Source organism: Pirellulales bacterium, assembly GCA_036267355.1.
Taxonomy (GTDB): domain Bacteria; phylum Planctomycetota; class Planctomycetia; order Pirellulales; family DATAWG01; genus DATAWG01.
This window is the reverse complement of record DATAWG010000086.1, coordinates 1-57,671: the sequence shown is the minus strand read 5'-3', so window position 1 is coordinate 57,671 and position 57,671 is coordinate 1. Positions and strand designations below refer to the sequence as shown.

The window sequence follows — 57,671 nt, the reverse complement described above, 5'->3', positions numbered from 1 at the left end:
GGGGCTAAGACGGCAATCGCCATCGCCGCCAGCATGGCCGATGAAATTGGCAGCCGAAATATCCGGTTCACGCGCGAAACCGCAAGCGAGCTTCGGCGCTTCATCGGATGGCTGGCTGGGTGCAATCGGTTGTTATCGTGCGTCGCGATCATTTGCCGGTCCCCTTCTGCAAATCGTATTTCGTGACGTTGAACAGATTGAACACATTGTCGCCGTAGCGCACCTCGAAGCGATAGGGCAGGAAATGTCCGTTCGACTCGCGATAGTCGCTGAAATAGACTTCGCACGGGTCGGAATCGGTCTGGGGATACATTTCCATCGCCAACAGGGTGCCGTCGGTCGCATCGAACATGAATTGGCAATCGACGCCGCCGGTCGTTGCGAACAAGACGTCGACCCATCGCTCGCGACCTTCCAGCGGCATGGTGCCGAGGTAGGTCACTTCGCCGAAATGGCTCGGGCCGCCGATTTGGAATTTCCGCCAGAGGTGCATCGCGGCCAGCAAGCCTCCACTGCCCGGCGGGTTCAGCACGTCGCCAAGGCTATCGGTAATCTCGAGCTTGGTGTCGCCGAGCGGCAATGCCATCGACACTTCCTTGTCGAGCAATTTGGCGCTGAACGCGCCGCCCGCGGCCAGATCGCCCGAAAAACTCCATGGCCCATTGAGCGTGGAAAAATCGCCCCGGGAGAGATCGGCTTTCCACACGCGATCGCGATTCAGCTTGTTGTAAAAGTAGTTTGCAAAACCGTGCCGCGGCACGTAGCGCTTCTTCACATCTTCGGGAAGCGGCTTCACCATGTGAAATAGTTTTGCAATCGGCTCGGGCAAAGGCGACGGTTCGTCGGGCTGGCCTTTTGGCCCTTGCTTGGAACCTTTCTTCTTTGGCTCAGGACCCTTCGGTTCGTCTCCCTTCGGTTTCGACGGCTGCAGGCGCGGCATTTGCGGCTCATCCATCAACTCCGCCAATTCATCTTCGTGATGCACGCCGCGCAAGCGGACCATCGTGTCGTAGGTTTTTCCGTCGCGGCGGTAGCTCAGCGGCACACGCCAACCCTTGGGAAAGATGCCCAGAATATTCTTCAACGAATTCGCCGAACGAATATCGCGGCCGGCGAACCGCAAAATCTCATCGTCGACCCGCAAGCCACGGCGATAGGCGTCAGAATTCTCCAGAATGTCGGATACGGTGACACGCCCATCCTCGCCGGTGCTCACCGTCGCGCCGAGCGTCGCATGGTCGACCACTCGCCCGCTCTTCAGCCAGCCGATGAAGTTTCGCAATTGATTGCCCGAGATGGCGTAGCCGACGCCGACATTCACGCGCCCCCGCTTCTCGAACGATCCGCGGCCGTTGATGCCGATCAATTGACCGCGGGCATTGAAGAGCGGACCGCCCGAGTTGCCGGGATTGATTGCGGCATCGACTTGAAGGCAATCGGCGTATTCCAGCAGGGTGCCATCGGGATATTGATAACGATGCGTTCCCGACACGATGCCGTAGGCGATCGACGGGTGAAAGTCGGTCGCCAAGAGAAAAGGATTGCCGGCGGTGAAGCACCAATCGCCGGCGTGCATCTGGTCGCTGTCGCCAAGCTCGGCGGCGGGAAAATCATCGCGCCCGAGCAGTTGGATCATTGCCAAATCGCCGGTCGGATCGACGCCGACGATCACCGCATCGTAGAGCTTGCCATCCGACAGGCCACATTTCATCGCCGTGCCCGCTTCACGGGTGACGTGGAAGTTCGTCAGTGCGTAGCCTTCGGGAGAGATGAGCACGCCGGATCCGCCACCTTGCCCCTCCTTGGCGAAAATGCAGACCACCGAGGGCGTGACTTTCGCCACGGCCGCGACCCGCGCCGCCTCGGCTTTTAGCACCGCTTCGTCGGGCTCGGGGCTCGCCGCCGCGGAGGGCATTGCGGAAATGGAGATCAACGCCGCGGACAGGACGGCGACAGTTTTCGCAGCGAGAATTTTCAGGTTGATCGGTCGCCGCGCTCGGTTCGCGCGATGCTTCGAAATCGGATACCGCTCGATCATTTCACAATCCTTGCGTCGCCTAGGTCGAGATAATCGCCCACGTCCGCTCCCCCGCCGAAATCGGCCACGATCCGAAGTCGCTTCACGCCAGACACATCCAGATTCAAATCCACCGGTGCGCCTCGGCCGCTGATCTTGCCGCTGTACAAATTCTTGCCATCCCCTTCGATCGTGAGCTGCACGCCCCCGGTCGCGTGCACCGAGTCGTCGATCCCGGCCGTAGCGCGGAACTGCCGCCCAAGACCGGCAATCTTGTATTCTAAGACGGTGCGAGCGGCGATTGCCACACCCTTGCGATAGGTTTTGCTGTCGATCGACAGCTTGCCACCGTCGAGGGCCCGATCGAACCGCGGCTTGTAAAACTGCGAAATCGCGTCGATCTGCTTGCCGAAATCCAAGAGCGGCGTCCATTCGGCGGAATTCAAAGGCAGATCGCTGACATACACCATGCGGCTAGGCGAGAAATCGATCGAACGCACCGCTTCCAGCGGCCAATCGAGCGTGACGCCAAAGGTGGTTACGACCGACAGATGGCCTGCGGCCAGATCGACCTGTGTGGCATTTACCTTCCAACCCGCCTTGTTCTCGACGATGGCCAAGGCATGCGAAGGGGAAGCGGCTTGGCCCGAATGGAAATACACCAGGCCGACCACCCTGGTCCGTTTGACCGGAATGACGTCTCCTTCGAGCGAGAAGCGCACGGTGTCGGCAGTTATGTCGCCAACGATCCCTTCGGCCAGATCGACTGCGTCTTTCTTCTGCAAGATGATCAAGTCGCCGGCGGCATCTTTCGGCAACTCGGGCCACACGACCGGTTTCGATGCCGAGATGAACTCGACGCGATGGATGGATTTGGTGGGCACGGCGATCGAATCGCCGCCGACCAGCTTGAGCCGGGCCGTGCCTTTGGTCACTTCATATCCGAAGCCAAACAAACGCCCGCCGTCGACCGTTTCGACCACGACGGTTGGCGGTTCAGGCGGCTTCGATTTCGAAGCGTTTGCTGTCGATTTGTCGGATAGAACCGATCCGGCGGACGAGTTCGTGGCCTGATTCTCAACCGCCCCGACGAACCGCACCTCGGAGAGCTTGAGCGCGTGGTCGCCGCTTGAATCATGAACCACGACTTGCTGGGCATCCAGTCGCACGAGCGTGCCGGCGACCGTCGTGCCACCGATCGAGTCGACCTGGAATTGCGGGGCTTCGACGGCCAGCAATGCGGCGATCAGGATCAAAGGGCCCATTCGGCAACAATCTTTCGGAAGGAGGTCGTCCGCTTGGCGGAGCCAGGGTTTCGTGACTTTGCCGGCCGGCTATTTGCCGCGGCTATCGCCCGGAGCCGCTATCGGCTGGGATGGCGTCGCCGGGGTCATTGCTGCCGGGGTCATTGCTGCCGGGGTTATCGCCGGCAACGCGGCGGAAGTATTGCTCGATGACATTTCGGTAGTGCGACGGGAATTCTTCACCAATGTCTTGCAGCGCTTCGGCCCGTTCCTTCGGCTTCAAATCACCCCAGCCACTATGATTGCCGATGTCTTTCTTGGCCACCTCGCCCTTGGCCGGCGGCCCGTGCGGCAGCATGCTGTCCTGGGCCGGGCTGCGCGACTGATGGCCGTTCGGATTGCCGCTGCTCGATGCGCTTTCTTGCTCCTCCTGCTCCTTCTCCTTCTGCTCGATCAATTTGTCGAGCGACGCGATGATGCCGTCTTCCTCGGTGCGGACCTTCTTGCCGGCCCGGGCCAAATCGAGGCGATTCTCAACGTCGTGCATCCGGCGGTCGATATGATCCAGCGATTCGTCCTTGAGCGCGCTGAGATCGGTTTGCATCAGCGATGCCAGTTCGGCGTAGCGGCGTGGAATCTCATTCTTGCGCTCCAGCAGTTTGCCGATGGCTTGCAGACCGGGCTGCTTTTTCAACAGCCAGTGGTAGGTCACGCCTTGATAGAACAGCAGCGAGGCCGGGTCGACCACGTCGGTCGTTTTCAGAGTCGAAAGCTGCTCGAGTGCCTCGTCGTAGAGTTTTTCCTGAGCCAGCCAGCGGCCATACCAAAGCCGCAAATTGTTCCGCACGATCGCGGGAGTCTTGTCGTCGGTCAGCAGCGGGAAATCAGGCAGCTTTTTGATCTCGTGCGGCTTGGAGCAAAGCTCCAACAGCGGCTTGGATCGCGGCTCGACTTCGGCAATCGTTTTCACGACCCGCTCGAGCATCTCGCCGGCTGCCGGCGCGGGCGACTCCGGCCAAAGCGACTTCACGATCGAATCGCGCTTCGCCGCGTCGATCTTCTTGCCGTCGATCTTGGCGTCGTCGAGCCACTTGAGAACATCGGCGCGAACTGCTTTGGCCGTCGGTTGGGTCCAGGTCGGGTCTTTCGTGAATTCGTCGGCGCTGTCGGCAGCAAGGGCGGAACCCGCGAGGATCGCCAGCCAACCGACGAGCAATGCCATGATGGCGGCGGGACGAATCGCCGAATGGCGCGGCAGGCCAAAGGCCAGACCGGCATGGCAACTGTTTCGCTCGCTAGATTCCTGTCGCACGGTATCCTCCTTGTGGCGGCTGAAACCGGGCAACGCAGGCCGCGACGATTTCAACCCTGTTATTCTACCCACATAACATGGAAACTGTCACTAGTTTACGTTGAAGAAAGCACCGTCTGGCTTGAGGCTGTGAGGTACGGGCCGGCATGAACTTGCTTGGCCTCACAGCCTCAAAGTCTCAAAGCCCTTGTTAATGATTCTTGCCGACGACGATGTCGTGCGTCACCTCGTGGATGCGGTCTTCGCGCTCGCTAAGGTGCTTGAGGGCCTCGATTAGATCGGGCCGATCGGCTTGTTCGGCGTCTCCCTCGAGGAGCTTGGAATAGCGCTTGGTGCGGGTGTTGACGCGCACCTGCAGAGCCCGGATCATCTTCAACTCGGCGATCTGGTCCACGAGCGGATCCTCTTGCTGGCCGCCACCTCCCTTGCCGGACTTTCCTTTCTTAGCCTTATGGTCCTTCTGGGCCTTTTGCAGGGCGAGGATCGTTTCCTGGAGGGCGGCGATGATGTCTTGCTCGACACCTTGGGTGATCGGCTCGACCTTGAGTGCGGCCAGCCGATCGGCCACTTGCTGCATGTCGTCGCGCATTTCATCGACGGCCTCGGGAAAGGCCACGGCCGAGCCTTCCTCGTGCAACAGGTTCAGCGCTCGATCGGCTTCGACGACGATGGCCGATTCGTTGCGGCTGAGCCGGCCACACTCGACTTCCTCATCATGGCCGCGATCGGTCGGCGGAATCTTGTCGACGCGGACGGTGCCTTCGTAGACCTCGATTTGCAGGGCGAGCATGTGGCGGAAGCGGCCCTCGAGCTGGGCCAGCACGCGCTCGACTTCTTCCTCGCGCATCTGGCGGAGGATTTTTTCCAACTCGGCTTTGGCGACTTTTAGTTCTTCGACGGCCTTGGCCTGCTCTTCGGCGGCGTCTTTGCGCTTCGCTTCTTCGAGATGCTTTTGTGCTTTGCGCATTCGATCTTCGGCAGCCTGAAGGCGCTGGCGGGCCGGGCTCGCTTCCTCGGCCGGCGGGCTTCCGTCGGGGGGCTTTTGTTGGCCACCCTCCTGACCTTGACCCTGACCTTGACCCTGACCCTGACCCTGTCCCTGACCTTGACCCTGACCTTGACCCTGACCCTGACCCTGACCCTGACCTTGACCCTGACCCTGACCCTGACCTTGACCCTGACCTTGACCCTGACCTTGACCTTGACCCTGACCTTGACCCTGACCTTGACCCTGACCTTGTCCGTTTGACTTACCGGATTTGTCGCTTGGTTTTGCGCTATTCTTGTCGCCGGACTTCGATCCGTTTTTGTCGCCAGATTTATCGCCCGACTTGCTTCCCGACTTGCTTCCCGACTCATCGCCGGATTTATCGCCGGATTTATCGCCGCTCTTGTCGCTCGATTTGTCGCCGCTCTTATCGCCCGATTTGTCGGCCGACTTACTGCCGCTCTTATCGCCTGATTTATCGCCGTTCTTATCGCCTGATTTATTGCCCGATTTATCGCCGTTGTTGTCTCCCGGCTTTCCACCATTCTTGGAGTCGCTTCGTTCGGGGCTATCGGCGCTCTTGGGTTCGAGCTTGCGAATATCGTTGCCGACGTCTTTCGCCTTGTCGGCTTCTTTGCCTTGCCGTTCGGCGAGTTGTTTCAAGTCGCCATCGCCTTCGGTTTCGCCGTGCATGCCTTCCTGTTCCTTGATCATCTTGTCGATCCGGCCCAGGATATTGTGAATCAACTCGCGCTCGCTTTTGTCTCGTTTCGCGGCATCGCCGCTTTGCAACAACTCGAGTAACCGGTTCAAATCCTGCTGCACCTGGACCTGGCCTTTCGTGGCCGAGTAGAGTTGGTCCTTGGCCAGTTGCTTGACCAATTCGTCGAACTGGTCGTCGATCAAGCGCGACCGGCTTTCGGCAAACGCTTGCCGCAGCAGAGCGGCCTGCTTGGGATCGGTTGTGGCGATGAGTTCGGCGAGCCGGCCGAATGTCTTTTCGAGCTTGTTGTATTTCTCCGCCAGTTTTGCTTGTTCGGCATCGAGCTTCTCGCCGGTTGCTGGCGAGGCTTTCGCACCCGAAGATTTCGCGTCGGCCGGCTTGACACCTGGCGCCTTCGCATCCACTGCTTTCGTGTCGGCCGGCTTGGCGTCCGTTTTGGCCGGAGGATCGGCCAAAAGGGCTCGCGCCGAGAGCCAGAAGCCGGCAGAGAGGATTGCCAACGCGAGGATTGCGAAGCGAGTTTTCATAACCGATGCTCCTGGCATTTTGAATCAGCGCGTTTTAAACGGGTGCATTCGATATGGCGACCGCCGACGGCCACGTTCCATCGCCATTTAGTCGCCTCGGACGATCGAAAAGTTCTCTGGATCCGGCACTTTGCCCTTCGTGAATTTCCCCAAACGCTTTTGCCGGCGTCAAAGGACGGCCTCCACCTTTCGGGCCGCCGTCCTCGCTAACGCTTCGGGCTATAATTCATGCTTTTCAAAGGAACATTAGCCCGATGCGTTCGCGACGGACGGACCTCTCAAGCGGACCGATTTTCGTGCAGCCCTTAATCGTTCAACTGCAACGCATTTTCCTTTTGTTTCTTGAGCGTGTGCTGGTGCAACGTTTTTTCCGCCTCGATCAGGTCGCGCAGCTGCTCGACGACCTCGTTGAACGATTCCAATTCGAGCATCTTGCCGAGCACCTGGTGCATGGCTGCCAGAACCGCGTCGGCCTGGGCAACCGCTTCGTCGCGGCGCGCCTTGGCCACGGTCGGGTCGGCCAGCACGGCATCGAGCTTGCGCAACCGAGTTTCCAGGTCGGGAAACATCTTCGCGGCAATTTGCCGTAGTGGGTCGCCGATCTGATCCTTCAGGCGATATTCGAGCTCGGGAGTGTCGACGCGGTTGTTGGTCAATTCGTCGCGGATGTCGTCGAAGGAAATGGCCAGGCTCAGCGTTTCGCTGGCCGACTGCTCGGTGTTGGCCACGGATTGCTGCACGACCACCGGCGGGGCCGACAGGCCGTGACTGGCCTCGGGCGCATCGCCGGGTTCGCTGCCGGCACTGGCCGGCTTGGAATGCGCGGCGGGGGCGTCGCCCGGTTCGGCCCCGGCGTCGGCCAGAGCAAAGGGTGAGGCAGAACCCTGCCTCGATGCCGATTTTTTTGCGCCTGCGGGCGCCTTTGCCGGAGAGGGCGTGGCGGTGGCCGGCTTTTTCCCCGGCGGGGCGAATTCGAGCCGTGCCACGCGATCTCGCGTGATCGTCACATCCTGCACCACCGATTCCAGCCGCATCCGCAGCGTCAGTTCGCGGGCTTCGAGGATCGAAAGCAATTGCTCCGGGGGGACCACGGCAAGCTGGAATTTCTCGCCGGGTCCGAGGTTGGGCGTCTTGCCGAGCGTGCAGTTGTCTTCGGCGTCTACGGATATGGTGAGTTGCTCGCCAACTTTCAAGCCGCGGTCTTTCAGATCCAGGGCTTCGTTCGATTCGCGATCGAAATGAATCGTCGTGCGATCGCGGGGAGCGGTCGTCAGCGGCACTTTCACGGCCGACGCGTCTTCCAATACTGCCGATTTGTATTCATACCACAGTTTCGCCACGCCGTAGTCGTCGGTTACGTCGCCCTCGAGCGGCAATCGGGCATTCGGCGTTATTGCCGAACCGATTCCCCGCAAATGCACGGCAACGCGCGGCGGCTCATCGGGCCGGGCCGTCAGCCCAAGCCGGATCGGCTCGCGATTATGAATCCCATCCACGTCGAACAGCGTGAACAGCAGCGTTTGCGTGTCGTCCAGCCGATCGATGCTGTACGAGAAATGACGACGATCGGATTTTCCCTCGAACCGCAATTTCGCCAGTGGCTCGGCCTTGTCGGCCGCCAGTCGCTGGATCGACGCTTCCACCAGATCCTTATTGGCCGTGGCGTGGACCATTACCCGGCTTCCTTGCGGCACATCGAGCGAGCGGGCCGGCAAATCGCGCGGCAACATGCGTGTGTAGGCCGGATACTCACAGTGCACCATCAGTTCGATCGTCGGCACGTCCACCACGTCGATTCGATAATCGCGCAGCGAGGCGTCGCCGCCGAAGATGTCGAACGTGCGCGAGGAAAGGATGCCGCGGAAGGTGAACGAATAGGGCTGAAATTTATCGTCCGATCCGGCCACGCCAACGCGGCTCATGTTCTCCCGGCTGCGGCCTTCTTCCGTGCGATAGCGGATTTGCAGCGCGTCGGGCACGTCGAATTGCGTGTCGGCCTTGGCAACGACCGCCAGATCGGAGCCCTTGGCCACGACGACTCGCCGCTCAGGATTGTCGAACCCTTCGATCGATAGGTGCACGCGCCGCGGCCAAAGGACATCGGACCCTCGCAGGCGATCGCCGAACGTGGCCAGGGCCGTCGGCGCGAGCCACGCGAAAAGCCCGACCGACACGATCGCCAACGCCGCCCCGGCGAGGCTGCGCATCAGCGGCCCACGGCGAAACACTTCGGCCAGCCGCACGCCCGCGGTGCGGCGGATGGCGGCGTGCTCGGCGGCGGCCAGCATTTGCGGGTGGAACGCCGAAGCATGGCCCGGTTGCTCGGTCAGCTCGACCGTGGTCAGAAGGCTTTCGTCGAATTCGCGGAATCGCCGCTCCAGCACGAGGGCCAGATTGTGGTCGGCAATCGGCAGCCAAAGACGGCGAAAAATGAAGCGATACAGGACGTAGAGCAATCCGATCCCGGCAAGCCCGACGAGCCCATACCGAAACCACACCGGCGGCTCCATCGACCAATCGAGGGCCAGGGCGACCCAAAATGCGATGCCTAGCCACGCCACGCCGCGGGCCAGCCCCTCGGCGCAAACGTAGGCAAAGATGCGGCGGCGCAAACCGGCCAACATCGACACGATTTGCGGCGCCAATCTTGGAGAGCGAACTTCTGTTGCCATGCGTTTTTTGCGTTTTGCGTTTTGCTTATGAAAGACAGAAAAGGGACAGAAAAGGTGTCAGGAACCGATTTTCTCGGCCGGCCCCTTACTTCTCGACTCGCTTTCCATAATCGGTTCCTGACTTCCTGACACCTTTTCTTCAGGCAAGCCGGCTCAGGCGGCGGATCAGCCATTCCAGGCAGAGCGCGCCGCAGATGCCGCACAGCAGCCAGGTGCCCCACAGGCGTTCCCATGGCTTATCGCGATCGCCGGAGCGAACGGTCGTGCGGGTTTGATCTTTCAATTGGGCGGCAAGCGGCGGCAGGCTGTTGGGGCCGGGAGCGCCGAGCGCCGCGGGAATGCCGATGTAATAACGCCCCTTCGTGCGCGCGGCGATCTCGCTGAGCAACGCGTCGTTGCGCTGGGGATTGTCCTTTTCCAGATCGGGCACTTTCACCATGATCTGCCGCGAAAGCGGGTCTTCGTCCGAGTCGGGAATCGGCAGCTCGATCCGCACCGGGCCCGGTTGCACCGCGATAAATTCGCCCCGAAACATCCCCTTGCGGCCTGGATCCTGCAAGAGCGGCAGCATCAGCGGCGCGCCGTCTTGGGGAGTCACCTCCGCCACCACCTTCGGCTTGTTCAGCGGATTGTGCTGAGCGTCGGTCAGGCGGGCTTCGACATCGACCACGCTGCCGAGCAGGTACGAATCGCGATCGACCGATAGATATCCGCGCCGCGAGCCACGCAACATCCGCCCTTGCGACACGTAGCGCAATAGCTTGGTGTAGAACTGCTCGAAATAGGATTCATCCATCGCACGCAAACGCCACATCTCGCCGCTTCCTTCGTAGAACACGCGGCCTGCGCCGTAGAGCTGGCCGGCCATGTAGATCGGCAATTCTTCGTTGCCGCCGGCGAGTTCGGGATCGGCGTAGCGAGCGTAAACGGTCGCGCCGGGCTTTTTGCCGCGCACCCGATAATAGCCGAACACGCCTTTGAAGCTGGTCCAGATATGGTCGCTCATCGCGGCCGATACGTCTTTTTCCCGTCCGGGCTCGCTGAGCCAGAGAAACTCGGCCTGCTGGCCTTCGCGGGTGAACTCGATCGCGCCTGGCTTCTCGCTGCCGAATTTCGCGTCCCTGATGCCCGCCAAAAGCCGGCTGAACTCGACCGGATAGAGAGCACGCAGCTTGCCGAGCTTCTGATCGTTGACCCAATCGTCGGTGTAGACCGGGCCGGCGATGAGCACCAGCCCGCCCGCCTCCTCGGCGACCCAGCGCTCCAAGAGATCGATCGCCTGGTCGTTGGCGGCAATGTCAGCGGCATCGTCGCCGGTGTCACCGCCGAGCTTTTCCCAATTCGGATCGAAGGCGACGATCGTATCGTATTGCGAAAGCTCCTGCATCGAATCGGGGAATCGGTCGAGAATCTTGTTGGCTTCTTGCGAGATGCCCGGCTGGGCCGTTTGCAGCAGAACATCGACGACCGTGTCGCGATCGCGGTGCAATTGAGTGCGAAGAAATCGATATTCGCGGGTCGGCCCGCCGGCGATCAACAGTACGCGATTCTTGCGGTCGACGATCTCGACATCGGCATCTTGGGTCTGATTTTTCGGGCGGGCGCCGGTGCCGCTGGGGTCGACGGGCGACTTGATCCGCAGCTCAAGCGTGCGACGGCCGGTATCCTTCACGCCCGCCAGCTCGAATTTCACGCGTTCTTTCTTGCCGTCGGCCGGTAGCGTCACTTGCTGCTGGCCTTCGATGGTCCACGATTTCGCGGCGGCGCCTTTGCCCGCTGGCCGCGATGCCAGTTCGACTTGCGCGATGCGACCGTTCAGGCCGTGGGCCAGCAGATCGGCCGTCACCGCGAAACTATCACCGGGGTAGACGCGCACCGGCACCGCGAAATCGGCGATATCGACGCTTGTCGGACGGTGGTCGCTGCCGAGGCCGATCGTGTAAACGGGCATGCCGGCTTCTTGAGCTACTTCGACCGCAGCCGATGGATCGAGGCCCGCGTTTTGCCCGCCGTCGGTGATCAGCACGATGCCCGAAATCGGCTGCGACCGATGATCGCTGACCAACTGGCGGAGCGCGTCGCCGATGCGAGTTTCAATGCCGTTGGCCTTCAGGGCCGTGGCCCAGTCGATTTTGTGTTCTTTCGCCTGCTTCGCCGCAGGCGACTTGCCCGAATCGGGAGACGAAGAATCGGCCGTGGCGCCCGAAGGGGGAACTTGTCGCCAATCGAGCAGCGCCAACAGATCGTCGTCGGGATTGCCGAGGCTGAGCGCGGCCGCCGAGCTGAAACTGATCGCCACGGCAATCGTGGCGAGGACCGCGGCCGCCCAACCGATTCGGCGGCCGGCAATGAAGCGGCCGATGCCGTATCCGATCGCCGAAAGCACGAGCAGCACGACGCCCGCATATGCCGCGAGCCGGAGCCACTCGATCCGCTGCTGCCGTGCCGCATCAGCCGCTTCGTCGGTTTGCACGGCCAGCGTCGTATCGGCCCGTTTCGGCAACATGGCGACGCGCGACAAATGCTGATCGAATCGGAACACCGTCACGTCGTGCCTTTGGCGAAGATCGTCGAGCAGATGACCATGGGCGAATTCTTCGACGACTTGGCCGATCCGCGTCGTCGGGGCGGAAGCACTGGCGGAGCCAGTGGCGCTCGATGAACCGCCGTCGACATCGTTGAGCGCCATGCTGATGCTGCCGTCCACGCCGACCAGCACACGCGAGTTCTGAATCTCTTGCTGCTCCGACCATTTTTGCAGGTCGAGGTAGACCAACAGTAATCCGGCAAAGGCGGCGATTCGCAGCGCGGCGAGCAATATGCCGATCGCCGGCCGAAGCTCGACGCTATCGCGGCGATACATGTAGATCACGTAGGCCAGCAGCGCCGCGCAGATCACGATCAATAGCGGCATCTGCCACCATTCGCTGAACGACTGGACCTGCGCGAATTGATAGCGGGCCGCCTTGGCGACCGCCGAAACGGCGTCGGCCGGCGCTGCTTGAGCGAACAAGATGGAAAGCGATGATAACATCAACGGGCCGTCTCACGGGGCGAGGGATGGTAGCTGATCGCATAGGCCAACAGTTGCTCGCCGACGAGCAATGCGATGAGCATGTAGAGAATCGTGCGGCTGAAACCGGCTTGATCCGGATTGTCGGCGTCGAAGAAAGCGTCGGCCACTTGATGAAAATGGTATTTCACACCGGCCAGACGGGATTCCAAATCCGGCCCCGCCATCATCTTCAAATTGCCCTCGTCCGGATTGACGTTGTAGGCGAAGCGATGAATCTCGCTGGCGCCTTGCGGCATCGTGTAGTTGAGCTGCGCTTCGTAGAAGCCAGATTGGGCCGTGTCAACCGGCAGCGAGGCGCGCCAAATCGCGTTTTTGGGATCGCCGGGGGAAGCGGCCGTCAAAGCGGCGTTAGCGGCGGTGCTCCGCACCGTGCTTCCGCTCGCGGCGCCAGCGTTCGACCCCGAAGGCGCCGCGTCTCCCTTCGGCGGCTGCGCTTCCGTCGGAAATGTGTTCGCCGCTCCGCCACGCGGCGTCGTGAATTTCACGTTCGTCTGAAACTTGCCTCGATCGACATCGACCTCGAGCGGCGCGCCGACCTCGCGGCCGGGATCGGTCTGGCGGGCCGCGGAGATGTAGGCCGTCAATTGGAGCATCGCGGCGACGTCGCGGGGCGTGTTGGCAAGGTTGTTCCAGCGCGGAGCGGCCGTCGTCAAGAACGCCATCACACGGCCGTCGCCGAACTTCCGCTCGACCACCAGTGGAGCGCCGTTCCGCAGGCGAACCAACACCCGCGCCGTCGAATTCTCCGCGGGAAGCCAGTTCTTTTGCACGGCGAAATACTTGTCGATAATCATGCGATCGATATCGACGCTCGCCTTGCGGGCCCAAACGGAAAACACCGGATGGTCGGGCACGTCGACCGTGATATCGGCGATCGGCTCGGTGCGGTCCACCAACAATTCGGTCTGGCCCACCAACGGAACCGGGAACGGCCCCTTGCCGTCGCGATAGAGCCGGCTGTTCATGAACTCGGGATTGGTTCGTTCGCCGAGGAAGAACACCACGCCGCCGCCGTGCCGCAGGTAATCCTCGAGGGTATCGATCTCGGGCTGATCGAGCCGATCGATATTGAGCAGATAGATCACATGAAACGGATCGAGCGGATGTCCGACGAGAAACTGCACCGGCTCGATCTGCGGCTGGATTCCGGTCGGAGCGATTTGGCTGGAGGCGAAAGGCAGTGCGATGAAATACGCATCGCCCCGCTTGGCCATCGCCCGCGGATCGCCATCGATTACCAGCACCGGCACGTGTTGCGGAAAGTCGAGCACCGAATATCGAGCGTTGTCGGCCGCAATCGCGTCGGCCGACAGCCGGGCCGTGATCGTGTGCTGGCCCGGATCGCGATAGCGCACTTCGAAATTGGCGGTCGCGGTTTGGCGAGGGCCGATCGAAGCGATCGCCACGGCCGGCCGGGCTCGGCCGTCTTCGGCCAATTGCAGCACGACATCGTGCACCGCGCTTGGGCTGTAGTTCGTCACGCCGACCTCCATCTTCAAGGGCACTTCAGCGGCGCGGATGCCCAAGCCAGGCTGCAACGTCGAAATCGCCAGATTAGGACGTTCGTCGCTGACGCAATCGATCAATTGGAGCTGCGCGCCGGCGGCGTTCAAGTCGAGCATGGCTTTGCGGAGGCCGGCCGCGTTGGCCCAATCCTTGGCGCGAAAATCGGAGATGAGGTAGACCGTCGTGGCGGAATCGCTGGCGGAGTGGATCATTTGTTCGACCGCGGCGAGCGCTTCGCCCGGCCCGGCCGCCGTCTCCGACACTTCGAGCGACGCGAGCTTGTCGTTCAGCCGGTCTTTGAAATCGGAGTCGACCGGTTCGCGGCTAAACAGGGTTTGCAATCCTTCGCCGCGGCGGCTGGCCTGAGAGAACGACAGCAGCGTGAATTCCTGCTGGCCCGATTGCCGAGTGAGCTGAGCGCCCAAACGGTTGACCGCATCCACGCCGAGCTTGAACGCTGATGTGTCGCCCCAATGGTCCGACATCGAATAGCTATCGTCGAGGATCACGATCTGATGTGTCTTGCTGCCGCCCAACAGGGCGGCCAGAGAATTGCGGGCCCGCGGCTGAGCGATCATCAGCACGACGGCCGCGATCGCCATCATTCGCAAAAGCAGCAGCAAAAGCTGCTTGAGCATGATCCAGGTGCGGTTGCGCTTCTGGCTTTGCAGCAAGAATTCCATCGCTGCCCAACGAATCCGCCGATGCCGCAAGAGATTGATCAAATGGATCAATATCGGCAGGCCGATCAGGGGCAGGAACCACAGCAGCGATGGGAAAACGAAAGACGTCATTTAGGGGTTAGGGTTAGGGACTAGGATTAGGAATGGCTTATGATCGCTCGTGTGCCACTGGCAAGCGCAGTCTGCCAGTGCCGAATCGCGAGTTGACGCTCCGGTGCGATTGGTTATTTCCGTGGGAACTTGCAGAGGTAGCTGGATCATTCGGTCGTTCGCACTGGCAGACTGCGCTTGCCAGTGGCACACCTTTATTCGTTCCGACACTTTTTCTTATTTCAAATGTGGTGGTGCATTCCGAGGCGGTTGCTCAAATAGGTGGCCAGGGCGGCGTCCATGGGGGCGCTGGTGCGGATCAATGAATAGTCGCAGGTATGCGAAACGCATTGCCGCCGCACCTCGTCGAGAAACGCTCCGAGGGCTTCCAAGTAACCCTCGCGAAGCGCTCGCGGATTGCACGTCAGTTGGTCGACCGTTTCCAGGCCTTCGAATCGCGTCGGTCCGGTAAAGGGAAAATCCAGTTCGTCGTCGTCCATGATGTGAAACACCATCACATCGTGGCCACGCTGACGGAGCAGCTTCAGCCCGCGAACCAGCCCGGCCCGGTCGGCAAGCAAATCCGAAATGACGATCATCATTCCGCGCCGCGGATACGTTTCGGCGACCGCGCGAAAAATCGAGAACAGATCGGTCTTGTCGCGCGGGTCGTTGACCGACAGCGACGTGATGATCGAATTCAGATGGCTGCGCTTGGTGCGCTGCGGCACGGCCGCGCGAATCCGCTCGTCGAACGACAAGCAGCCGACCGAATCCTGCTGCCGCAATAGCAGATACGCGAGGCTGACGGCCACGGTGTCGGCATATTCCGACTTGGTCAACGGTCCGGAGCCGTAGCGCATGCTGTTCGACACGTCGACCAGCAGCGTGGCCCGCATGTTCGTGTCTTCTTCGAACTGCTTGACGTAGTAACGATCTTGCTTGGCCCAGACCTTCCAGTCGACGTGGCGCAGGTCGTCGCCGACGGCGTATTCGCGGTGCTGCCGGAATTCGACCGATTGGCCGAAATAAGGGCTGCGGTGCAAGCCGGTCAAAAAGCCTTCGACGATATGCCGTGCCCGGAGGTCCAGCCGCGAAATTCGCTTGATCGCTTCAGGATGCAAAAATCGTTTGGAATCGGGCATCGTGGGTCAATTCGTCTTCTTTGGTTGGCGTGGTTTGAATCAGGCGTTCGACGACGTCGTCTTGCGAAATGCCTTCGCTTTCGGCGGCGAAGTTGAGCACCAGGCGATGCCGCAACACGGGCTTGGCCAGGGCTTGAATGTCTTCGGTCGACACGTGCGTTCGGCCATGCAGCAGGGCGCGAGTCTTGGCTCCCAGGATAAGGAATTGCACGGCACGCGGCCCGGCGCCCCAACTTACTTGCTCGGTGACGAAATCCGGAACGCCCGGCTCGCCGACGCGCGTTTGCCGCACCAGCGACAACGTGTAGCGAATCACGTGGTCGGTCACCGGCACGGTGCGCACCAACCGCTGCAAGGCGAGGATCTCGGCGGCCGAAAGCACCGGCACGATGTTGTCGGCTTGCGTCGTGGTGGTGCGGCGGGCGATTTCGAATTCCTCGCCGAAATTCGGATATTTCACGAACACCTTGAACATGAAGCGGTCTTGCTGCGCTTCGGGAAGCGGATACGTTCCTTCCTGCTCGATCGGATTTTGCGTGGCCAGCACGAAGAACGGATCGTAGAGCGGATGCCGCACGCGGCCCACGGTGACCTGCCGCTCCTGCATGGCTTCCAGGAGCGCGGCCTGCGTTTTCGGCGGCGTGCGGTTGATTTCGTCGGCAAGAATCACGTGGGCAAACAACGGCCCTTCGAGAAAGCGGAATTCGCGCGCCCCGGTCGAACGATTCTCCTCGATGATTTCCGTGCCCGTGATGTCGGCCGGCATCAAATCGGGCGTGAACTGCACGCGACTGAACGACAAGCTCAAGCAGCGAGCCAGCGTGCTAACCATCAACGTCTTGGCCAGTCCCGGCACGCCTTCCAACAGGCAGTGCCCGCGGCTAAACAGCGAAATCAATAGCTCCTCGATCACCTGGTTCTGTCCGACGATCACTTGGGAAAGCTGTTGAAGAATTTTTTCACGGGCCTCGTGCAATTTGCGCACGGCCGCGGCGTCGTCGGCCAATGGTTCGAGCGGAGCGGTGTCGGTCATGGAGGGAAAATCCTGAAGACTAGGGTGAGGGTGAGGGGTGAGGCGTTAGGAGAACAGGGCACGGGCAAGTCGGACGCGCGAAACCGCAAGCGAGGGGCGACGCGGGCGAGCAGTGGTGAGACGGGCGAGAAGTGGTGAGACGGGCGGTGGGATGATTGTCAGCGTTGATAAATCGGCAGTGTGTTGTTTTCCAGTTGCAGGATCGTGAGGTTCGTGGCGGTGGTGTAGACCGGGCCGACGTAGCCTTGGGTCCAATAATCGCCGTCGGGACCGGAACTGGCTTCCGATACGATCCGCGGATAAATCTTGTCGCGATACGATTCCCATTTCTGCCCCCCCTCGCGATACATCACTTGCGAGAAGTAGTAGTGGGCGTAGTGCCAATGGCCGAAGCTTTGGTTCGAGATATTGCTCAAATTCTTTTCGGCGAACGACATCATTTTCGGCACGAACTTGTCGTCGTAATCGCCGGCGTTGAACAGGCAGGCGATGGCCGCGGCGCTGATGGCCGGCCGTCCGCCGCCGCCTTTGGAACTATACTGCACGGCCCCGTCTTCGAGCGTGCATTTGTGGATGTATTTGATGGCCTTATCGATGATCTCCTTGGGAACCGGGATGCCGGCGTTGCGGCAGCCACGGAGGCCTTGCACTTGCGTGATCGTCGTCGAGCCTTCGTCGAAATTGTTGCCGTCTTTCGCGCTGACGTAGCCCCAACCCCCTTCGTCGGTCTGGGCCTCGCCGGAGAATTTCACGGCCTTGGTCAGCACGCGCACCAGATTCGCCCTGCGGTCTTCGTCTTCCTCCTCGCCAAGCACCTGCGATAGAAAGAGCATCGAAAAGCCATGGCCGTAGGTGTAGCGATCGTCGCGGGCCGGATCGCCGATCAGGCCATTGGTGCGGGAATGCTCGATCAGATAGTCGACGGCGTTCTTGATGTTGTCACGATATTTGCCTTGGGTCGTGGTCGAACCTTCAAGTAGCAGTGCCGTTCCGGAGAGCGCGGTCATCGAGGTCGGATAACGACTTTCGGCCGCGGCCCAGCTACCGCGCTTCGATTGCTGCGCCGCCAACCAGTTCAACCCTCGCGAAACGACTTCTTTGACCTTCTCGTCCGACGCGGCTCGGGCTGGCCTGGCCGTCGCGCCGGTCGCCGTCCATGCGACCAACGAAGCGCCGCCCGCCAAAAATCGACGCCGACTGAAGGGGCTCGGGATCATCGCTTACTCCGTTAACAGCCGGGGTTGCATTGGAATCGTGTGATGTTGGCTCGCGCTCGTAGACTCGCGTTATCGCCCGTCAGAGTCGTCGTCCGATTCGGCGCCGCCCGCGGCGCTTTGCAAGGCCTTGAGGATTGCGTCGGTTGTCGTGCCCATCAAGGGGGCCTTGAGTTTGCTCAATCGAGACTGATAGGGAGGCTCCGGCGGAACAGGCTCGTCGGTGAGTTGGAGCGTAAACGTGCGGGTCGAAACGTTTACCGAAACGGTGTTCGCTTGCCGGTCGCCCGTCATGCTGAAGTGGTAGATGTTGGGCTGCAACATCACGTCTTCGTTCAACACTGCCCGGCCCGTCCGGCGATCCAAACAGAGGACCGAACCGCTCGCTTCGCCGCCGCGCTGCGGCATGCGCGGAGGCATGTGGACGAACAGAATCACGGGCAACTCCTGCCCTTGATCGAGCACCACATATTCATGGTCCACCAGCGCGGGCACCGACCAGCTTTGCTTGCCCGAGGAGCGGTTGAATGCGAACACGCTGCCGCTGACCAACTGCAATCCGGCGTCGAAGCCGGGCATGGGCATGTATTGCGGATTGCCCATCTGCGAAGGATCTGCCTCGCGGCGCTTGGCGATCAAGACATATTGGTCGGGTGTGGCCTGCACGATGATTTCGACGAGATCGACGCTGCCGTCGGCTCGCTTTTCAAGGTCAATTTGGTCATCGACCAATTTACGGCCGTCGTCGAGCGCGAGAATACGGAAGTGGCCGCTGGGCTCCAGAATCGCGAGCGACTCGTCGTCGACGACCGTTCCCTTCATTCCTTCGGAGAATTCGCCCAGCACGATATCCTGCCCCTTCCAGCAGTCGGCCAGGCGGATTTCGATCTTGTTGCTGCTTCCATCGACCGTTCGCCACGTCAAAACTCGGCGGCCATGGTAGCCGGCTCGGTGATCGATCGGGGGGACGTTGCAATGACCGAGCTGCTGGCCATCGGTCGTTCGCAGCACCGTGGCATCGGAGCCGTCTTGCGGGGCGATGATGATCGCATCGTCGTCGCCGAAAATCTCAGCGCCTGGCAGCAAGCCGTGCCATGTCCAAAGCGTCGCGCCGGTGAGCGGGTCGAGCGCCAGGAGATCTCGTGATCGGGCGACGCAGACGCAGCGGTCGGTGATCGGGCCGACCACGCCCAGCGTGGCTTGCTCGGTGGCTTGCGGGGTCTGCCGAACCTGGCCCCACGGAAGTTGCACTTGTCGCATCTGCACTTGCCCGTTGAACACGTTCATCGCCAATTCGAACAGTTCTTGTTGCCACAATACCCGGCCGGTCGAATTCATCGGCCGGAGCGTGTCGAGCGCCACGACTTGATTTCCCAAATCAACGAACAACAAATGTCCCTTGGCGCTGACGAATGCCGTCGCCCCGTTGATCTGATAGCCGAAACGGTTCTGCCCGTTTTCGTTCAGCGGGATGCGGAATTTCTCCCGGCCCATCCCGTCGCGTCCGACGATCTGCTGCTGCGGATCGAACAGGATCGTGGTGTTTTGGAAGAATGGCCCGCGATCTCCGCGCCAGGCGAGGGGCATCGGGCGCTGGAAATTCATTCCTTGGGCATTGCGACCACCGTCGTGCTTCACCGCCCCGGTCGGCCAACGGCTCGACTCGGCCAGGACGTGCGCTTCAGGCGAGTCCGGAGGCAGCTCGTCGACGATTTGCTTGCCTGTTTTTCCGTCGAGGCATACTTGATCGGCGAATTCGGTTTTCAGCCGGCGGTAGTAGATTGCAGCTTCGTCGGCGTTCGACATGCGGAGCAGTTCGGCCAATTGGGCCGTGGCCGCTCGCCGCATGGCCGGATCCTCTGAAGCTTCAAGCTTACTAAACAGCAGTTGCCGTTCGAGGATTGATTCATTGCCGGTAAGCTGCCGGACCAATTCGGCTCGGGCCAAGTCGGCGGTCGGATGAAAGCCGAAGTAGTGGTCATAGGCCCGCAGATCGGCGTCGTTTTTGCCCGCGACAATGGCCTTTACGCGGGCGGCGAGAATCGCATCGATTTTGGCTCGATCGGCGGCTGGGGCGGTCGAGTAGAGCGATTCCATCCGGGCTTCGACCCAACGATCGCGCCGCACCGACAGATTCGGCTCGATCGATTCGGGTTCGCTCTGGCCCCATTTCAGGTCGGCCAATTTCAGATAGGCATCGACGGCCGCCAGCCGGTCGTCCGATCCTTTCGACTTTTGCAATCCCTCGGCCAGCATTCGCAGAAATTCGGCTTGTTCGCTGTCGAGCGAAATCAATTTTTCCAGTTCATCAATACTCATCCGCGAGCCGTTAAAATCTTTTCGGAGCGCGGCCAGCATGGCGTCGACCAACAGCGGCCGGCTGTAAGCCCGGTCCTTATCCTCTCGGTCGGTGTCGTAGGCGCGGCGAATGTCGCGGATCGCATTGGTCACTTGTCCGGCGTTGAGCTCGATATCGCCACGAAGCGCCAAATGAACGACATCGTCGGGATTTTTCTGCAGTGCCGCGGCGATTTGCGCGCGAAGTGGCTCGAGCTGATAAAAATCGCAGAGCGCTTCGACGCCCAGGGAAATAACGTGATTCTTGTAACAAATCAAATTGCCCGGAATGTCGCCTTTTCGCGAGCGTGTGCGATCGACGAGCTTTCCTTGAGCGATATCAATGCAAACCACTTCGGCGGTCGAGAGGGGAAGGAAATATTTTCCGCCGCTCAAGAAGCCGCGGCCGGATGGCATGGCGCCAACTGCCGCCATCGTGCTGCCGTCGGCGCCCGCGACTCTCGCCGGATCCAGATCCACCGACCAAATCGGCTTCGGCGTGGGAGATGCATCCTTCGTCGTCCCTGGAATCGTGTCGACCAGGCTCACGGCTTGCACCTTCCGTTTGCCGACGAGAATCACTTTTCCATCCTGAACGCCCGCGACATACACGTTTTCGCCGCGGTCCATTCGCCACGACAGCTTGCCATCGATCAGGCTCAAGCAAAACAGCGGTTGCTCTCCCTCGACCGGCGTGATCAACACGTGGCCATCAGCAATCGTGGCGGTCGAATCGGCCCAGCGATTGCCTGCATAGCTTGGCACCGAAAGACCGCCGCCGTTCATCATGTTGAACCGCATCGCCATGATCTGCTGATTCTGGTCCATCGGCCCCGGCGGATATTCATATCCCCAGAGGAGCTTGTGCGTGGCCAAATCGACCGCCACCACGGCTCCGGCCGAAGTCGGGCAAACCAGCACGCCATCGGCGAACGAGGGCGTGGCGCCGGTGAGCCGGCGGTAGCTGTCTTGGAAGCCGTTCGTGTTGGAATCTTCAGTGCTGACCAACTGCTGCTGCCATTCCAGCTTTCCGGTCTTGGCATCGAGCACGACCAACGTAATCTGGCGCTGAAGCTCGGCGAGCACGTACAGTTGCCCATCCAGCGGCAACGGAGGGCCGAGGAAATAGGCGCCTGCCAGCTTCGGTTCGATTTCAAAATCGCGGCGATCGCCCCCGCCGACGCGCCACTTGATCTTGCCCTGCGTCTTCAATTCGTATGCGGCCAGTTGATTCGTGACGTTTTCAGCCGGCTGGCGCCACATGCCGAATTGCCGCACCATCACGCGCTGCTGCTCCGTCACCATGTTGTCGGGCTTGGGATCCTCGACCATGAAGACATATTTGCCGTCGCTGGCTAAGGTGCCCAGCGTGGCATTTTCCCAGAGCCGTTCGGCGAGCGATGGATCGCCTTGCTGGGGCACGCCGTTGCGCTGGCCATTGGCGGCGTCGGCTTGCGCGTCGGTTGCCGACCGCACTTCCCACACGAGCTTGCCGGTGTTGAAATCGATGGCCAACAGCCCGCGCGCCGTGCGCATGAGCACTACGTCGGCAACCGCCAGCGGCTGCATGACGGGCATGATCGGAATGTTGTTGTCGAGGTTCGCCTTGCGAGCGCTGACGACGGACGGTTGATTGTCGGTGGTCAAAACACGCCAGTGGAGATCCAAGAGCGGAGTGCCGCCGGCGCTCGACGCGTTGCGCGACGGGTCGCCGCGGAAAATGGTCCAATCCACCAGTTGCATGCCTTGCGATGGGCGATCTTTGCCCATCGTTTCGGTGAGCCAGGCGATGGCCTGAGTGTCGTCGGAAAATAGCCGGACCGAGCGATCGCCGATGCGGATCGTCGCGCCGGGGAATTTTCGCTTCAAATCCTTCAACACCTCCATGGCGCGCTGTTGCTGGCCCCCTTGCAGCCATCCGTACGCCAACAACACGGAGAGCGACGGTTCATAGGAAGCGCCGGTCGCAACATCGTGCAGCCGTTCGAGACAAAGAGCCGCCGCCAGCGGCTGGTTGTGGTCGAGGTCCCACAGGCCGACCAGCAGCGTCGCATCATTGCCCGCCTTGGTGTTGAAATATCGCCGGGCGACCTGGCCGATGCCGTCGATGTCGTTCGTGGAGAGCGCATCGGAGAGCATCCGCTGGGCCTTGGCGCCGAACAATGTCTCGTAGGCCTTGAGTCCTTCCAGAGGCTGCTCGCTGATCAGCCGCTGCACCTCCTGTTTCAAGCCCCGATGCGACGATTGGCCCGGACCGGGCGGGAGGAAATAATCCTCGTTTTTCTGCATGATGTCGTCAAGCAACTGCAGACCATCGCTGTAGTGGCCGTCGTCCAGGAGTTTCTTGGCTTGCTCGAGATGTCGGCTCGTTTCGTGGTTCGGCGGCTGGAAGGGGCCATCGACCGTTTCATCACCCGGCTGGCCGCTGTGTTGCCGACCGAACTGAACTTGCGCCTGCGGCACCCATTGCGCTTGAGCCGACGCGGCCGGAACCACGAGCGCCACGGCAAGCCACAGAAAAGGCAACCGAAAAACGAGTCGGCCCGAACGGGACGGTTGTGAACGGAATTGCGTCATGCGATCAATCCTTCGGCCGGGTTCGGCTCCCAGTCGGAGAGAGCCGATTGCCCGCTCCTCTTAGTTGTTTGGCCGGCGCAAAAAGTTCAACAAATCCACAGAGGCAACATACGAGGGCAAAATAGAGCGAAGTTTTGCCGACCTGGCACGATATGCGAGGCCTGCCAAGCCACAACCGACAGTTCCATCTTGCGTCGAGCGAACACCGCACGCGACAGCCGCAATGCGAAAATCCGCATTGCCGCCAATGCCGCGACAGAGAGGGACGACGTTCCATGTCGACGGTTGTTGCAGCCATAAATTATTGCTGCTTGCAATGTTACAATCCGCGGCCGGATATGGCAAGTTTTTGCCGAACCGCCATAGCCGCGTCCCGCGAGCGGCGGCCACGAATGCGGTGGGGCTCGGCCGCCGATGGGCCTTTTTTGAGCAGTGGAGCACCCGTTGTTCGCTGCAACGGCCAAGGCGCTACCCTGATTTGAACCAGTTTTTCCGGGTTTTCTTGCGATTTTTGGTTTTTGAGGGTTGCATTTTCGCCGTCGTCGTCTTTAATCATCCGGACGTTCGTCATCGATTTCCCACGATTTCGCGTCTACTAGAAACCTCACAAGGAGGGCCATGTATGGCAAAAGCTGCTGCTCCTATGGCATCGAAGAAGGCTCCCACCAAGACCGAAGTGCTGACCGCCATCGCCGACGCGACCAAGGAAAACAAGAAGGTCGTCGTCGCGGTGCTCGAAGCCTTGAACTCCGAGATCAAGAAGGCCATGAGCTCCCGCGGCGCGGGCATGTTCACGATTCCCGGCTTGGTCAAGATCGAGCGGAAGAAGGTTCCGGCGAAGCCGGCTCGCAAGGGCGTGGCCAATCCGTTCAAGCCGGGCGAATTGATGGACGTTGCCGCTAAGCCGGCGAGCACGAAGATCAAGGTCCGTCCGCTGAAGAACCTCAAGGAAATGGTCTGAGTTTTCTCGCGTCCACAATTCGTCGCGCGCCACACAAAGCCCAGGGAAGGCCGAACAGGATCTTCTGATCCGACCCGGCCCACCGGCCTTCCCTGGGTTTCGCGCCGCGGCGCTTATTTCTCTTCAACGCGCTGCAGCCGGACTACTCAATCCCAAGCTCCGGATCCCACTGCCCGCTCTCCGCGCGCAAAACCGCCGTCGTGCCCACGACGGCATCCATATTCAGCGGGCCGTAGATGTGCGGATAGAGGCTGCCCGCGGCCGGCTCCCAGCGAATTTCCGCCGCGACACGCTCTGGATCGATGTGCAGCAATCGCAGATCGCCGGCGGATCGATAATATTTGTTCGCGACGCGGGCCAACTGGTTCCGCGGCGAGGCGTGGATGAACCCCTCGGCGGCCAGACTGGTGGCACGGTAGACGCCCGACCGCTCGGCGATTCGCAAATCGTCGGCGGCGATCAGGATATAGATGTGATCGGTCATCCTGGCTAGCGCTTCGGGCGCGCAGCCCGACATTAATACGGCCTCGCCCCGGCAGAAGCAGGCCATTGCCGGCGGGCTTGCGAATTGTTTGTTGGGGGCGTAGGCGGGGGCACGGCCGCAGCGGCCTTGATTACTTTGTAGCCGATCGGGCGAGGCGCGAAATCACTGAACAACAGGTTCGGCACCCACAGCCATTTTTCGTCGAATTGGTATACCTCACGCTGCCGGCCGAGGACGATCTTTTGTCCCTGATCGGATTGCACGGGCACCTTGATTTCCGCGTGCGTGATTTGAATCGCCGTAGGGCGCATGTCCTTCGTTCGCAAAATCACTTGGACTTCGACAAAATTTGTCAGGTCTCTTTGAAACCGAGGGCGAATTTCCAGCCAGACCTCGCCTGAAACGTTCGGAGGCGTGATGACGCGTAGGAAGTATCGCGCCTTTAGCGGCCCGGCTTTCGTGCCGAACGCAAACGGCAATGGCCCCTCGCTGATCAGGTTGCCTTGCATTTCCGGGGGCAACTCGGTCACATGCACCTCTTTTTTTTCGTGATCGACGGCCGAAAGCGTCTTGCCGTCGCAGGCCCAATGCTCGCCATATTTTCGTTCAACCGATTTTTGCGCGGGCGTGCCGGGATTCGTCACCTCCCAAACGTCTTCCTCCTCGATCAGCCCTTTATCGGGCGAGGCGTATTTGATTTCGCCGGTGCTGTATTTGATCGGCTGCTCGATCAATTCGCCGTTCGGCCCGAGCTTGGGCGGAAGAAACGTCGGATCGTAGACCCAATGCTTGAAGTCGCACTTGAACGTCGTCACTTGGTTGCTCTGCCGCTCCCAATCGTCTAGCACCTTGTCCAAATCGGCCTGCTCCTGCGGCGAGAGCACGAACGGCGGCGGAGGCGGCTGCGAAGGAGATTGCCCGCCAGGGCCTTGCTGGGGAATGCTGCTTTGCTGTGGCGGAGCTTGCGGCTGAGCTTGATACTGTTGCGGCGGGTATTGCTGAGATTGGTTCGGCTGCACTGCAGGAGCACCAGCCGGATTCTGATACGCCGACTGATACTGCTGCGGATTTTGCGCCGCCTGATTTTGCGGCTGATAGGGTTGATACTGCGCCTGCGGATTGGCGGCGCCGACCTGCGCCGCGGCGGGCAAGATGCCAATCGCAATAATCGCCACGCACGCTGTCGTCACGCCGATACGTGCAATCGTCTTCACAACTCGTACCCGTCCTATTCAAAGTGTGCTTGGGAATCTCTCGCAGGATTCGCCGTCCGCAGCGCATCCGATGCTATGCCGCGTGTGTGGCCTGTTTCGGCGCTACTTGAATGTCCGCCACATCTCGTCGAACTGGTAAACTTCCCTCTCTCGGCAATCAACCATCTTTTGCCCGTGGTCGGTCTCAATCGGAGCCTTGACCACTGCATGGACGATTTGCATCGCGTTTGGGCGCATGTCTTCAGCTCGCAGGATCACATCAAACTCAATAAAGCTGGCCAGGTCCTGCTTAAAGCGAGGCCGGATGTCCAGCCATATTTCATCTGCGTCGTTCGATGGTGTGGCGGTGCGGACAAAATATTGCGTTTTTAGCGATTTGACAAAGAGCCCCAGGGCGATTCCAAGCCAGCTACTTGCAAAGAACTTGGCTCTTGCTTCCGGGGCGATCGGCATGTCGTGAGTTTGACGGCGCTCGTCATCGATCATCTCAAGGATCTTGCCGTCCCACAGCCAATGCTCGCCATATTTCTGTTTGACCAATTTCTGGGCAAGAGTTCCTGGGTTCGCCATTTCCCAAACGTGTTTCTCTTCGATCATGGCGCTGGCGGGCGCGGCGTATTTGATTTGGCCGGTGCCGTACTTGATCGTCTGTTCGACCAATTCACCCTTCGGCCCCAGCTTTGGCGGAAGAAGCGTAGGATCGTAAACCCAATGCTTGAAGCAACACCTGAAAGCCGTAGCTTGGCTGCTCCGCCGCTCCCAATCGCTGAGCACTTTAGCTAAATCGGCTTCCTCGCGGCGCGATAGAATGAACGGCGGTGGAAGCTCCTTCGGAGGGGATTTAGTGGTCGTTTGCCAATCGAAATCGACCGTGCCGAGAATCATCGGATATTTCGAAAGGAACCAGGACCAAACGGTTGGCTCTTTTTCGATCGGCTGCTCGCTCGGAGCGGCCACAGGCCCCGACTGCCCGATTGCAGGCGGCGAGTGGAGTGCGACGATCGCCGCGCACGCCGTCGCCATGCAGATACGTGCAATCGTCTTCACGGTCCGATCCTGCAGATGTTTGCGAGAAAAGAAATGTTCGTGCCCACGAGAATGCCCGCTTCCGGAGCAGCGCTAGCAAGGGAGTTGGAGGGTTGCGAAACATCCTTGCTAGCGCTGCGGGCTCGTGCCGGTTGCCGCGCGCAAAATAGGTCGGAGAGTGTAGCAAGACTGGCCGCCGGTCCCTAGGCCGTTTGGCGATCGAGCCAGTCGAAAAAAGCGGCCGGCTCCAAGAACGAAGCTAGCACGAAATCAGCCTCGGAAGCCCAATCGGGCAAGCGATCGCGAGATCGCCCCCCTAAATATAGCACGCTCTTTGCGCCCGCTCGGCGGCCCAATTCGAGATCGAACCGATAATCCCCCAGCATCACCACGCGAGCGGCCCCGGTTTGCCATATCCGGCAGATGTGCTGGATCGAAGCCGGATCGGGCTTTACTGGCCCGTCGTCGCGAGTGAGCACGGGATCGAAATCGAGCCCCAGTCGGGCCAACAGCGGGATTGTCAGGATGCGACTGTTACGCGTGACCACCGCCCGCCGCAGACCGCGCTCGGCGAGCGAGTCGAGAAACATTCCCACGCCGGGCATCAGCTCCGCGCGGGCCGCGCCGGCCAGTTCGTGTCGATGCAGAATCTCATGGCATCGCAGTCGATCCTCCGGCGGCAATTCGGCGATCGTTTCCAGCAGCGGCACTCCGCTCGGCAGCCGCATCTCCGCCCGCATCAATTCAAAGTCGAGGGCGGATGCGACGAGCGTTCCGTCGAGATCGAAAATAATGCCATCAACTGGAGAGCCGTTGTTATTGGACTTGGGTAAAGCCACGTGCGAAACACTCGAAGGCCCGGCCGAAAAATACCTTCTCCACAGGCCCTTCTCCCCTTGCGGGAGAGACAGGGCGCGAGGTTCAAAAAGCGGAAATTATTTTTCGACCGAGCATAACGCGGCGTAGCCGCAAACCGAAACGAGCGAACAGATCAGCCACTATACAACCAGTGCACAACTTCGCCGCAAGTCGGGGAGAAGTTTTCAAAGAAACCAACCGTCGAAATAGGCCGGGCCAGATCGTGGTTTCGACCGGTCGTGATTGTTGGCGATTCGATACCGGCGCGGCGCCCTCACTGGCAGACTGCGCTTGCCAGTGGCACACGGCAGCTGGGCGCTTGCAAGTGGCACACGGGGCCGCTTGCCAGTTTGCGACCGCCGTTCCGATCCGAACGAGACTTTCAGGCTTGGGTTGCGGCCGGCTATTTCTTGTCGAGATTCGCTTTCAGGTCTTCGGACGTGACGGATGAATTCACGCCGTCGGGCGGTACTTCGGCTTTTGCCACCCAGAGGATGGCGTTGAGCATCAGCTTGCGATAGTCGTCGTTGGCCCAATTGCGATGGTAATGGCCGCCGGTGAAACCGTAGCCGCGGCCGCCGTCGGGCCGCTCGACCGCCCAACTGAGCACTTCGATATTTCCCTTGCCCGCGCGAACGGCCGGGTTGCCGCTATACGGTCCGTCGGGTCCGTTGCGGGTGCTGTCGGGCGGAACAGCGCTCAGGATCGGCGTCACGCCTTTCATATCTTCGGGAAATCGCATGTGGTAGTACCATTCATCCTTGATGTCGAACGGCTTTACGCCGCGCGTGATCGGGTGATTTTGGGCCAGGCTGGGCTTCGTCATGTTCCAGGTTGGATTGATCGACCAATTCGTTTCGAAATAGCCGCCGATCCAGCGCAAAAACTCTTCGCCCCCGTTGTCTTTGGGCACCTCGACGGCGAAATGGGCACACAACAGGCCGACGCCTTGCTTCGTCAGATGGTCGATCTGTGCCAGCCGCGTGCGCGCGATGACCGGATGCTTCGGGCCGCCATCCATGTAGAGCATGATGGCGTCGGCGTTGTCGAAGGCGGTCGGATCGGCCGGCCAGCCGTTGTGATACACGACCGTCAGCACCTGCGGGGCATTGGCGTCGAGACATTTTTTCAAAAGCTCCGTGCCCGCGTTGAACTCGTGCTCGCCGTGGCCGTGACTCGGCTTGCCCGCCACCATCACCACCTTTTTGCGATCGCCGAGCTTCAGGCGGCGGAGGCGGATATTCTTGAATTCGATGTGCATCGGCACGCCGACGTGCAATTGCAAGGCGAGAATACCGGTGCGGGCGTGCTTGGCTCTGTCGTTGTCGGTCACATCGCACATCACATGGCCGTTGATCGAGAGCACCATGTGGTAGCCGCGCACGAGCACGTCGTAGTCGTTCCAATCCTTGACGTGAACCAGTTTTTCGAGCGCGGCGGGATCGCCGACGGGCGGGCCTTGTGTGATGTGGCCGTCCGGTTCGACGGTGGTCGTCTGGCCGCGGAGGGCGAGCGAGCGAACGTTTTCGTCGTACAGGCCGCCGGTGTATTTGTCGCCGGTTTCGATATCGGCCTGATAACCATTGACGCCCCAATGGCCCATATCGCGGCTGCGGAACTGAATGCCCGAGTTGCCCCAATCGCTGCTAATGCGGTAGGAGCAGCGCAGTTCGAAGTCGTCGACGGTGCCTTGTCGCCAGATCAGAAACGTGTTTTCTTTGATCGGCGTGCTGGTCTCGCCGAAGATCGAGCCGTCTTTTACCGACCAATGCTGTGGATCGCCGTCCCAGCCCTTTAAGTCCTTGCCATTGAAAATCGGTTTGAAGCCGGTTTCATCGGCAGCGGCGGCGGGCGCGGAATCGGCGCCGGCGGTGGCAGCGCGGGCCGGAGACGCGAGGGTAGTAATGCCCGCGATGGACGCAAGGATCGCGGCGACAAATGCAATGGCGAGCGGTTTCGAAAACGGGCGACGGAGCTTCATGAGAGTTTTTTGCCTGGGCGAGAGGGGAAAGTTTTTTTGGGCTGCGGAGGTGGGTCGCGGGGCACCCAGGGAAGGCCGGGAAAGACGGTTGGAGTGGCTCGCGGGGTGGGGGCCTTCCCTGGGCTTTTGGATGGTTAGCGCGCGGTGGATTTGGCGGGAGCTTGCGGCGTCGCGGCGCCATTTGTACCTCGCGGTTGGGCCGGCGCCGACGTTGCGGCAACGGTTTCCGCCGGCAGGTGGAAGTTGCGGCTCTGCGAGAAAAACTCAATCGGATTGTCGTACACGATCCGCTTGATCAGCGACTCGGGATGGCCGCGACGGCGCATTGCAACGATGAAATCGGGCACGGCCGTCGGTTTCGACGGTCCCCAATCGCCGGCCGAGTTGACCAGCAGCCGCTCGGGGCCGTAGCGCTCGACCATGTCGACGGCCCGCTGCGGCGTGCACTTGCTCACCGGATAGAGCGTCATGCCGGCCCAATAGCCCGATTCCAAGACGCCGCAGATCGTATGCTCCTCGACATGATCGACCAACACGCGGCGGCGATCGAGCCGCGGAAAATCGGCCAACATGTCGAGGATCATCCGCGTGCCCTTGTATTTGTCGTGCAAATGGGGCGTGTGGATCAGAATCTGCTCGGCGAGCCGCTCGGCCAGCTCGACCTGCTCGAAGAACACGATCGCCTCGTTGCGCGTGTTCTTGTTCAGGCCGATTTCGCCAACGCCCAACACGCCCGGCAATTGCAGGAATTCCGGAATCAGGCCGATGACATCGCGGGCCAGCCGCACGTTTTCGGCCTCTTTGGCGTTGATGCAAATCCAAGTGTAGTGCTGGATGCCGAAGCTCTGGGCTCGCCGCGGCTCGAAATCGGTGAGTTGGCGGAAATAATCGCGAAAGCTATCGGCGCTCGAGCGATCGAATCCGGCCCAAAAAGCCGGCTCGCTCATCCCGACGCAGCCCATCCGGGCGAGCGTTTCGTAGTCGTCGGTCACTCGCGAGACCATGTGAATATGCGGATCGATGTATTGCATCTAGAAGCGAGGGCGAGGGGATAGGGTTAGGAGTTAGGGGCGAGAGGCGCTCGGTTCGCGCGAGGGCAAATCGAAATCTTGCTTCCAGTTGGGGTCGTAGCGCAGGGAAAACAAGAGCTGCAATTGCTCGGCGCGGTTTGGGCCGGGGACAAGAAGCAGACGTAAGGCTTCATTGATCGATTGCCGCCGCTCGTCATCGGCCACGCTGCCGCTGCCGCGCTCCATCCGATCGAGCGCGGCGCCGATTTGCAGTAGCCATGCGCGGATTTCGGGAAACTCGCGGTTCAGGATCTCGGAGGCTTCGAGGGGGACGGACATGGGGGCGGTGTTCGGGGATGGATCAGGGGGAAGATGGGCAGTGATGGGATCGGGGGTTGGCGGGCCACGCCCGGGGGAAGACCCGCCTTGGGCATATACAAGTGGTGGGTGGATGGCGAACTTCCCCGGGGTTTGGGGCGACCGGAATGGCGCTTACCCCCAGTTTCACTCCCTACAATCGGAAAATCAAGAACCCTCGGACCCGAACGCAAACCGGCGGCCTTGCCTTTGCCGGTAATCAAGCCACATTTAAGCGGGCAAATGCAGCGCCGGTCCGACTCTCGCCGGCGGACCGGCCGCTGTGCCCACCTTGCCCGGTTTATCCGTCGCGGCCAAATGCCGGCGGCGCCGAACCCCCGCCCCGCGGCATCCGCCCGATGTCCGCGGCCTCGTTCGGCCGATGATAATTCCGGTGACGACAACAATTCCTGCCGTCTGCCGCGAGCGAATCCTTGAGCGAAGGCCTGGAAACAACGCTGCGATTGCTCACCCAAACCAAGAATGAGGCGGCCGCGAGCCTGCTCATTCCGGCCTTGGATAGCACGCACGTCGACATTCAAGAAGGGGCGCTGCGCGTACTTCTCGATCGCCATAGCGAGGCGGGAAGCCACGAAATCGTCCGCCGGCTGCATCTGATCAACGAACGTTGGGAAGCCATCATCGACCAGCGCCAAGGCCGACTGACGCAAGCCCTGCGCGATGCCGTGCTGGCAAAGCAGCCGCAACTCTGCGCCAACGGCTGCCGTGGCGTGCTCTGGTTCCGCGAATATGATCTATTGCCGGCGCTAATCACGGCCGCGGAAGACGAGTCGAACCCGAACCGCGAACTGGTTGCCACGACGCTGCTAAAACTGGCCGAATTGCTCTACGACGAACTCGCGATGCGACGCGATTATCGGAATCGCCGCGATCCGCAGTTGGTGCGCCGGCATGTGCTGGGCAATCTCGAGCAATCAGTGCGCCGCTATCCCAGGCATCAGGTGGGAGCCGTAATCGAAGCGTTCTTGCTGCTGGTGCACCGCGATAACGTAACGCTAAAGCAGATCCTGCTCGACCCGCTCGATCCGGTGTATCGCCCCTTGGTCGACGTGCTCACCCACGGCCAGCGCGGCGGCGTGATCCGCCTTATCTTGAGTTTCTTGGACGATTCGCGCATGCCGTCGTCGGCCGTCACGATCCTCGCGCACCGCAGCGATGCCCGATTCGTCGAGGCGCTGGTGCGCAAAATCGGGGCCGAGCCGTCGCCGGCGATCGTCGCAAATCTTAAGCGGATCGAGAATTTCGCCTGGTTGCAAAGCGAACCGGCTCTGCTCGAACCGCTCGATGAAGCCGGGCAATATGCCGCCGTGCAGCTTGCGATGCGATCGGGAATGAATCGACGCGCGGTGTACAAAATGATCGAGTTCTTGCTCCAGCGCGGCAACGAGGGGGGGCGACGCGCCGCCTCGGCCGCCCTCGAGCAATTCAGCGGCGCCGACGCCAATTCGCTTTGCCTGCGGGCGCTCGCCGATCGCTCGCCGCAAGTGCAGGCCAATGCCCTGCGGCAACTGCGCAGCCGCGGAATTCCCGGCGCGCTCACTCGGCTAGTCGAGATGATCGAAAGCCCGCACGAAATCGTGCGCATTGCGGTGCGCGAAAGCTTGGCCGAATTCAATTTCAAACGATTTCTCGCGGCTTACGACATGCTCGACAACGAAGTGCGCCGCAGCACCGGCCTGATGGTCCGCATGATCGATCCCGCTGCCATCCCGCAATTGCTCGAAGAATTGGCCGCAAAATCGCGAACACGGCGGCTGCGGGCGATCACGGTTGCCGTGTCGATGGGAGCCGCGGTGGATGTCGAACCGCAACTGCTCGAGCGGCTTGGCGACGAGGATCACGTCGTTCGCGCCGAAGCGGCCCGAGCCCTCGGCCGTTGCAATACGCCGGCGGCGTGGCACGCGCTCGGCGAAGCCTGCCGCGATCGGAGCGTCGTCGTGCAAGAGGCCGCGGAAGAAAGCTTGATGCATCTGCAGCAGCTTTCGGTCGGGCGACGAGGGGGGTAATGACGAATGTCGAACGACGAATATCTACGAGATACCGGGTTTCAATTGACGAAGCTGCCATGCTCGGAGCGTGCGCCGGGGTCGTCATTCGTGCTTCGTCATTCGTTCGACATTCGCCATTCGTCATTCGTCATTTTCTTGCCGCTCTTGGCGCAGATGGACAAATGGCGCGAGATGGGGCGTAATTTCCAGAGCGACCGACCGACGCACTCGCCCGCGTTGGTTGTTGCCTGCTTGAGCGTGTTGGCCGTAGTGGTCGTGTCGCTTTGGCTCCTGGTCCGGCTCATGAACCGGCAAGAAGGGCGGCGGCTGTCCAACGACCCCAGACAGCTTTTCCGCAGCCTTTGCCGCGCTCATCAGTTGAACCGAGCCGATCGGCGGCTAGTGGCGCAAATCGGTCGCCTCCGGCAACTCGCGCAACCGGCCAGCTTATTTCTCGAGCCCGACCAATTCGACGCGGCTGCGGAATTACCCGCGCTGCATGGGCAAGAAGCCGCGATCAAACGGCTGCGAAACCGGCTCTTCGGTTGAATCGCAGCGGCGCCCGACATGGGAGCAGCCACAGTCCGTGTGCCGTCGGCGCAACGCGAGGGCAAAGCGCACAGAGCGGAGCAGACGGCACACGGAGTGTGCAGGTTACGTTGCTCGCAGCTTCGCCGCTTTGCGGTTGCCGGCCGGCGTCTGGAATAATCCTCGATCTTATCCCTTGTGCGCGCGGCGGCGGTCGGCAGGCATTGCGGCTTGCCTATTTTTCCTGAACGGAAATGCCGCGATAACCCGCATTCCGGCCGCGATTGTTAGAGCCTGCGCTTCCATACTCGGTTGGCCGTGAAATTAGGCAGATTGTTCCGCCTGCACCACCGGTTCTGAAGCGGGTTAGCGGCGGGACCGATTTAGAACTTCGGGCTTCTAATGCCGCACGCAACCAACGGGCCTCTTGCCCCCCGCCGATTCCGAATCCCTGATCCAGGCCCCTATGCGATCTGCTCTGCAACGCAAGCCGGCATGTACCGCCGCCCGGATGGCTCGCCTCGCCATGGCAGCATTGGCCTTGGCTGCTATCACCATCGCCAACCCTGCTCCGCTTCGTGCGTCCGACGACCGTCGCACGCCGGTCGTTCGCGCGGTGGAAGCAGTGCGCGATTCGGTGGTTAATATTCATGGGCAAAAAATCCTGAACCCCGGCGAAGATCCGACGATCCACGGCGAAGGCCCGCGACGCGTCAACGGCATGGGCACCGGCGTGGTGATCGACGAACGGGGTTATATCCTCACGAACTTCCACGTCGTCGATGGCGTCCAGAAAATCGAAGTCACTCTGCGTGGCGGCGGCGATTTCGTTGCCCAGCAGATTTCAACCGATCCCACGTTCGACCTGGCGATCATCAAAATCGATTGCCCCCAGAAACTGCCCGTGATTCCCATCGGCACTTCGAGCGATCTGATGGTCGGCGAATCGGTGGTCGCCGTCGGAAACGCCTATGGCTATGAGAACACGGTTTCCAGCGGCATCGTCAGCGCGCTGCATCGCTCGGTCCAGGTCAGCGATACGCAAGGCTACGACGATCTGATTCAAACCGACGCGAGCATCAATCCGGGCAATTCGGGCGGGCCGCTGGTGAATATCGATGGGCAGATGATCGGCGTCAATGTCGCCGTGCGGGCCGGGGCACAGGGCATCGGCTTCGCGATCCCGATCGACAAGGCCATGCGAATCGCGGGCAAACTCCTGTCCGTCGAACGATTGGAAAACAATTGGCACGGTATCATCACCGAAGACAAACCAGGCTCGCATTCCGAGTTGGTCGTCGAATCGGTCGACAAGGAGAGCCCGGGCGCACACGTCGGCCTGAAAAGCGGCGACGTGATCACTGAAGTCGGCAAGCAGGAAATCGCCCGCTCGCTCGACTTCGAGCGGGCCCTCCTGGGCCACAAGCCGGGCGATGAAGTGCCGCTGGTGATTCAGCGCAACGATCAGGCGGTGAAAGTGACCCTCGTGCTGGCCGCCATGCCGGCGCGCCCCGCGGCCGACGACGATCTGGCTTGGACCGTGTTGGGCCTGCGGCTTTCGCCGATCAGCGCGGCCGACTTCAAACAATATCAGAGCCGTTATCGCGGCGGGCTGATGGTCAACGAAATCCGGCCCGGCAGCCCCGCCTCGCGCCAAGGCCTGCGGCAGAGCGATGTGCTGGTCGGCATGCACATTTGGGAAACGGTCAATCTCGACAACGTCAGCTACATCCTCAACCGGCCCGATTTCGCCGACCTCGACCCGGTGAAGTTCTACATTCTCCGCGGCAGCGAAACGCTCTACGGCCACTTCACGATCGCCCAAACGAAGAAGGTGGCCTCGCGATAAAGCGCCCGAGCGCCTACGGGTGACACGCGAAACCGCAAGCGAGCTTCGCTACTGGATTGATATCGTAGCTCGCTTGCGGTTTCGCGCGTCGCCTGGCAGTGCTCTCACTTGCTCTTGAGAGCCAGCTTCATCCCGGCCAGGCCGCCCGAATCGGGAGCCTTTTCGAAGCCCAGTTCGGTCTCGGTGTTGTAGCGCGCGGGGATGGTTTCTTGACCGTCGATCGTTTTCGACACGCGCAGCTTATACAAGCCGTAGAACATCCCGGGCCGGCTTCGATCGACTTGCGGCCAGACCGTTCCCTGCGCGTTGGTCACGCCCTTCGCGCCCGGGATATTAGGGCCGAGAAACTTTTCCGGTTCGGACGTCACCGTCGCACCTTTCAGCGGCTTGCCGTCGAGCGTTATCCGGATTGCCATTTGGCTCATGCAAACGCGGCTTGCTTGCCACGCGCGAATGCGCTCGGCGATGTCGTCGGCGGTGATTTTGCCGCTCCCATGATCGTATTTTTTCTCGGCCGCTTTCAAGGCCGGGCAGCGATCCAATTCGGCTCCGGAAATCACGCCGTCGTGATTCGTATCGTATTCGTCGATTGCGGCCTGGCCTGCCGCCGCCGGATCGATGGCCGGCGGCGCAAGCCGCGGCATCGGCCTCCCGCAGCCCTCCAGCGCGATGCATCCTAGCGCGAGCAAAAGGCAGCAAGCAAACCCGCCGCCGTTACCGCGGCGCGCCGCGAACGAAACACGCGATTGGCAGTCCGCCTTCACCGCCTTCGTGCCTCCAGACATCGAATTGCATTCTCGAAAACGCGGCTCCCACGCTGCATGCACCACGCATTTGCAGCCTAACAAAACTCTTCGCGCGCCAACAGTACGGCGAGCCAGCGGCATCGGCCAGCGGCCCCCCGCTCAACAACCGCTCGCCCACGCGATACAATTCCTTGGGTGCTCGGCCGAAAACTAACTTCCGCTTTTCGAACCTCTCGCCCTGCCCTCTCCCGCAAGGGGAGAGGGTCTGTGGTGAAGTTATTTTTCGGCCCAGCCTTATCCGCGGCCGAGACTAGCTATCGCGTTTGGGTTGGCCTCCCTCGCTAGCGCTTCGGGCTAGAATGGACGCACAGAAAGGAAAACGAGCCCGCAGCGTTAGCGTGGTAGGCCTCGCCAGCGGACGCATTTTTCGTGCAGCCATTTTCCGCGTCAGCGGTGTGATCCGTGGTTCGATGTCTTTCAACCTAATCCACGGTTTCCTCTTTCCCAACATCTGCCCGTGTCCGAACGAGAACTCCAACGCGATCGCGATCATCTGATCCATCCGCTCCACAGCCGCGCGCTGGCCGATGAGGCACACGTCTGGACCGCCGGCCGCGGGGCGATTCTGATCGACAACCACGGGCGCGAGTTTCTCGACGCGCTGGCCGGATTATGGAATGTGATCGTCGGCCACGGCCGCGCCGAGCTGGGCCGCGCCGCCGCCGACCAGATGGACCGACTCGCCTACGCCTCGGCCTATTCCGGCAGCACGAATCCCCGGGCCATCGAATTGGCCGAACGCCTGGCGGCAATCTGTTATCCGCGGATCAACCGCTTTTTCTTTACCTGCGGTGGTGCGGAGGCGAATGAATCGGCCTTCAAGACGGCCCGCTGTTTTTGGAAACTGGCCGGCAAGCCGGACAAGACAAAAATCGTCAGCCGCACCTGGGCCTACCATGGCACGACGCTGGCTGCGATGTCGGCCACGGGGATCGCCTCGTATTGGCCGATGTTCGAGCCGCGCGTTCCCGGATTCGTGCAGATCGAAGGGCCGTATCCGTATCGCTTTCGTCCGCCGGCCGAGCTTCCGCCAGGCGACACGCGCTCTCCCGGCCAGATCGCGGCCGATCTATTGGAAGAAGCGATTTTGCGCGAAGGGGCCGACACCGTGGCGGCCTTCATTGGCGAACCGGTGCAAGGAGCCGGCGGCGTCATCGTTCCGCCCGACGATTATTGGCCGCGAATTCGCCGGATCTGCGATCGCCACAACGTGCTGTTGATCGCCGACGAGGTGATCACCGGCTTCGGCCGCACGGGCGATTGGTTCGCCCTGTCGCGCTATGGCATCGAGCCCGATATGGCGACGTTTGCCAAAGGCATCACGAGCGGCTATTTTCCGCTTGGCGGATTGGGCGTGAGCGATGCGATCGCCGCGGCGCTTGACAGCGCTACAGGCGATCGAACTTGGATGCACGCGTTCACCTATTCAGGCCACCCGGCCGGTTGCGCGGTCGCGCTGGCGAATCTCGATATTCTGGAGCGCGAACATCTCTTGGCCCGCGCAGCCGAGCTAGGCCGGCAATTGCTGGGGCGATTGCAAACGTTGGCATCGCACCCGCACGTCGGCGAAGTGCGCGGGCTGGGGCTATTGGCGGCGGTCGAACTGGTGGCCGACAAGCAAACGCGGGCCGAATTCCCCGCCTCGGAGCAGATCGGCCGCCGCGTTCACGCCGCCACGCAGCGCCGCGGCATGTTCACGCGCCTCCGCGGCGACATCTACAACCTCGCCCCCTGCTATGTGGCGAGCGACGCTCAAATCGACCGCATGGTCGAAATCCTCGGCGAATCGATCGAAGAAGTGCTCGGAAAGTAGTGGATTGCCGCGCGGCGGTATGTCAAAATAGGCAAGCCATCGGCACGCGGTTCGTAGATCGCCGTCGGCACGTTTGTGCTCCGGTTCGTGGCTGGAGCGCCTTTGTTGCGTTGTCTTTTTCCTTTGCCCACCGAGGAGAAGTGCGATGAACGAGTCGAACATGAATCGGCGAGATTTTCAAAAGCTAACTGCGGCGGCATTCGGCGGCGTCGTCGCCGGGAGCGTTCTGGGGCGTAGCGTTCTGGCGGCCGGCGATGAGGCCAAGTCGTTGCTGGAGGAACCGCACGTTTGTCGTGGCTTGAACACGTGCAAGGGAAAGGGAGGCGGCGCCGAAAAGGGCAAGAATGCCTGCGCAGGCCAAGGTGATTGCGCCACCGTCGCCAAGCACGATTGCAAAGGCGAAAATGCCTGCAAAGGACAAGGCGGCTGCGGCGCCAATCCCGGCGAGAATTCGTGCAAAGGCAAGGGAAGCTGCGGAGTCCCCATGACCGGAAAGATGTGGGACAAGGCCCGCGCCAATTTCGAAGCCGCCATGAAAAAGGCCGGCAAGAAAGTCGGCCCGGCGCCGGCCAAGTAGTGCAACACGAACGGCGGGGACGCGCGCCATGGCGCGCGTCCCCGCGCGTTTATCTTGGAGCAAGCCGCCGACGCACGCCGCCCCGAAACTGCCTATTTCGGGCTGACAACCGCCGCGGCGGCCCGGTCGTCGTAACCGGCCGGGTTTCTCCGGTGCCACTGCCACGCGCTGTCGATAATCTGTTCGAGCTCCGGAAACGCCGGCTGCCAACCCAACTCGCGGCGAATTTTTTCACTGCTCGCCACAAGGATCGGCGGATCACCCGGCCGACGCGGCCCGACTCGCACCGGTATCGGCCGGCCCGTGATCCGCCGCGCAGCTTCGATCACCTGCCGCACGCTGAACCCCTGACCGTTGCCCAGATTGTAAACCCGGCTCTGCTGGTCCAAGGCCCGCAGGGCGAGCACATGGGCTTGGGCGAGGTCCGCCACGTGGATGTAGTCGCGCACACAGGTGCCGTCCGGCGTCGGATAGTCGTCGCCAAAAATCGTCACCACCGCATCTTCGCCGTCGGCCAATGCCTTGCGCAGCACGGTCGGAATCAGGTGCTGCTCGGGATGATGGTCTTCGCCGTGATCGGCGGTTGCGCCGGCGGCGTTGAAATAGCGCAGCGACGCGTAGCGCAAGCCGTACACTTGCTCCAACCACGGCAATGTTCGCTCGAGCATATACTTCGATTCGCCATAGGGACTTCCAGGCATGATCCGCTCATCTTCGGCGATCGGCAGCCGTTCAGGAACGCCGAACAAGCTGGCCGTGGAAGAGAGAATGAATCGCCGCACCCCATGCTCGACAAGGCTCTGCAATAGGTTCAGCCCGTAAACGACATTGCGGCCCAGGTATTCGAACGGGCGAATCATCGAATCGCCCACACAGGAATGCGCGGCAAAATGCATCACCGCATCCGGCCGATGCTGGGCCAACGCCGCATCGATCGCCGCCCGGTCGAACAGGTCCCCTTCGAAAAACACCGCCTCCGCGGGCACTGCCGTCCGATGCCCTTGCGATAGGTTGTCGAAGACGACCACGGATTCGCCGCTGGCGACGAGTTGCTCGGCGACGACACTGCCGATATATCCGGCTCCGCCAGTGACGAAGACATTCATGCGCTCGCGAATGGTTTGCCCATCCACTCGACCTTGTTCACTCGTAAGGAAGGATCCGGTGTTTACACCGCAAGCAGGCTCATTTCGAGCTTATGCTAACCGCGTCGAAATTGGCATGCAACAGCCTTCCTCGCTAACGCTTCGGGCTAGTTTGCCTCCTCACTAGCCCGAAGCGTCAGCGAGGAACGGCTCTAACGCCACTAGCCCGAAGCGTCAGCGAGGAACGGCCTCAACCCCCAGCTGATTTTTGTGCAATTCTATTGCTTCGGCGAATAGGCCGATTCGAAAGCCAATTTGTCGGCCGAGGCTTTGTCGAAGGCGTCTTTTGCGGCAACGACGGCCGCTTGCGCCGCGGTTGCTGCTTGCGTCTTCAAGGCGAGCAGCTTTTCGGCTTCGGCTTGTGTAGCGAGGCGCCGATCGTAATCGCTCTGCGCCGCAGGCAAATCGTCGACCGCTGCTTTCGCCGCTGCCGATTTGTCGGCCATCGTCTTTTCGATTTCTTGCCGCTCGGCCACCCGTTGAGCGATCGTTTTCTGCATTGCCGCCAATGGATCGGCCGGAGCATTGGCTGTTTGCAGCGAGGCCAGTTTTTCGAGCGCAGCTTGAATCGCTTGCGTTTTGGCGGCAATCAGTTTCTCGGTTTCGATCTGGCCCGATACGGCTTGCTTTAGCTTCGATTTCGCTGCCGCGAGTTTGTCGGCGAACGGCTTCGCCTCGGCCTTCTTTCCTTCGACCGCCTTTGCCGCGGCTAGCCGTTCGTTTTCCGCTGCCGAGGCCTGCGCCTCGAGCGTGGTCATCTTGTGCTGGACTTCTTCGAGCGCTGCGGCGAGGCGAGCCGGCATTTGCTCGAAAGCCACCTTCTCGCTAACCGCTCTTTCGGCGGCCGAACGGGCCTGGACAACTTGCGCCGCCGCCCGATCGCTTGCCGCTTTCAACTCGGCAACTTGCTTTTCGAGCGTGGCTTTTTCACTCGCCGATTTGTCGGCCGCGGCCTTTGCCGGAGCCACGGGGGCTTGCGCCTGGTGCGCGGCGGTTGTCTTGGCGGCGAGCAACCGATCGGCATCGCTCTTTCTTGAGGTCGCCTGATCGAGGGCCAATTTTGCTGTCGCGAACTCTTTCGCCTTGAGGCCATCGATCTCGGCCTTTTTAGCGGCGACTTGCGCGGCGGCCGATCGTTCGGCTTCGGCCTTGTCGGCCACGGCTTTGGTGGCGGCAAAATTCTTATTGGCCGCGTCAGCCTGTTTCACCTTTTGTACGGCAATCATTTGCGCCGCTACGTTTGCGGCCGCCCTCTTTTCTTGTAGCGCCTTGTCCGCCGCGGAATGCTCTGCCGCGGCGGCGTTTGCCGCGGCCTGTGTACTGTTGAAGCGAGCGCCCGCATCTTTCAGCGCGGCGGCAAGCTCGGCGACACTTTTTTCAGCCGCGATGCGCTCGACAACTGCTTGCTGGGCGCGCTGCGCGGCCATCGCCGATGCATCGGCCGCTGATTTCGCCGCCGCGGCCAAGTCATGCAGTCGCTTATCGCCGGCGGCAAAAGCGGCAGCGGCTTGGTCGGCGGCGCCTTGCGCCGCCGCGGCTTGCCCGGCGGTCCGCTCGACCAGCATGGCGAGCGTGGGCGGATTCGCGGCCAGAGAGCCGACCTGCTTGCCATCGGCGACCGTGTAGACCCGCACCTGCCCGCTCCAATCGGCCGCCACGACGCGGCCGCCGTCGTGCGTGAACACGGCGTGCATGACCGGTTCGGGAAAGCCCGATAGATTCTTGAGTGCATTGCCGTTGCCGTCCCACAGCTTGGGCACAAGATCGCGGCCGGCACTCACCAGCCGGCCATCGTGTGCGAACGAGACGCACAGCGCTCCGCCGCCATGCGCGCCGATGTTTTTGATTTCCTTGCCTTCCTGCATTTCGAACAGCTTCAGGTTGCCATCTTCGCTGGCCGAGACCAGCACATTCGAATCGTCGCGCCAACTGAGGGCCGTAATCGCGGCTTTGTGTCCTTGCAGATTCAGATATTCGCGGGCCGTCGCCGCTTCCCACACGAACAGCCCCGCGCTGCGATCCGCGGTGGCCAGCAGCACGCCGTCGGGACTGAATTCGACGGCGTAGATCCAGTCGGTGTGTTTCTTGATTTCCGCCACTTGCTCGAGCGTTTGGGTGGAAAAAATTCGCACGATTTTCTGCGGGCCGCCGAGCGCAATGAGCGATTGATCGTTGTTGATATCGCAGGCCAGCACCGCGTCGAGTTCGTCGCCGACTTTGAGCACGCGCCGCCCGGTTTTTACATCGAATGCGACGGCGCAGCCCGATTGGCCCCCTTGCCCACCGCCGACGAGCAACAGCGAGCCGTTGCGGCTGAACCGCAGGCAATAGGGGGTGCCCTCGGGAAAGGGGAGCACGCCGAGTTCTTCGAGCGAATCCGAATTGTAGAGCACGACTTCGCGTTGCCCAGCCACGGCCACGAGCGGCGCCCAAGGGCTGGCCGCCAACGCCGTGATCGCGCCCAAGCGGGGCGTATAAATCACCGGTTGCCGCCACAGATGCTCCGGCATCGCGGGCGGACCGCTGGGTTTGCCGGCGAGACCGTTGGTGGCCAAGGCGAACGACGCTTTTTTCTTCGTGGCCACTTTCGAGCCGGAGTTTTCCGCCGCCCCGGTTTCGATCCACTGCCGAATCGTCGCCAGCTTCTTGTCCGGCAGTTTGTCTTGCATCGGCGGCATGTAGGGCATTTCGGCATGGCTAGCCAACGCCCAGAGCCGAGAGCTATCCACGTCGCCCGCGAGCACCACTTCGCCACTCGACCCGCCGGCCATCAGCTTGGCATAGCTATCGAGCGCCAATCCGCTCTTGGCCATGTTCTGGTTGTGGCACGAGAAGCAGTGTTCGCGCAGAATCGGCCGCACGTCGTCGTCGTAGGTCAATTTCGGACCCGCCGCGCTGGGCTTGGCGTCAGCGGCCAGCGAGCGATCCGCAATCGCCGACATCGCGGCAACGGTGACGACCGCCACGATCAGGATTCGCTGCAAGTGCATATTGATTCATCCAGCGGGCAAGATCGATCAGGTCTAGAGCGACCGGCGGTAGGCGGGCAAGGCAGGCGGGCGAGGCAGGCGGGCGAGGCAGGCGGGATAAGGGAGATGGATTCCGAATGTCGAACCATCGCCGAATGGTCTGTTTATAACGTGACCCGCTGCCGATGTCACGCGATTCCGCAAGGTTTTCATCGCGGATTGGGAGAGAGTCCCCACTCGCGCTGGATCGCCGCCTCCAGTTCGTCGCTATCGGACAGTTCGCCGATGAGGTGCGTCGCACCGAAGAGAAGCTGAGGCAGCTTCCCGCCCTTTAACAGCGCAAAAAGCTGAGCATCTTGCCGCAAGATCCCATCGATTCGCGGATCCGTTTCCGCGGCCGCCAGCTTCGCCGAACCGACAAGTTCGGCGGCGTGCGCTCGGGCCTCCGCCTCGAGCCGCACTTGGTGAGAATCCATGAGCCAATGGTCCATCGGAGCAAAGGCTTTCGGATCCGCACACCACACCGCAAGCGCCAATCGGTTCAACGCGCAGTCTTGCGGTTCGGGCGGTGCGGAGTCGACCAGCATCGCATTGCATTTCCGATCGAGCGGTGTAGGCAAAACGATTACGCCGATCCGTCCTCCATACCGGGCCAATGTGTTTTCGAGCACTTGGTGCGTCTGCCGGCAATGCGGACAAGCATAGTCGCTAAGCATGACAATGTAATGCTCCGTCCGCGGCGACCTGACCGTGGGCGCATGGCCGGGAAGCATATCGAATCGCCCGCCGGGGACCTGAAACGACGCAGCCGGTTCAATTGCAAATGATTTCGGGGGAACGAACCATTGGCCGGCAATCAGCAGGGCAACACCTGCCACGGCCGCCGAAACCGTTGCGCGCCAATCGCGGTGCCGCAGCAGTCGGCGGCCAACGCATAGAACCCATGCACCGGTCAGCAACCCGCAGCAATTCACCGCCAGGCAATAAGGGCAAAGGCTCTTCACCGCCAACGCTTGCAAACCGAGAAACCAAACTGCCGAGACCGCAGCCAGCACGGATGTGCCGACAATCGCCATGGCAGCAAACCGCCGTCGAGAGCCACCATCCACCCGGCCAAGCATCAAGCTGGCGAGAATCATCGAACCGTAAACGACCGCGGCGAGATTGCTTACCGGAATTCCTAGCCAGCGCGACCAACGGGAGTTCAACACGTCTCGGCATCCGGCCGAGGCGCTGCATCCGACGGGCTGGGCCGTTGGCGCAGCCGACGAAGATAAATACAGGCTCAACAGCAACGCCACTGCCGCGAGCGCGGGCACGGCCCAAAGCATTCCTGGCCGAGAATCAACTCGCACCGCATCGGCGACGGACGAAGTGGGAACGGTGTCCATCATGGAAGACTAGCGCAAAATAGCGAGTGCGGGGATAAAAAAAGCCCTCGGCAAATCGCCGAAGGCTTTTCGTCTGACAAAATGGGAGCTGCCTATCGTTCGCCGTTTTGGTGGCGGCGGATGAAAACACACAATCCCAGCGAGCTGATGCCGAACAGCGCGATCGTGGCCGGTTCCGGCACCGGCAGGGCCTGAACCGAGAATGCATTGAGATTGTTTGGGCCTCCTGGGCCGTTGACGTAGATCGCCTGTTGGCCGCTGCCGTCGGCGACGAACGTTCCAATGATCGAAATGTTGCTATTCAGCGAAAAAGTGCTTGATGCATCCGCGTCGCCGGTGGCTCCGGAAAAGTTTTCCGTCCTGCCACCGCAGCAAGTCCGATCATCCAGTCCCCAAAGCTGCACATCGTACGTCGCGCCGGGCATCAATCCGCTGATCGTCAGAACGTTCGGATCATTTCCGCCGTAGGCAAAGCTGTTTAGGATCGCGTCGTATGCGGCAACGCCGGTTGTGAAGCCAGAGGGGGAATACGTATTATTGCCGCTGATCGCTTATATGGTAGTGCCTTGGGGCATGTTGTAGTCGGTGAAGCCGTCGGTAAATGCGATGCCGTTTACGGTTTGCGTGCCGCTCCCTTGCGCGTATTCGGCTTGGATGACGGCCCCGCCGGTGTTGAGCACGTCGCTCGCGCTGCCGTCGGTCGTAATCGCTACCGGCGCGCTCCAGGTGATAACCGAAGCGCGGGCCGCAATTGGCAAAGCACAAACCGCGGCTAGGACGAACGCACAACGCAACACGCTTTTCATTGGCGCCCAATTCCGGGAAACAAGTGTCATAACGACATTTTCAGAATGATTGAGAGAGCAGCTCCCCCCATACCACACGCCCCGCATTTAGGCTGATATTAGCTAGATTTCGCGGACGGAGCAAGGAAATCGTGAGATCCAACCGGTTTTTTTCCTCGAGCCATCGCAGAACAGTAGGCGCTACAGGACTCGAACCTGTGACTTTGGCCTTATCAGAACCCCTCTTACACCACCGAAGGCTCGGCCAAAAATAACTTCCGCTTTTCGAACCGCCGGACTGGAACGCTCGGAATCGATGTCGAGTTCGGCAAAATCCAGCGGCTCGACGCCGTCAATCTGTCGGAGAATCTGGCCCCGGCCTACCGAGTTGGGTTCCACAACAAAACACCGCTGAATTTCGCGACTCATCACGTTCCGCTAAACGGGAGAAGCGGTAATTGGCTCTTGACGGTTCGAGCCACAGTGTCAATGATATTTTTGCGGGTTACCGCAATTGGTCCTGGGGAGTTTGATTGCACGGGGGAAGGAGCGGCGGCTGATGAAGCTGAATAAGGCACATACGGCGACGATCAATCGCATTGCTCGGCGCTACGGCGCCGCCGTTCCCGCCGACAACAGCTGCGACCTTCAGACGGCACATGGCTTCATCGGGGTCGAAACCGCCGCGACCGTAGGCCGCCGCATTCGACTTTTGAAAAAGCTCGACGGGCCAGCTTACATCGCAGTCACCAACAAGGAAGCGCTCTGCGATGCGCTGCGCGCAGCCCAGGGGAGCCGCATCGGGGTCATGGATCCGCAGGGCAACATCGTTAAAATGGCCGAGGAAAATGGCCGAGCGGGCGTCGCGGCAAGCGATCCGACGCAGAACGGCAGACCGACGTAGACGTGTTTCGACAGCGATGGACGACGCGGAATACTCGCCCGGAGCGACTCGTCGGGGGTCTGCAAGCAACCAATCGATGGGCGCTGAAGGAATGGGCCGTCGTGTGCCGCGCCGGCTCTCGGAGGCGTCGTGTGCCACCGGCCAGCGCAGTCGGCCAGTGGAATCGCCGCAAAACGCAAATTTATCGCATCCGGTTGTACGTCGGCCGAAGCCGCCGCTTCTAAACAACTTCACCTTGACTCGCATGCAGCTGGGCCGAGTTGTCGGCTCGATTTGCCGACGGCCGGCATGCAGCTCGTCTTGTCTCGCGAACAGTTCGAGACCATGCTGCAAGCGGTCCGTCAATCGCTTGCCGAACAGGCCGAATCGGGCTCTGCCTCGCTAACGCTTCGGGCTAGGGTGTATGCACTTGGCAATCGGCACCGGCCAATCGTCGAACGATAGGATGGGCGGAGTCAGCTGCCGGCAAGAATTTCGTCCATCCGAGCGTTAAACTGCCCGCGCGTATAGACCTGATCGCAGCCGGCGCCAGCGGCTGCCGCGAGGATCGCATCTTGCACGTGCGGGCCATAGGCGACGATTGCCTTCGGCGGATTCGCGGCTTGGCGGAATCGCGGTACCCACGCCTTCGGGTCGAAGTGACGCATCGTCAGGTCGAGCACCACCAAGCCGCCCGCATCGTCGCCTTTCGGCTTGGAAAGTTCGAGTCGCTCTAGCAGCGAGTCGGGCGTGGCGAACGTTTGCAGCGCCAGTCCGATCCGTGCTGCCGCACCGCTTACGCGAGAACCAAACATCAGATCGGTCGAGAGCAGCAGGATTGCCATGACACCGTGGCCGGACGATTAGACCGCTTCGGGGCCGCGCACTTCGCCGAACAGTTGGATCGTTTCGAGGGCCGGCAGTACGAAGATTTTTCCGTCGCCGATGGTGCCCTCGGAACCGGTGCGGGCGACCGACGCGAGCGTATCCACGGTGCGTTCCAAGAAATCGTCGTTCACGACAATTTCGAGCGCGATTTTCCGCAACAGATGCGTCTTGTATTCGTGGCCGCGGTACATTTCCGTCTGCCCGCGCTGCCGGGCAAAACCTTGCGCGTCGCACACGGTCATCCGTGTGACTTCGAGTTTGTTTAGCGCATCGCGCACCGCGTTCAGCCTTGTGGGCTGGATGACGGCGATGATCATTTTCATCGTTTATTCCTCGCTGCCACTGAGAAAAAACGGAATCGATGGTTCGGCGTCATTTCGCGGCATGCTTCGGTTTTCGCAGCGAATCGGCGAATTCGGTCCAAAGATCGTCGAGCGATTTGCCGGTGGCATCTTTCCACATCGCTTCTTTATAGCTTCCGGCCCGCAGTGCGGCGTTCAACTTCTTGACCAAGTTCGGGTCGTATTGCTTTTCAGTCCATTCGAGGAAAATGGCCGTCGTCTTGTAAGCGTCGGTGTATTTCGCTTTGTCCGGATTCAGGCGGGGGCGCCGGACGCCAGGCTCGTATTTCACGATGCGGATATAATCGGCGATGCCCTCGACCAACCAGCCCGGCGTATTGCCTCGATGGCGATACGATTGTACGACGTGCGTCAGTTCGTGGACCACCATGCCGATGTCGTCGGGATGCTTGCGAACCCAATCGGGCTGGATCGTGATCGTGCTGGCGATGGTCATGGCCAAGCCGTGGTAATCTTTGCGAAAGCGGATTTCGACCGATTTTGGCGGCGAAAACCCGGGGCTTTCCAGCAGTTTGTCGATCTTCGGATACCAGTCCGCGGCAACTTTGCCCGCCTTCTCGCCCCATTCCTTGAGATCGGGCGCTTCGGACGTGTCGAACGTCACCGTAACCCCGATCCCGCGGGCATCGACCGTTTTCCCGGTCCAAACCTCGTCGGCCTTTTTCGGCGTTTCGCCCGAGGTATCGGCACGGGCAAGTGTAGATACGCAGAGCGCGAGCAATAGTGCGATCGAGGCTTTCATCAAGAATTCCCGCCGTTTGGTTGCCATCCCTCCGGCAATCAATGATTGAACAAAAACGCCGGGCTATTGATTAGCGCCCAGACGATGTCTTGAGCGCCGAGCAGACGGGCGTTGACTCGGTCATTCGAGTGTTGGGCCACGGCCAGTTGCAGCCGCGCCAATTCGGAATCGAGCGAACGATAGTCCTTCGCCAATTCGGCCTTTTGTGCCGCCGATCGCTTTTCGATCGGGATTGCGATTAGGCGAGCGATGTCGGCTCGCTCCCCTTCCAGGCGAACCGGCCGCTTGGCTGCGCTCGCCGACAAGCGGAACTTGCCCAGCAGATGATGGCCGTCGGGATAGTGCTGATCGAGCGTGAAGGTGAGCAGCGTGCCGGTGGCGAAGCCGACATCCTGCCGGCACTCGAACACGGCCGTGTGATTGCGGCCTTCCTGTTGGTCGATCGCCCAACCGGTGGCCAAGTCGCCATCGATAGCTCCGGTGACATGCCAGCCGGGCTGGCTGTAGTCGGCCTGGGCGTTTTGCAAGGCGACTGGCCCGGCCTTTTTCGGATCGTTGGCCGGGGCCGCGGAGACACGGAATTCGCTGAGCACCTGGTTGCCATTCGGCGCGCGGCCCGGGCCGGATTTCGGCAAACGCGGGTCGGCCAGTGCCTCGATCCGGAAAGCCGTGATTCCGCGCAGATCGGTCTTCACCGTGAGGGTGTAGGTGTCTTTTTCCAATTTGCCGGAGGCGAAGATCACGTCATTGGGTTCTTTGGCCAAAGTGCCGCCGATGGCCGATTTGGCGGTTTGCACTTCCAGCGGAATCCAATTGACGGCCTCGGCCGCGTTCTTTTCCCACTCGGCTTGTTTGGCGGGAAGCGTCTTTTCATATTCGGCGAGTTGCGCGACCAGTTTGCCATGATCGTCGTCGAAAGATCGCAGCGATTGCAGGCTGGCGGCAACTTCCGCGGGCTTCGGCGGCCGATTCAACACGCGAATGAAGATTTCGTCGATCAGCCGATTGTCGTCCTTTTCGCTCGCCACCAATTGGCTCAGGCTGTTATCCGGCTGGTTGATCGCGTCGGCGATTGTCGGGCCATTGATGAGATTGAGCGCTTGGCCGAGCATCACCCCCGTGAACCGCTCGCATTCGCACGAGCTTTGCCGCGGCGCGCGGCCGAAAAGATCCAAGAATCCGTCGGGCGAATTGACGCTCGGGTCGGGTTCTTCCGCGGCCCGAGCCCCGGCCGGCATGTTCGACAGCCGGCGCGTGGCGCCGGTCACTTGGAACACGGCGTCGTACAACACCTCGGCCGGCAAACGGCGAGCCATCGCGTGAGAATAGTTCACCGTGTCGTCGCTGTTCCATTGATTCGTGTCGAGCGAACGTTGATACGTGGCCGATTTGCAAATCAGCCGCTGCAACTGTTGCACATCGAAGCCGTTCGCGATGAAGTCGGCCGTCAGCCGCTCGAGCAGTTCGGGATTCGTCGGCGGATTGCCGGCGCGGATATCGTCGACCGGCTCGATGAACCCGACGCCCGTGAGATAGCTCCACGCTCGATTGACATAGCTCTTGGCGAAATACGGATTTTTCGGCGAAACGGTCCAGCGGGCAAATTGCTCGCGAAGCGTGCCGCTGCGCGGGGCCATGTCGGGATAGGTGTAGGGGAATTCGGGCGTTTGCAGGGCTTGTGTCGTCGGATTGCGCACCTCGACTCCACTGGCGGCATCGTAGATGATTTCGCCGAGCGCCTTGGCCCCTTCTACATCGTTGCCGCCAATTTTCTTGTCCGCGTAGTGCGGATCATCTTTTCGGGCCACGTTGGCGAAGAACGCCGCCAGCCGCCAATGCTGGTTTTGCGTCCAGCGCTCGAACGGATGGTCGTGGCAATTATTGCAATTGAAGCGCACGCCGAGGAAAAGCTGCGTGTCGTTTTCCATCAGCGGGCCCGGTTCGCGGAGGATCTTGTAGTAGGAGGCGGGCGGATTTTCGATGTTCGAGCCGCTCGCCGTGAGCACGGCATACACGAACTTGTCGTACGGCACATTGGTGGCGATCGCCTGGCGAATCCAATTGCGCAGGGCTCGGGCCCCCTTTTCGCCGAGATATTTATCGTTGCACTGCAAAAGGTCGGCCCATTTGATGCTCATTTGTTCGACATAGGCCGCGCTGCCGATCAATTGGTCGATCAGTTCGTCGCGCTTGACGCGCATATCGCGCTGGTCGGCCAGAAACGCACGCACTTGGCTCGACGTGGGCGGCAGGCCGGTCAGATCGAGATAGATGCGGCGGATGAACTCGGCATCGGTGCAGAGGCCGCTGGGAAGCGTGCGAACGCGTTTCAACTTCGCGTCCACGAGTTCGTCGATGTAGTTGTATTCCGGCTGATCTTTCCAGACAAAGGCGCTGCGGTCGCCCATGACGGTGACGGTGGCGGCGGCATAGTTTCCCTCGAAGCGAATCAGCACCGCCGATTCGCCGCGGCGCAGGGCCGTGATCAGCCCGTGCTTGTCGGCCTCGAGCACTTCGATATTGCCGCTTTCGACGAACGCTTCGGCGGTCACATCGCGCTGCGAACCGTCGGCGTAGGTCGCCACGACGCGAAATTGCTGCTTCATGTTCGGTAGCGGAATAATCGGAGCCGAGGGGGAAACCTCGATCTTCGCCACACGCGGGGCGTCGCGGTCGAACTTCGCACCCTGCGTGATCCAGGTCTTGAGCATTTCGTAGTACGGTTCGCCCGGCTTGAACAGCATGCCGCCGACATGCGGCACCGAGCCGCTGGGCTTGAGCAACATCAGGCTTTGCTCGGGCATGGCTCGATTGAAGCGCCGGGCGGCAAGGTCGTCGGTGAGAGCCAGATAATCCGCGGCCGGATCATAACCGCGGAGCGAAAGCTTGAAGCCATTCTTGCCCTTCGCCGAGCCGTGGCACGTGCCGGCGTTGCACCCGACTTTCGACATCGTCGGCATCACATCGCGGACGAAACTGATGCGATCATCGGCGCCGAAACCGGAGACAGACACCGGCACCACAACGGTTTGCCCGGCGAGCGAAAACCGCAATTCGCCCTTGCCGTCGGCTTTGGCGCGAACCATTCCGGTCGGCGAGATTTCGATCACCCCCGGCACCGGGCCGGTCATCTCGGCCATGCGCGTGACATCGACCTTCCCGCCGCTGGTAAGCGTCGCGGTGAGGAGCAGTTGACGATAGTCGAAGCGATTTTTCAGTTCGATCGTGCCGGGCTGCGCTTCGATTCCGGCAATCTTGAAACCGGGTGGAAGGGTTTCGTCCGCGGCCGCAACCGAGCCGAAGGCGACTGCCGACGCCATGCCTCCGACCAGTGCTGCGAAACATGCCCACCGAGCGCCGCGCCGATCGAGCCGTGCGTTCCAATCCCCCGCCGCATGCACGCGATTCATGGTTGATCTCCTTGATCGAATCTGCCGCTATTATTCCGCCATCGCCGCCTAAGGCTCGGCCGAAAAATAACTTCGGCTTTTGAACTCCTCATCCTGCCTTCTCCCGCAAGGAAAGAGCGGTCTGTGGAGAAGTTATTTTTCGGCCGAGCCTAAGTTCTTGGTCGCCTAACGTTGCTGTTGCTGACGTTTCGATTGCTACCGTTTTGCCGTCACCGCGCCGGCCAGCGGCACCGGAAAAAATTCCTTCACCAGCTTGCCCGTCGCGGCATCCATCAGCAACACTTTGCCGCTGAAGCCGGCCGCGGCCACTTGCTTTCCGTCGGGGCTGAAACGGGCGGCGTAAATCGGGCCCGGTTCGCCTTGGAATTTCGAAATCAACTGGCTGTTCGCGGCATTGTAGACACGAATTTCGCCGGTTCCTTGATTGCTGGAGCCGGCCACAATCCGCGTCCCGTCGCGGCTATATTCCACGGCGTAGATCCGGCCCGGCATCGCCTCGAACTGGCGGATGAAATTGTCGTCGTCGCCGATCCGACGCGATTTGCCGGGCGGGCGATAAACGTGATAAATCTTCGGCACGCCATCCGCCCCGCCGACCACCACTTCGTCTTCCTTCGGATTCCGATCGACCGAAGCCAAGCCCCCCTTCAACGCGCCGGGGGTGATGCTCGTGATGTTGTCGACAAACCGTTGCGTGGCCACTTCGATCAGTTTCATCGAACGGTCGCGGCTTACCGAGATCAGATGCGAGGCATCTTTGCTGAACACGGTGCCCAACACCCAATCATTGTGTGCCCCTTGAAACAGCACTTGCTTTCCCGAATGAGCATCGATCGCGCGAACCGAATTATCGGCACAGCCAAATGCGATTCGACTGCCGTCGGGCGACCAACTCACGCCATACAGCGTGTCGTAGGTCATCGGCACCGAGAGCAACAGCTTGCGTTTTTCGATATCCCAAACTTGAATCTCGCCCAAGCGAGCCGGCGAACCGCCCGCAACGGCCAGCAATTTGCCGTCGGGCGAAAATGCCAACGATTGAACCCGCTCCGACAGCCCCACCAACCGGCCGACCATCGCCGAGCCGTCGGCCTTCCAGAGCAGAACTTCGTGATACCCGGAAACTGCGAGCAGCTTGCCATCCGGCGAATAGTCGAGCGATGTCAGAACCGGCGGCAGATGATACACGGGCGGATGCGCCGCGTCGAACACCACGGATGCACTCGCCGGCGTATCGTCGACGGCGCCTTCAGCAATCCAGCGGCGGATAAGACCGATCTGGGCCGCGGCCAATGGGCTCTTACCTTTCGGCATATCCACTTTGCCCTTCGTCGGCGTGATTTGGCTTAGTAGATTGCTGTCGGCGGCCTTGCCGGGTACGACGGCTGGTGAACCGCTTTCGCCCCCTTTCAACAGCGCCGCGAACGGAGTCATCACATATTGACCGCTCCGCTTGGCCGGCTGATGGCAGCCTTGGCACTGCTCTTGCAAGATCGGGCGGATGTCGCGGAAGTAGCTGACTTTGACCGCTGGCTCGGGCGCGGCGGCTTTCGGGTCGTTTGGCCTTTCAGCCGCTCGAACCGAATTGGACCAAATCGAAGTTATTGCCAACCCCAGAATCGCAATTGCGAAACAACGCCGGACATCGCTTGCGCTTCGGCCGCCATTCATGCGAAATTCCTCGTGAAATCTCTTTCCCGTGAATCCATTTCCGAGCGCCGGCAACGGATTGGCCTTATCCGCAATGCGGCGCCCCGCGCGCCATTGGAAATTAGCGTGCTCCGCCATCGGATACGCTTTCATCAAATAGGCTGCGGCTAGGAGGGAGGGTGTGTAGGCGAGCAGTCGGCGGAAGCATTTCAATCGAACATCCAGCGACAACAAAAACCGCACGACCGGCGCCGCAGCGATGGCCGATCGCCTTCCAAATCTCCGACTACCGCCGATTGTAGCTAATCCGATGCTAGAAGAGCAAGCAAATTTCTGGGCCCGCAGCGCCGAATCCGATGCGGCAAAAGGGTTTGAAGCGATCGCCGCCCGCAGCGTGTTAAACGGCGGCGGCGATTTGCGGTTCGTGTTTGGCGTGGGATTGCGTGTTGCCGGTCGCGTGCGGTCAGGTTCGTGGGCGTGCGGTTCACAGTCGGAATTGCTTTGTTATGATGTTCGGCGGCGTTCGGCTCAGCTGGCGGCAAATTTGCCTCCAGCGCGCGGCGCGCGCTAGTGGTCGGTCTTCGCAGCAAAGCTTTTTGGGCAGCGTCAGAGCAGATCAAACGTTATCTTCGACTTGCTTGTATTGATCGACCGCTAAGGAAGGATTTCCCTTGTCGAGCGCCATTCGGAAGCTTTCACCAGCCGGCCGCATTTCCCGTTCGTCCGCTCGCCTGGCCAAACCTGCCGAGGCGAGCGAAATGGCCGAAACAGCCGATGGCCCGTCGGCGGAGCGGGGTTTCCTGAGCACGACCGCTCATATCAAGCGAATTCCGCGTCCGAAGTCGCTTCGAGAGCGGTTGCGGCGCAAGGCGTCGCTGCTGGCTGAGCGCATCGAACAAGCGGCACTACCGAAGCAGCCCGAGTTGGAACGGCTCGCCCGCGAATTACTGACCGAATTGGAGTTGCCCGAGGGCTTCGTCGGCTGGACGATGGTGATGCTGGCCTCGGCATTCTGGCAACCGAAAATTGCCGCCGTCCCCCGTGACCGGCGGTTGCTGTTGTTGCCCGGCAGCCTGTCGCATGCGGCCGATTGCCAGGGAGCGATCTCCGCGCGGCAAATGCCCGATTGCGCTCGTTGTGCGATCGCTTGGCTCCGGCGACGTGCCGAGCGGCTCGGGTATCGGGTGTTGTGGGCGGAAGAATCGGTTGCGGCGCTTGAGGCACTGGCAAGCGCCGAGATCGACGCCGTAATGGGCGTGGCGTCGCTCGATTTATTGGAGAAGGCGCTCAACCAGATTCCGCAGTTCGAGGTTCCCTGCATGGCAATACCACTGGTCGATGGAGCCGCGGACGACTGCGCGAGATCTGAATCCGGTCCGTCGGTGGCGTTCGACGGCGATTGGATCCGGCGGATGATCGATTTGGACTTCGTGGCCGACGATGCGTCAGCGCCTAATTACCGGCATTTGATTCGGGCGGCCCAGCGGATGTTCGATCCCGACGAACTCGAGCAGCTCGCCCCGCGGATGCGGATCGGCCCACGGCTGGCCGAGTTGAATGGCCAAGGGGCGGCCCTGCTCGATCCGCTGGCGGGCACCGAAGCGATCGCCTACGACTTTCTGACCCGCGGCGGCAAGCACTCGCGGCCATTCATCACGCTCGCCGTTTACGACGCCATGACCGGCGGCCGCTGCACGCTTTCCGACGGTCACCGCAGCGTCGCCGAGCTGCCGCTTTCCGTGAAACGCGCCGCGGTTTCGATCGAAACATTTCACAAAGCCTCGCTGGTCCACGACGACATTGAAGACGACGATCAATTCCGTTACGGCGCCGCGACGTTGCATCGCGCGCTGGGCGTTTCGACCGCGATCAACGTCGGCGACTATCTGATCGGTCTCGGCTACCGATTGGTCAGCCGCGAAAGCAGCGCGCTCGGGGCCGATGCTGTCAGCGACATCATGGACCGCCTTGCCGAGGCTCACATGAAGCTGACCGAAGGGCAAGGGGCCGAATTGTTGTGGCGCGATTCGCGCCGCAAGCTGCTTTCGGTGGCCGAATCGCTCGAGATTTATGCCTTGAAAACCGCGCCGGCCTTCGAAGCCGCGCTGATTACCGGCTTGCGACTCGCGGGGCCGAGCGAAGCCTATTTGAAGCCGATCGGCGAATTCGCAAAACACCTCGGCATCGCATTTCAGATCCAAAATGATCTGGCCGATTGGGAGCCCGACAATCATAATAAACTCGTCGCGGCTGGCGACGTGCTGGGCGGACGGCCGACGCTGTTGTGGGCGTTGGCCCTAGAAGGCCTTGCCGAGCCAAGCCGTTTGCGACTACAGTCGCTGGCCACGAGTTCGCCGGTGAGCGAAGCGATCGTGTGTGAGATTCGCGACCTTTATCGCCTAGCCGAAGTGTTTGACAAAGCGCAGCGATTGGTACAAGAATACGACAATCGAGCCCGATCGGTGGCTGAATCGGTCGGGCCCGCCGCATTGTGCCGGTTGTTGCACTATTTGATCGATGTTGTTTTAAAAACGCGTTGCTAAAGCCCCCGCGGAATTCTCGTACCTCGCGGCAACGCCGGCAGCCAACGAGAAACCCACCCCACCCCAATTTCCCGCCTGTTTTTGCCGGTCAAGCCTTGGGCTCGACCGGTCGGTCTGAAAAGCTGGCCCCTAACCGAGTCGGCTCGATTGCCGTGAGTACGCATCCGCGCGTCGTTCCCGAGTTGGAGACGCTGGTGGCGTTGTTTTACGACGCGCCGGAGGAGCTCGGCTATTGCCGCGAGGTGAATCGCGACGAACTTCCATCCGTGTATCGCAAGCTGCTCGCTCACGAGCACCACATGACCGTCACCGTCGAGAAGCACCACGGTTCGCTGGTGGATGTTGAAGTGCTCGACTCGCGGCTTGACGCGGATCACTATTCGCGAAAGATTCTGCTCAAGCGCTGCAGCGATGGCCGGGTCGTGCAATTCGGCATTGTGCGGTTGAATTTCGCGCACGTCAGCGATATCGTGCGCCGCGAGGTGGAAAGCCGCTCGGCGCCGCTGGGGCGCATCCTGATTCGCAACAAGGTGCTGCGAAGCGTCGAATTATTCAATTTGTGGGAGATCGCGCCGGGGCCGGATCTGTGCCGGCTGTTCGACATGCGGCCCGACCAGCGCACCTACGGCCGCACGGCGCTCATCCATTGCAACGGCGAGCCGGCCGTGGAACTCTTGGAGATCGTCGTGCCGGCGTGAACGGCAGTCACCATCCGACGGCCAACGCGCGAAACCCCAAAGCGAGATGCTTGCCGCGGCGGAGTGGCAAGTTGGGTCGGCCATATTTTGGAACACGGTAACCTGGCAACGAAAACGCATATGAACGATTCTTACGATTGCATCGTGATCGGCGGCGGACCGGCGGGATCGACCGCGGCCGCGCTGGTGGCCGAGGCAGGGCGGAACACGCTTCTTTTGGAACGGGAAAAATTCCCCCGCTTCCATGTCGGTGAATCGCTGATGCCCGAATCATATTGGTCGTTCAAGCGGCTCGGCGTGCTCGACAAGTTGAAACAGGGCCACTTTCAGCGCAAGTTCAGCGTGCAATTCGCCAGCCACACGGGGCGCGAGTCGCAGCCGTTTTATTTCTCCGAACGCGATCCACGCGAATGCTCCGAAACCTGGCAAGTGCTGCGCAGCGAACTCGACGAAATGCTGTTCAAGAATGCCGCCGAAAAAGGGGCCGATTGCCACGATCAGACACGCGTGCTCGATGTGCTCTTCGACGGCCGGCGAGCCACCGGAGTGCGCATCGAAACGGCCGACGGGCAATCGCGCGATATCGCCGCTCGAGTGGTCGTCGATGCGACCGGGCAGCAATCGATCATCGCCAACCGCATGGGCATTCGGCAACCGAATCCGAAACTGAAAAAAGCAGCTATCTGGCACTATTATCGCAACGCCCGGCGCGATAGCGGCCGCAACGAAGGGGCCACGCTCGTGCTCTACACCAACGACAAGAAGGCTTGGTTCTGGTATATCCCGCTGCACGACAATATCGTCAGCATCGGCGTAGTGGCCGACGCGGCGCATTTATTGAAAGGCCGTGGGACGCCCGACGAGGTGTATTTCGAGGAAGTGGAAAAATGCCCGGCGCTCAAGGCCCGATTGGCCGACGCCGAGCTGACCAGCAACGTCCGCGTGTTGCGGGAATTTTCTTACACATCCAGCGAAGCGGCCGGCGACGGCTGGGTGCTGATCGGCGATGCGTATGTGTTTCTCGACCCGATCTATAGCTCGGGCGTATTTCTGGCGTTGAAGTCGGGCGAAATGGCCGGCGATTGCATCATCGACGCGCTCAAAGCCAACGATCCTTCCGCCGCTCGGCTTGGCGCCTGGGCAAAGCCGTTCACCGACGGCGTGTATTGGATGAGCAAACTGGTCTACGCGTTCTACAACGATTCCTTCAGCTTCGGCCGATTCATCAAGAACTACCCGCATCACGTGGGCAACGTCACCGATCTATTGGTTGGCAAAGTTTTCCAACCATCGGCCGCCGACGTGTTCAAAGACATGGACCCGTGGATCGAACAAGCGGCGGCGACGAAGGCGAATCCGTCCGAAAAAACTGGGGAAAAGCCCGCCGAAAAGCCGGCGAGCGCCGCGGCGTCGTAGGGAGCGGAAAAGGGAGCGGAAAAGGTGTCGGGCACGAATGGCACTGTCGGCCGGATTGGTTGCCGCACGCGCATGGCGCGATAGGCGCGGCGCTGGAATTTTGTTATTTTCCTGGCCGTCGCAAGTGATCTTGTGGCGATAGCCGCCCTTGGCTATTAATTTTGAGCCCTC

At 61.0% G+C, this 57,671-nt stretch carries 40 protein-coding genes (1 of these 40 running past the window's edge); 10 read left to right on the top strand and 30 right to left on the bottom strand.

Annotated features, from left to right (window positions below):
• The 12 genes from VHX65_13615 to VHX65_13560 form a co-directional block, all read right to left on the bottom strand.
• On the bottom strand, window positions 1–104 hold the beginning of the coding sequence (locus tag VHX65_13615; protein ID HEX3999585.1) for a S1C family serine protease. It extends 988 nt beyond the left edge of the window; 104 of the gene's 1,092 nt are visible here — the first part of the coding sequence; the start codon lies at window positions 102–104; its stop codon lies off the left edge, out of view.
• Window positions 105–148: 44 nt separating this feature from the next.
• Complete coding sequence (locus VHX65_13610; protein HEX3999584.1) at window positions 149–2,038, bottom strand: trypsin-like peptidase domain-containing protein; 1,890 nt, start codon at window positions 2,036–2,038, stop codon at window positions 149–151.
• Window positions 2,035–3,282: an NPCBM/NEW2 domain-containing protein gene (locus tag VHX65_13605; protein ID HEX3999583.1), complete on the bottom strand. Its 1,248-nt coding sequence runs from the start codon at window positions 3,280–3,282 to the stop codon at window positions 2,035–2,037. Before VHX65_13605 ends, VHX65_13610 begins: the two co-directional genes overlap by 4 nt.
• 82 nt (window positions 3,283–3,364) lie before the next feature.
• Window positions 3,365–4,573 (bottom strand): hypothetical protein, encoded by a 1,209-nt coding sequence (locus VHX65_13600; GenBank protein HEX3999582.1) that lies wholly within the window; start codon window positions 4,571–4,573, stop codon window positions 3,365–3,367.
• A gap of 190 nt (window positions 4,574–4,763) precedes the next feature.
• Window positions 4,764–6,812, bottom strand: coding sequence for a hypothetical protein (locus VHX65_13595; GenBank protein HEX3999581.1), 2,049 nt, complete (start codon window positions 6,810–6,812; stop codon window positions 4,764–4,766).
• A 305-nt stretch (window positions 6,813–7,117) separates the two neighbouring features.
• Window positions 7,118–9,484, bottom strand: coding sequence for a hypothetical protein (locus VHX65_13590; protein ID HEX3999580.1), 2,367 nt, complete (start codon window positions 9,482–9,484; stop codon window positions 7,118–7,120).
• A 139-nt stretch (window positions 9,485–9,623) separates the two neighbouring features.
• Window positions 9,624–12,497 carry a VWA domain-containing protein gene (locus VHX65_13585; protein HEX3999579.1) on the bottom strand — a complete coding sequence of 958 codons (2,874 nt, stop codon included), beginning with the start codon at window positions 12,495–12,497 and terminating at the stop codon, window positions 9,624–9,626.
• A gap of 20 nt (window positions 12,498–12,517) precedes the next feature.
• Complete coding sequence (locus VHX65_13580) at window positions 12,518–14,860, bottom strand: BatA domain-containing protein (GenBank protein ID HEX3999578.1); 2,343 nt, start codon at window positions 14,858–14,860, stop codon at window positions 12,518–12,520.
• Between the two features lie 221 nt (window positions 14,861–15,081).
• Window positions 15,082–15,984: a DUF58 domain-containing protein gene (locus VHX65_13575; protein HEX3999577.1), complete on the bottom strand. Its 903-nt coding sequence runs from the start codon at window positions 15,982–15,984 to the stop codon at window positions 15,082–15,084.
• Window positions 15,953–17,017, bottom strand: coding sequence for a MoxR family ATPase (locus VHX65_13570; GenBank protein ID HEX3999576.1), 1,065 nt, complete (start codon window positions 17,015–17,017; stop codon window positions 15,953–15,955). The genes VHX65_13575 and VHX65_13570 overlap by 32 nt, the downstream gene beginning before the upstream one ends.
• 158 nt (window positions 17,018–17,175) lie before the next feature.
• The gene (locus VHX65_13565; GenBank protein ID HEX3999575.1) at window positions 17,176–18,234 is read right to left on the bottom strand and encodes a prenyltransferase/squalene oxidase repeat-containing protein; all 1,059 of its coding nucleotides are present in this window, start codon (window positions 18,232–18,234) and stop codon (window positions 17,176–17,178) included.
• A 69-nt stretch (window positions 18,235–18,303) separates the two neighbouring features.
• Window positions 18,304–23,094 carry a PQQ-binding-like beta-propeller repeat protein gene (locus VHX65_13560; protein HEX3999574.1) on the bottom strand — a complete coding sequence of 1,597 codons (4,791 nt, stop codon included), beginning with the start codon at window positions 23,092–23,094 and terminating at the stop codon, window positions 18,304–18,306.
• Between the two features lie 694 nt (window positions 23,095–23,788).
• Between VHX65_13560 and VHX65_13555 the strand changes: the two genes are divergently transcribed.
• Window positions 23,789–24,106 (top strand): HU family DNA-binding protein, encoded by a 318-nt coding sequence (locus VHX65_13555; protein HEX3999573.1) that lies wholly within the window; start codon window positions 23,789–23,791, stop codon window positions 24,104–24,106.
• Window positions 24,107–24,248: 142 nt separating this feature from the next.
• Here VHX65_13555 and VHX65_13550 read toward each other — a convergent pair whose 3' ends face one another.
• From VHX65_13550 to VHX65_13520, 7 genes are all read right to left on the bottom strand, one after another.
• Complete coding sequence (locus VHX65_13550) at window positions 24,249–24,590, bottom strand: DUF952 domain-containing protein (protein ID HEX3999572.1); 342 nt, start codon at window positions 24,588–24,590, stop codon at window positions 24,249–24,251.
• Between the two features lie 32 nt (window positions 24,591–24,622).
• Window positions 24,623–25,804 carry a hypothetical protein gene (locus tag VHX65_13545; protein ID HEX3999571.1) on the bottom strand — a complete coding sequence of 394 codons (1,182 nt, stop codon included), beginning with the start codon at window positions 25,802–25,804 and terminating at the stop codon, window positions 24,623–24,625.
• 102 nt (window positions 25,805–25,906) lie between these two features.
• The gene (locus VHX65_13540; GenBank protein ID HEX3999570.1) at window positions 25,907–26,851 is read right to left on the bottom strand and encodes a hypothetical protein; all 945 of its coding nucleotides are present in this window, start codon (window positions 26,849–26,851) and stop codon (window positions 25,907–25,909) included.
• Between the two features lie 182 nt (window positions 26,852–27,033).
• Entirely contained in the window at window positions 27,034–27,669 is a 636-nt protein-coding gene (locus VHX65_13535; protein ID HEX3999569.1) for an HAD family hydrolase, read from the bottom strand.
• 422 nt (window positions 27,670–28,091) lie between these two features.
• On the bottom strand, window positions 28,092–29,669 hold the full coding sequence (locus VHX65_13530; protein ID HEX3999568.1) for a family 16 glycoside hydrolase: 1,578 nt from the start codon (window positions 29,667–29,669) through the stop codon (window positions 28,092–28,094).
• 134 nt (window positions 29,670–29,803) lie between these two features.
• A complete protein-coding gene (locus tag VHX65_13525; GenBank protein ID HEX3999567.1) occupies window positions 29,804–30,700 on the bottom strand; it encodes a metal-dependent hydrolase in 897 nt (298 codons plus the stop codon).
• 33 nt (window positions 30,701–30,733) lie between these two features.
• The gene (locus tag VHX65_13520) at window positions 30,734–31,018 is read right to left on the bottom strand and encodes a hypothetical protein (protein ID HEX3999566.1); all 285 of its coding nucleotides are present in this window, start codon (window positions 31,016–31,018) and stop codon (window positions 30,734–30,736) included.
• Between the two features lie 452 nt (window positions 31,019–31,470).
• On the opposite strand from VHX65_13520, the gene VHX65_13515 reads away from it, so the two are divergent.
• The 3 genes from VHX65_13515 to VHX65_13505 all read left to right on the top strand — a co-directional run bounded on the left by VHX65_13515 (window position 31,471) and on the right by VHX65_13505 (window position 35,422).
• Window positions 31,471–33,063 (top strand): HEAT repeat domain-containing protein, encoded by a 1,593-nt coding sequence (locus tag VHX65_13515; GenBank protein HEX3999565.1) that lies wholly within the window; start codon window positions 31,471–31,473, stop codon window positions 33,061–33,063.
• 6 nt (window positions 33,064–33,069) lie between these two features.
• Entirely contained in the window at window positions 33,070–33,594 is a 525-nt protein-coding gene (locus VHX65_13510) for a hypothetical protein (GenBank protein HEX3999564.1), read from the top strand.
• 445 nt (window positions 33,595–34,039) lie between these two features.
• Window positions 34,040–35,422 (top strand): trypsin-like peptidase domain-containing protein, encoded by a 1,383-nt coding sequence (locus tag VHX65_13505; GenBank protein ID HEX3999563.1) that lies wholly within the window; start codon window positions 34,040–34,042, stop codon window positions 35,420–35,422.
• Between the two features lie 104 nt (window positions 35,423–35,526).
• Here the strand turns inward: VHX65_13505 and VHX65_13500 are convergent, their stop codons facing one another.
• Window positions 35,527–36,066 (bottom strand): hypothetical protein, encoded by a 540-nt coding sequence (locus VHX65_13500; GenBank protein ID HEX3999562.1) that lies wholly within the window; start codon window positions 36,064–36,066, stop codon window positions 35,527–35,529.
• A 619-nt stretch (window positions 36,067–36,685) separates the two neighbouring features.
• Between VHX65_13500 and VHX65_13495 the strand changes: the two genes are divergently transcribed.
• Both VHX65_13495 and VHX65_13490 read left to right on the top strand, forming a co-directional pair.
• Complete coding sequence (locus VHX65_13495) at window positions 36,686–38,041, top strand: aspartate aminotransferase family protein (protein HEX3999561.1); 1,356 nt, start codon at window positions 36,686–36,688, stop codon at window positions 38,039–38,041.
• A gap of 145 nt (window positions 38,042–38,186) precedes the next feature.
• On the top strand, window positions 38,187–38,618 hold the full coding sequence (locus tag VHX65_13490; protein ID HEX3999560.1) for a hypothetical protein: 432 nt from the start codon (window positions 38,187–38,189) through the stop codon (window positions 38,616–38,618).
• Window positions 38,619–38,710: 92 nt separating this feature from the next.
• Here the strand turns inward: VHX65_13490 and galE are convergent, their stop codons facing one another.
• From galE to VHX65_13465, 5 genes are all read right to left on the bottom strand, one after another.
• Entirely contained in the window at window positions 38,711–39,724 is a 1,014-nt protein-coding gene (galE, locus tag VHX65_13485; GenBank protein ID HEX3999559.1) for a UDP-glucose 4-epimerase GalE, read from the bottom strand.
• 257 nt (window positions 39,725–39,981) lie between these two features.
• Window positions 39,982–42,753, bottom strand: coding sequence for a c-type cytochrome domain-containing protein (locus tag VHX65_13480; protein ID HEX3999558.1), 2,772 nt, complete (start codon window positions 42,751–42,753; stop codon window positions 39,982–39,984).
• Window positions 42,754–42,941: 188 nt separating this feature from the next.
• A complete protein-coding gene (locus tag VHX65_13475; GenBank protein HEX3999557.1) occupies window positions 42,942–44,126 on the bottom strand; it encodes a vitamin K epoxide reductase family protein in 1,185 nt (394 codons plus the stop codon).
• A gap of 89 nt (window positions 44,127–44,215) precedes the next feature.
• Window positions 44,216–44,548 carry a PEP-CTERM sorting domain-containing protein gene (locus VHX65_13470; GenBank protein ID HEX3999556.1) on the bottom strand — a complete coding sequence of 111 codons (333 nt, stop codon included), beginning with the start codon at window positions 44,546–44,548 and terminating at the stop codon, window positions 44,216–44,218.
• A 126-nt stretch (window positions 44,549–44,674) separates the two neighbouring features.
• Window positions 44,675–44,959 carry a hypothetical protein gene (locus VHX65_13465; GenBank protein HEX3999555.1) on the bottom strand — a complete coding sequence of 95 codons (285 nt, stop codon included), beginning with the start codon at window positions 44,957–44,959 and terminating at the stop codon, window positions 44,675–44,677.
• A 508-nt stretch (window positions 44,960–45,467) separates the two neighbouring features.
• Here VHX65_13465 and VHX65_13460 point away from each other — a divergent pair.
• The gene (locus VHX65_13460; GenBank protein ID HEX3999554.1) at window positions 45,468–45,812 is read left to right on the top strand and encodes a hypothetical protein; all 345 of its coding nucleotides are present in this window, start codon (window positions 45,468–45,470) and stop codon (window positions 45,810–45,812) included.
• A gap of 455 nt (window positions 45,813–46,267) precedes the next feature.
• Here VHX65_13460 and VHX65_13455 read toward each other — a convergent pair whose 3' ends face one another.
• The 5 genes from VHX65_13455 to VHX65_13435 all read right to left on the bottom strand — a co-directional run bounded on the left by VHX65_13455 (window position 46,268) and on the right by VHX65_13435 (window position 52,864).
• Window positions 46,268–46,636 (bottom strand): hypothetical protein, encoded by a 369-nt coding sequence (locus VHX65_13455; protein HEX3999553.1) that lies wholly within the window; start codon window positions 46,634–46,636, stop codon window positions 46,268–46,270.
• An 18-nt stretch (window positions 46,637–46,654) separates the two neighbouring features.
• Window positions 46,655–47,002, bottom strand: a complete 348-nt coding sequence (locus VHX65_13450; GenBank protein ID HEX3999552.1) for a P-II family nitrogen regulator — start codon at window positions 47,000–47,002, stop codon at window positions 46,655–46,657.
• Between the two features lie 49 nt (window positions 47,003–47,051).
• Entirely contained in the window at window positions 47,052–47,783 is a 732-nt protein-coding gene (locus VHX65_13445; GenBank protein HEX3999551.1) for a basic secretory protein-like protein, read from the bottom strand.
• 38 nt (window positions 47,784–47,821) lie between these two features.
• Window positions 47,822–51,193, bottom strand: a complete 3,372-nt coding sequence (locus VHX65_13440) for a DUF1549 and DUF1553 domain-containing protein (protein ID HEX3999550.1) — start codon at window positions 51,191–51,193, stop codon at window positions 47,822–47,824.
• Window positions 51,194–51,388: 195 nt separating this feature from the next.
• Window positions 51,389–52,864: a c-type cytochrome domain-containing protein gene (locus tag VHX65_13435; GenBank protein ID HEX3999549.1), complete on the bottom strand. Its 1,476-nt coding sequence runs from the start codon at window positions 52,862–52,864 to the stop codon at window positions 51,389–51,391.
• Window positions 52,865–53,514: 650 nt separating this feature from the next.
• Here VHX65_13435 and VHX65_13430 point away from each other — a divergent pair.
• The 3 genes from VHX65_13430 (at window position 53,515) to VHX65_13420 (ending at window position 57,500) form a co-directional block, all read left to right on the top strand.
• The gene (locus VHX65_13430; protein HEX3999548.1) at window positions 53,515–55,386 is read left to right on the top strand and encodes a polyprenyl synthetase family protein; all 1,872 of its coding nucleotides are present in this window, start codon (window positions 53,515–53,517) and stop codon (window positions 55,384–55,386) included.
• Window positions 55,387–55,538: 152 nt separating this feature from the next.
• Window positions 55,539–56,084, top strand: coding sequence for a hypothetical protein (locus VHX65_13425; GenBank protein HEX3999547.1), 546 nt, complete (start codon window positions 55,539–55,541; stop codon window positions 56,082–56,084).
• A gap of 120 nt (window positions 56,085–56,204) precedes the next feature.
• Window positions 56,205–57,500, top strand: coding sequence for an NAD(P)/FAD-dependent oxidoreductase (locus VHX65_13420; protein HEX3999546.1), 1,296 nt, complete (start codon window positions 56,205–56,207; stop codon window positions 57,498–57,500).
• The last annotated feature ends 171 nt before the right edge of the window (window positions 57,501–57,671 follow it).

What these genes read in the sequence shown, in the direction of transcription:
- VHX65_13610 (HEX3999584.1), bottom strand. Translation starts at nt 2,038, where the DNA reads ATGATCGAGCGGTATCCGATTTCGAAGCATCGCGCGAACCGAGCGCGG.
- VHX65_13605 (HEX3999583.1), bottom strand. Translation starts at nt 3,282, where the DNA reads ATGGGCCCTTTGATCCTGATCGCCGCATTGCTGGCCGTCGAAGCCCCG.
- VHX65_13595 (HEX3999581.1), bottom strand. Translation starts at nt 6,812, where the DNA reads ATGAAAACTCGCTTCGCAATCCTCGCGTTGGCAATCCTCTCTGCCGGC.
- VHX65_13590 (HEX3999580.1), bottom strand. Translation starts at nt 9,484, where the DNA reads ATGGCAACAGAAGTTCGCTCTCCAAGATTGGCGCCGCAAATCGTGTCG.
- VHX65_13580 (HEX3999578.1), bottom strand. Translation starts at nt 14,860, where the DNA reads ATGACGTCTTTCGTTTTCCCATCGCTGCTGTGGTTCCTGCCCCTGATC.
- VHX65_13575 (HEX3999577.1), bottom strand. Translation starts at nt 15,984, where the DNA reads ATGCCCGATTCCAAACGATTTTTGCATCCTGAAGCGATCAAGCGAATT.
- VHX65_13570 (HEX3999576.1), bottom strand. Translation starts at nt 17,017, where the DNA reads ATGACCGACACCGCTCCGCTCGAACCATTGGCCGACGACGCCGCGGCC.
- VHX65_13565 (HEX3999575.1), bottom strand. Translation starts at nt 18,234, where the DNA reads ATGATCCCGAGCCCCTTCAGTCGGCGTCGATTTTTGGCGGGCGGCGCT.
- VHX65_13555 (HEX3999573.1), top strand. Translation starts at nt 23,789, where the DNA reads ATGGCATCGAAGAAGGCTCCCACCAAGACCGAAGTGCTGACCGCCATC.
- VHX65_13550 (HEX3999572.1), bottom strand. Translation starts at nt 24,590, where the DNA reads ATGACCGATCACATCTATATCCTGATCGCCGCCGACGATTTGCGAATC.
- VHX65_13530 (HEX3999568.1), bottom strand. Translation starts at nt 29,669, where the DNA reads ATGAAGCTCCGTCGCCCGTTTTCGAAACCGCTCGCCATTGCATTTGTC.
- VHX65_13525 (HEX3999567.1), bottom strand. Translation starts at nt 30,700, where the DNA reads ATGCAATACATCGATCCGCATATTCACATGGTCTCGCGAGTGACCGAC.
- VHX65_13520 (HEX3999566.1), bottom strand. Translation starts at nt 31,018, where the DNA reads ATGTCCGTCCCCCTCGAAGCCTCCGAGATCCTGAACCGCGAGTTTCCC.
- VHX65_13510 (HEX3999564.1), top strand. Translation starts at nt 33,070, where the DNA reads ATGTCGAACGACGAATATCTACGAGATACCGGGTTTCAATTGACGAAG.
- VHX65_13505 (HEX3999563.1), top strand. Translation starts at nt 34,040, where the DNA reads ATGCGATCTGCTCTGCAACGCAAGCCGGCATGTACCGCCGCCCGGATG.
- VHX65_13500 (HEX3999562.1), bottom strand. Translation starts at nt 36,066, where the DNA reads ATGCCGCGGCTTGCGCCGCCGGCCATCGATCCGGCGGCGGCAGGCCAG.
- VHX65_13490 (HEX3999560.1), top strand. Translation starts at nt 38,187, where the DNA reads ATGAACGAGTCGAACATGAATCGGCGAGATTTTCAAAAGCTAACTGCG.
- galE (HEX3999559.1), bottom strand. Translation starts at nt 39,724, where the DNA reads ATGAATGTCTTCGTCACTGGCGGAGCCGGATATATCGGCAGTGTCGTC.
- VHX65_13480 (HEX3999558.1), bottom strand. Translation starts at nt 42,753, where the DNA reads ATGCACTTGCAGCGAATCCTGATCGTGGCGGTCGTCACCGTTGCCGCG.
- VHX65_13475 (HEX3999557.1), bottom strand. Translation starts at nt 44,126, where the DNA reads ATGATGGACACCGTTCCCACTTCGTCCGTCGCCGATGCGGTGCGAGTT.
- VHX65_13470 (HEX3999556.1), bottom strand. Translation starts at nt 44,548, where the DNA reads ATGCCCGGCGCGACGTACGATGTGCAGCTTTGGGGACTGGATGATCGG.
- VHX65_13465 (HEX3999555.1), bottom strand. Translation starts at nt 44,959, where the DNA reads ATGACACTTGTTTCCCGGAATTGGGCGCCAATGAAAAGCGTGTTGCGT.
- VHX65_13460 (HEX3999554.1), top strand. Translation starts at nt 45,468, where the DNA reads ATGAAGCTGAATAAGGCACATACGGCGACGATCAATCGCATTGCTCGG.
- VHX65_13455 (HEX3999553.1), bottom strand. Translation starts at nt 46,636, where the DNA reads ATGGCAATCCTGCTGCTCTCGACCGATCTGATGTTTGGTTCTCGCGTA.
- VHX65_13450 (HEX3999552.1), bottom strand. Translation starts at nt 47,002, where the DNA reads ATGAAAATGATCATCGCCGTCATCCAGCCCACAAGGCTGAACGCGGTG.
- VHX65_13445 (HEX3999551.1), bottom strand. Translation starts at nt 47,783, where the DNA reads ATGAAAGCCTCGATCGCACTATTGCTCGCGCTCTGCGTATCTACACTT.
- VHX65_13440 (HEX3999550.1), bottom strand. Translation starts at nt 51,193, where the DNA reads ATGAATCGCGTGCATGCGGCGGGGGATTGGAACGCACGGCTCGATCGG.
- VHX65_13435 (HEX3999549.1), bottom strand. Translation starts at nt 52,864, where the DNA reads ATGAATGGCGGCCGAAGCGCAAGCGATGTCCGGCGTTGTTTCGCAATT.
- VHX65_13420 (HEX3999546.1), top strand. Translation starts at nt 56,205, where the DNA reads ATGAACGATTCTTACGATTGCATCGTGATCGGCGGCGGACCGGCGGGA.